Origin of the sequence: Streptomyces sp. NPDC008317 (assembly GCF_042955955.1) — a bacterium.
Lineage (GTDB): Bacteria > Actinomycetota > Actinomycetes > Streptomycetales > Streptomycetaceae > Actinacidiphila.
In genome coordinates, this window is the sequence record NZ_JBIBFQ010000005.1 from 636,180 (window position 1) to 693,850 (window position 57,671).

A 57,671-nucleotide genomic window follows, 5' to 3' on the forward strand; every position below is an offset into this window, starting at 1 on the left:
TCGGGGTGTACCCGGCGACGCCCGGCGCGGACACGCTGGCGATCCACGGCCCGCAGTTCCCGTCCGTGCTGCTCCAGCGGCCCGGCGGCAACATCACCATCAACTCCTCGGGCAGCGGCGGCTATGTGCAGGGCGTCAGCGTCAACGGGACGGCCACCAGCCACAATTACCTGCGCTACCCGGACGTGGCGGGCGGCGGGACGCTGAACTTCACCATGGGCGGTACGCCGAGCGCGAGTTGGGGAACGGGCGCGGGCGACGTCCCGCCGTCCTTCACCGACGGAGCGACCCCGGTACCGGCCGCGCCCGAACTGGGCACGGACCTGGCCAAGGGCAAGCCGGTGACGGCCTCGGCGCCGTGCGCGACCGCGGAATCCGGCGACAAGGCCGTGGACGGCACGCTGAAGGACAACAGCAAGTGGTGCTCCACGGTGGCCAATCCGTCCCTCCAGGTGGACCTCGGCTCGGTGCAGACCGTGTCGTCGTTCGTGCTCAAGCACGCCGGGCTCGGCGGGGAGAACACCGGCTGGAACACGGCCGCGTTCACCATCCAGACCAGTACCGACGGCGCCAACTGGACCACCGCGGCCACCGTCACGGGCTCGCGCTCCAGCCGTACCTACCACCCGGTCTCGGCGCGCCAGGCCCGCTATGTGAAGGTCGCCATCTCCTCGCCGGTCAACGACGCGGCCGGCTCGACCGTGGCCGCCAGGCTCTACGAACTGGAGGTGTACGGCGGCGGCCAGGCCGATCTCGCGCTCGGCCGCACCGCGACCGGCTCCGACGCGTGCGGCACCACCGAGACGCCCGACAAGGCGGTCAACGGCAGTTACACCGGCGGCAACAGCGACAAGTGGTGCTCGAAGGTGTCGGGCACCAAGACCCTCCAGGTCGACCTCGGCGCCTCGCACGCCCTGTCCTCGCTGACCGTCCGGCACGCCGGGGCGGGCGGTGAGGACCCGAGCTGGAACACCAAGGACTTCGACCTCGCCGTCTCCGCCGACGGCAGCACCTGGACCACCGTCGCCCAGGTCCGCGGCAACACCGCTGACTCCACGACCAACGCGGTGAGCGCCACGGCCCGTTATGTACGGCTCAGCGTGATCACGCCGACCCAGAACACCGATCCGGCGGCGCGGATCTACGAGTTGGAGGTGTACGGCAGCTAGGCGGCGCTCCCCCGGCCGCACGGGAACGGCGGCCACCCCTCGGTGCGAGGGGTGGCCGCCGTTCCGCGGACGGGCGGTGCGTGTCAGAGCACCAACTGGGCCTTGCCCAGCGCGATCACCCCCGCCGCGGAGACCGTGTACAGCTCGCGGTCGCGGTCCGGGTTGACGCCGATGGTGGCGCCCGGCGGCACGTCGACGTTCTTGTCGAGCACCGCGCCCCTGACGATGGCGCCGCGCCCGACCCGTACGTTGTCGTGCAGTACCGAGCCCTGGACGACGGCGCCGGTGTCCACGACCACGCCGGGCGACAGCACCGAGCGGGTGACCTGCCCGCGGATCTCACAGCCGGGGCTCACCACCGACTCGCCCACGATGCCGCCCGCGGCGATCTTGGCGGGCGGGAGCTGCCCGGAGTGGGTGTAGATGGGCCAGCGCCGGTTGTGCAGGCTGAAGGCGGGCTGGTCGGAGATCAGGTCCATGTGCGCGTCGTAGTACGCGTCCAGCGTGCCGACATCGCGCCAGTAGCCGTGGTCGCGGGCGGTCTCGCCCGGCACGTGGTTGTTGTCGAAGTCGTAGACCTGGGCGACGCCCTGGTCGGTGAGCCGGGGCAGGATGCTGCCGCCCATGTCGTGGACGGACTGCGGGTCCTCCGCGTCCTCGTGCAGGGCGTCGATCAGGGTCTTCGTACTGAACAGGTAGTTGCCCATCGAGGCGAAGACATGCTGGGGGTCGCCGGGCAGCCCCGGCGGGTCGAGGGGTTTCTCCAGGAAGCGTTCCACTTGTATGCCGTCGGCGGCGGGCGAGATCACGCCGAAGCCCGCCGCGTCGGCTCTGGGCACCTTGATTCCCGCGACAGTGACGCCCGCGCCGTGCTCGATGTGCTGCGCCAGCATCTGCCGGGGGTCCATCCGGTACACATGGTCGGCGCCGAACACCGCGATGTAGTCCGGCTGTTCGTCGTGCACGAGATTGAGGGACTGAAGGATCGCGTCCGCGCTGCCGAGGTACCAGCGCGGGCCGAGCCGCTGCTGTGCCGGTACCGGCGTCACGTAGTTGCCCAGCAGGCTGGACATCCGCCAGGTGGTGGTCACATGGCGGTCGAGCGAGTGGGACTTGTACTGCGTCAGCACGCAGATCCGCAGGATGTCCGCGTTCACCAGGTTCGACAGGACGAAATCGACCAGGCGGTACGTGCCGCCGAAGGTCACCGCTGGTTTGGCCCGGTCGGCGGTCAGCGGCATCAGCCGCTTTCCCGCGCCACCGGCCAGCACTATGCCCAGTACCGAAGGTCCTCCACGCATCGAGACCCCCCCTTGTCGTCTCTGCCGCTCATATCTGCTCCTCGTGCCGTTCTCGTGCCTGATCCCGGTCCCGTGTTCCGGCGTTCACCGGCTCACTCCGCCTACCGGCCCTGCGCCAGCACCGACGCGTACAGCTCCGCCGTACGCCGTGCCACGGTGTCCCAGCCGAATTCGCGTACCGCGCGGTCCCGGCCCGCCGCCCCCATCCGCTCCGCCTCGGCGCGGTCGCCGATCACCCGGTTGAGCGCCCGCGCGAGTCCCGCCTCGAACGCGGCGGGGTCCTCCTCGCGGTAGGGCACGAGCAGCCCGGTGACGCCGTCCTCGACGACCTCGGGGATGCCGCCGACCGCGGAGGCGACCACGGGTGTGCCGCAGCCCATCGCCTCCAGATTCACGATGCCCAGCGGCTCGTACACCGAAGGACACGCGAACACCGCCGCGTGGGTGAGGAGTTGGACCACGGCGGGGCGTGGCAGCATCGCCGGGATCCAGTGCACGCCATCGCGTACCGCGTTCAGCTCGTCGAAGAGCGCGCGGAATTCGCGGTCGAGCGCGGGGGTGTCCGGCGCTCCCGCGCACAGCACGAGCTGCGCGGACGGGTCGAGTTCGCGGGCGGCCCGCAGAAGATGGGGCACGCCCTTCTGCCGGGTGATCCGGCCGACGAAGAGCACGTAGGGGCGCTGCGGATCGATGCCGATCCGGCTGAGCACGTCGGTGCGCGGGTCGGGCCGGTAGGTGGCCGTGTCGATCCCGTTGCGGATGACGTGCACCCGGTCGGGGTCGAGCGCCGGATAGCAGCCCAGGATGTCGCCGCGCATGCCGTCGGAGACCGCGACCACCGCGTCGGCCGACTCCATCGCCGTGCGCTCGGCCCAGCTCGACAGGGCGTAGCCGCCGCCGAGCTGCTCCGCCTTCCAGGGCCGCAGCGGCTCCAGCGAGTGGGCGGTGAGCACGTGCGGTATGCCGTAGAGCAGCTTGCTCAGATGGCCCGCGAGGTTGGCGTACCAGGTGTGCGAGTGGACGAGGTCGCGGCCCTGAAGACCGGCGGCCATGGCCAGGTCGACGGAGAAGGTGCGCAGCGCGTCGTTGGCGCCGTCGAGCGTGGACGGGGCGTGGTGCCGGGTCACCCCGGTGTCGGGGCTGTCCGCCCCGTCGCCCCAGCAGTGCACGGCGACATCCACCAATGAGCGCAGTTCACGGGCCAGGAACTCCACGTGGACCCCGGCTCCGCCGTATACATCCGGCGGATATTCCCGGGTCAACAGACCCACCTTCACCGAGACCTCCTGCCGTCGACAACCGTGTGCCCCTGTTGCCTTCCCCGGTTGGACGCGGCCTACCGCGCGGGAGCCTGACGTAATTCCGCCGCCCGCGCGGTCCGACGGCAGGTCGCACCCGCCGCGCGCGGTCCTAGCGGCGGCTGAGCGCGATCACCGGGATGACCCGGCTGGTCTTCTTCTGGTAGTCGGCGAAGCCGGGGAAGCGGGACGCCTGCTCGGCGTACTTCTCGTCGCGCTCGGCGCCCTTGAGCTCCTCGGCGTGCACGGGGATGGTCTCGTCGCCGATCTCGATGTCGATGTCGGGGTGCGCGAGGAGGTTGAGGTACCAGGCGGGGTGGGTGTCGGCGCCGCCCTTCGAGGCGAACACCAGATAGCGGTCCCCGTCGGCCATGTACATCAGCGGGTTGACGCGCTCGATGCCGGTACGGGCGCCGCGGGTGTGCAGCAGCACCATCGGCGCGCCCTCGAAGGGGCCGCCGACCTTCCCGTGGTTGGCCCGGAACTCGGCCGTGATCCGGGCATTGAAGTCGTCGCCGTCGCTCATTCACCGCTCCTGACAGATGTGGTCAATACGGGTCCCACCGGTCACCTTAGCCAAGCGGCCGGCCCGTTCTCCGTATCCGCGAACGCGAGCCCCTGGCCCGGCATTCCCCCGAACGGGCGTGCGTCGCGCGGGCCTCGGACGGCGGTGCGGCCGTTCTGCGGGAAATCGTCCGGATCGCACTGGACCACGCGTCACACCGGTCACCCGCACCGCGTACGACGCAGGGGCACGCGCAGGCGGGCGTGCGCGGAACAGGTGCATCGTTTTCCCGCCAGATCCGGCGGGCCGCCCGGCCGACGTGCGCCGGGGCCGGCCGGGCCGCCCGCGTGCCGGGGGCGCAAGCACACGGCCCACCGGGCGATGGCCAATACAGCGGATCTGCCCAGGTGACGCGGAAAGTGGAATGACGCTTTACGGACGGCTGTCCGGAGCCGGACAGGGCACACGGAGGAGAGACCGCGCGTGATGACCAACAGCCGCTCCGCCGCACCCGTTCCGCTGCGCAGCGGGGCACGGTTGGCGCTGGCACTGGCGAGGGAAGAGATGATGCAGGACTACCACCGGTGGGAGACCGATCCGGCGACCGTCGTCGGATTCGGGGCCCGCTGGCCGGTGTCCTGGGAAGTCTTCCAGGCTCGTTTCCACAGTGGCCATACCTCCACCCACTACCAACTCTTCGAAGTGATCACCACGGACAGTGGCATTCCGGTCGGGACCACCGCGCTGAGCGTCGACCAGTCGGCCAACAGCGCCGAGTACACCCTTGTCATCGCCCCGGAGCACCGCGGCCTGGGCTACGCCGCCGAGGCCACCGCACTCACCCTCGACTGGGCTTTCACCATCGCGTCGCTGAGCGCGGTGTGGCTGGAGGTACTCGCTCCGCACACCGCCGCGGTGCACGCCTACCTCAAGGCCGGTTTCCGTGACGCCGGGCGGCTGCGCAGCGCCGCGCTGTGGCAGGGCAGGCGCGTCGACAAACTCCTGCTGGACTGCGTCCCCGGCGACCTGCCGGGGACCGAGCCGGACGAGAGGAGGTGATCCACGATGTCATGCTCCGACGTGAACTGCCGTAAAGGCGGGTGCACCACCGACCCCGACCGCACCGGGCGCGAAGGCGGTCAGAAGCGCGGGTGAGCGGCCATCGGCCGGGCGCCGCGGTGCGTGACGTACCGCGGCGCCACCGTATATACGGAAGTCTCCGTGCGTTCCCGGAGACGTCCCCACCGATGCCACCGGAGATGTCCCCGCCGTTGTCCCCGGAGATGTCCCCGCCGCGCTATCCGGCGGCCAGGGTCGCCACGGACACCTCCCACAGCCGCCGCGCCGCCTCCGGGTCGAGGGCATAGGCCGCGACGCCGTCGGGGGCGCCGGGCCGGTTCTCCGCCGCCTCGTCGCAGTCCTCGAAGTACCGGCCGCCGACGCCGTCGAGCAGCGGAGAGGCCGCGACCAGCACCGAGGTCGCCGCGCCCTGCTCCGGGGTCTTCCACCGGGGGAGGTCGGGGCCGCGCTCGGCGCGCAGCCGGTTCAGCTCCTCGTCGGACACGTAGCGCTGGAGCTTGGTCCTGATCCCGCCCGGCATCAGCGCGTTGACGGTGATGCCGTCGCTCGCCCAGCGCTTGGTGGCCTCGACGGCGAACAGCACGTTGGCGGTCTTGGACTGGCCGTACGCGGACCAGGGCTCATACGGCCGCTCGCGGAAGTGGATGTCGTCGAAGACGACGGGCGAGCGCAGATGGGCGCTGGAGCTGACCGCGACCACGCGGGCGCCGCCCGCCGCGGCGAGCGCCGGGCGCAGGCCGGTCGCCAGGGCGAAGTGGCCCAGGTGGTTGGTGGCGAACTGCATCTCCCAGCCCTGCGGGGTGCGCATCTCGGGCGAGGCCATGATTCCGGCGTTGTTGACCAGCATGTGCAGCGGCCCCTGCCAGTCCGCGACGAAGGCGGCGACGGACGCCTGGTCGGCCAGGTCGAGCGGAGCGACCCGCACCTGCTCGTTCCCCGTGGTCCTCGTGATGTCCTCGGCGGTCCGCCGGCCTGCCTCCGCGTCCCGTACGGCCAGCGTCACCTCGGCCCCGGCGGCGGCCAGGGCGCGGGCGGTCTCGACACCGATGCCGGACGCGCCACCGGTCACGACGGCGCGGCGGCCGGTCAGATCGATGCCCGCCAGCACGTCGGCGGCGGTGGACTCGCTGGTGAAGGGGGTGGTGATGAGGGGGTTTGACGTCATGATCCGTGCGTCTCCTCGGTAGCGCGGAGGGCATGGCACTGCCGGTACGATAAAAACCGGAGGAACCTCCGCTCAGATCCACCGCAAGCGGAGGAACCTCCGCTTGCAAATTCGTCGGGCCGCCGTGCCCCGACGATCCGCGTCCCACCGAGGAGAGACACCGTGCCGGGCACCTCACCCCGCCCCCTGCGCGCCGACGCGCAGCGCAATCGCGACCGGCTGCTGGCCGCCGCCGTGCGCGCGTTCGCCCACGACGGGCCCGAGGTGACGCTCGAGGCCATCGCCAAGGACGCGGGGGTCGGCATCGGCACGCTCTACCGGAACTTCCCGACCCGCGAGGCGCTGGTCGAGGCCGCGTACCGCAACGAGCTGACCCGGCTGTGCGACGCCGCGCCCCGGCTGCTCACCGCCGCTCCCCCCGACGTGGCGGCGCGCGCCTGGATGGACCACTTCATCGACTACATGACGACCAAGCGCGGCATGGCCGACGCGCTGCGCGCCGTGATCGCGTCCGGCGGCGACCCCTTCGCGCACAGCCGTGAGGCGCTGCTCGGCGCGGTCGGCACCCTGCTGCGGGCGGGCGCGGAGGCCGGGACGCTGCGGGCGGACGCCGACCCCGAAGACGTGCTCGTCGGGCTCGGCGGGGTGGCGCTGTCGGCGGCCGGTCCGGAGCGCAGGGCGCAGGCGGGACGCCTGCTGGACCTGCTCATGGACGGATTGCGCTACCGTGCGGGGCAGTAGTCGCGGCGCGCAGCCGGAGACGGGACGCGCGACGGGACCCGGCAGAACACGGACGAGGACGCGAAACAGGCCGCCGCTCGGACCCGTTCGGGGCCCGGAAAAATTGCTCGAAAAAAAGTTGGCATAGGACGTTCGACAGCGGGCAAGCGGCTTGTGGACAGTCTTACCGAGGCGAGGCGATGACGTGACCACACAGGTTCAGCAGTCGGACAGCGCGTACGAAACGGCGACGCTTGAGGCATCACCGCGATCCGAGGGCGGCTTGATTGGTGAACTTCCGCGGATCGACGACGCCACGGCGGTGGCCCCCAAGGACGCGCGGGCGCTGTCGAAGCTCTTCTTCGACCGGCTCCAGGCCGTCGAGGAGGGCACCCGTGAATACCAGTACGCCCGCAACACGCTGATCGAGATGAACCTCTCGTTGGTGCACTTCGCCGCCGGGCGCTACCGCAACCGGCCGGCCACCGACATGGAGGAGATCGTCCAGGTCGGCACGATCGGCCTGATCAAGGCCATCGACCGGTTCGACCTGTCGCGGGAGAACGAGTTCACCACCTTCGCCATCCCGTACATCGTCGGCGAGATGAAGCGGTTCTTCCGCGACACCTCCTGGGCCGTGCACGTGCCGCGCCGCCTCCAGGAGCTGCGCGTCGAGCTGAGCAAGGCCAAGGAAGCGCTCGCGCTGGTGCTGGACCGCGACCCGACGGTGGCCGAGCTGGCCGCGCACCTCGACCTGACCGAGGAAGAGGTCATCGAGGGCCTGGTCGCCGCCAACGGCTACACCGCGGGCTCGCTGGACACGCCGTACAACGACGGTGAGAGCGGCGGTGACGGCGAGGGCCGCACGCTGGCCGACACCTTCGGCGAGTGCGACTACGCGATGGACCTCATCGAGAACTTCCAGAGCCTGGCCCCGCTGATCGCCAAGCTCCCCGAGCGCGACCGGCAGATCCTCCAGATGCGCTTCGGCGAGGAGATGACGCAGGCGCAGATCGGCGAGGAGCTGGGCTACTCGCAGATGCACGTGTCGCGGCTGCTGAGCCGCACCATCGCCGGCCTGCGCGCGGGCCTGATGACGCAGAAGTAGGCAGCCGGAAGCAGGCAGCGAGCACGACGAACGGCTGAGGGGCCTCCCGGACCGGGAGGCCCCTCAGCCGTTCACGCCTGCCCGTACCGCTCCCCCGTCGATTGCGCGACACGTGAAGTGTGTGACGGACAGTGAACGGGGAATGCGAGGGGTAGTTGACGATTGCGGGATGAGGGATCCGGATGACGGATGACGAAGGGGTGCGGTCCATGACCATTGCCAGTGACAGCCAGTCCGTGTCGGACGAACTGCGCGACCGGGCGGGCGCGTTCGTGAACAGCCATGTCGACATGTGGGTGACGGTGGAGGACGACGGGGTGCTGATCCTCGCCGGTGGCGACGCCGCGGAGCTCTTCCAGGCCGCCACGGACTGGCTGCGCGAGGGGCCCGCCTATACGGTCGCCTCGGTCGGCTGGGCGCGCCAGGAGACGGAGCCCGCTTACGCGTTGCGACTGGTCCTTCGGCAGCCGGTGGGCGGCGGGGCCGTGTGACCGTACCCGTCCGCGGCCCCGTGGCCGGAAGGCCGGGGGTCGCGGACGGGCCCGTGTGCGTGGCGGAGGCGGTCGGGACTACGAGACGTCCGCGCGGTCGACGGCGATGTTGTTCCCGGTGCTGTGCGCGTTGCGCGCGCCGGTGTTGGTGATGGTCAGGGTGTGGCTGCCGGACGGGAGCGCGGGGCTGGTCCACACGGTGCCCGAGGCGTTGCGGGCGGCCGCGTAGTTGTCGACGGTGACGGGTGAACCGCCGTCGACCGAGAGCGACATGATGCCCTGGTCGGTGTCGCGGACGGCATGCAGGGCGACGGTGCTCCCGTGGAAGTGGAAGGTCGCCGAGGCGCCCGCGGTGAACGTCCAGTTGGCGGTCTGCTGGTACATGTCGGTGATGCCGTTGGCGACGCCCCAGTTGGCGCCGTACTGGAAGTAGTTGGCGTCACCGGAGTTGGTGGCGGTGCCGTCCACGACGGTCGTCACCGGGTCGACGGGTCCGGTGGAGCCGTTGCCCGCGGTCAGGGTGACCGTGTAGGCGTCGGTGCCGCTGGTGAGGGTGACGGGGACGCGCAGGGTGTTGCCGTCGGGGGTGAGGTCGGAGTCCAGGACGGTGGCGGGCGCGCCGAGCGGGGACTGGTCGGGGATGCGCTGGATCTTTGCGTGCACCTTGCCGTTGCCGCCGCGCAGCCAGGAGGCGGCGGACAGATTCTGGAAGGTGACCGTGGTGGTGCCGCCCTGGCCCGAGTTGTTGCCGATCAGCGCGAGGACCTGGTGGGCGGTGGTGTCCGCGCCCGCGGCGACGGCGATACCGCCGCTGCCCGTGGTGCCCAGCAGGTGGCCGCCGATCCGCGCGTATGCCTGGTAGACCCACCACTGGCCGGTCGGCTGGCCGCCGACGAGCAGGGAGTCGAGCGTCCCGGCCCCGCAGCAGTCGGTCCAGATCGCGTGCGCGGCGGACGCGACGCCCGAGGCGGAGAGCCGGTCGAGGAACCAGGCGGTGTAGGCGGCGTTCTGCTGCTGCGAGAACAGGTACTCGTTGATGGTCAGCGGGAGCGGGGCGATGCCGTGCGCGGACAGCAGGGCGCGGGCGTCGGCGGCGTCGGCCGCGGGGTCGTTGCCGAAGTGCCAGTTGACGACGGTCGGCAGGGTGTTGTCGGCCTTGGTACGGCCGAGGAAGTCGTCGAGCCAGCCGTGGTTGTAGCCGCTGTAGGAGGGGCCGACGATCTGCGCGGAGGGCACCAGGCGGCGGATCTCGCGCACCGCCGTGTCCCACATCTGGTAGTACTGCGCGCTGTTGACACCGCGCTGCCAGAAGCCGGTGCCGTCCGGCTCGTTCCAGATGTCGTAGCTGACGGGCACCCCGGACGCCTGGACGTCGGCGACGAGCCGGTCGATGAAGGCCGCCCAGTTGGAGCAGTCGCCGTTGTCGCAGGGGTAGACGGTGTTCGACGGCTGGGTGGTGTCGGCGCCCCAGACGTCGGAGACCAGCAGGTGGTAGGTGGCGCGGTAGGGCGCGGCGGTGACGCGGCGGGCCTGGGACAGCGCGGAGTCGACGCGTATCCGGTAGCCGGAGCCCGCGGTGTAGCCGTCGCCCAGCCAGCCGCCGCCCGCGATCCGGGCGCCGCCGCCGCGGAAGAGGGTGGGCTTGAGGGGTTGGAGCAGGCTGTCGGCGGGCCCCGAGCCGTCCTGGCTGAGGCCGTAGAGGAAGCCGGAGCCGGCCTGGTTGGGCACCGCGCCCTGGTTGCCGAGGTCGACGGAGACGGTGGTGTCGGCCGCGGCGGCCGGGGACGGGCCGAGGGTGGCGCAGGCCAGGACGGCGGCGGCCAGCGCCGCCGCCGCCAGTGCGGTGGCGCGCCACCGGGGTCGTGCCGTGGACGGGTTCATCTGTCCTCCTTGACAGGTGGGGTGGGGGGTACGTCAGCAGGTGGGCCGAGCGGGTCGGCGCGGTCGCGCACGAACAGCGGTACGGCGTCGAGCGGGGCGGGGACGGTGACCCACCGGCCGCCCGCGTACCGCGTCGGTGTCGGCGTTGTGGGGTGGTCCGGGGCCCCGGCGCCCTCGAGGTGCGTCCAGTCGGCGCCCGCGGGGAGGTAGACGCGGCGCTCACGGGCGCCGGGGCGTGTGACCGGGGCCACCAACAGGTCGTGTCCGCACAGGAATTGGTCGTCCACCGACCAGGCGGTGGCGTCGTCGGGGAATTCGAGCAGCAGCGGGCGGAGCAGCGGCAGCCCGTCCTCGCGCCCCGCGTCCAACTGGGCGTGCAGGTAGGGGCGCAGCCGCTCGCGCAGGGCCAGCGCGCCGGTCATCGCGCGCTCGGCGACCGCGCCGTAGGACCAGATCTCGTTGGGCCCGCCGCCGGTGCCGATCGGGCCGTGGAAGACGCGCGGCTCGCGGTGACCGTGCAGCCGCAGCAGCGGGCAGAACACGGCGAATTGGAACCAGCGGACCATCAGCTCGCGGTAGTCCTCGTCGTCCGGGTCGCCGCCGTGGAAGCCGCCGATGTCGGTGGTCCACCACGGGATGCCGCTCATGGCGACGTTGAGCCCGGCCCTGATGGAGTCGGCGAGCGCGTCGAAGGTCGCGGGGATGTCGCCGGACCAGAGCGCGACGCCGTACCGCTGCGAGCCCGCCCACGCGGATCTGACCAGCGACAGGATCTCCGTCTCGCCCTGCTCGGCGAGGTGTTCGTACACACCGCGGGCGTGTTCGCGCGGGTAGAGGTTGGCGACCTCGCTGCCGGGGCCCGCCGCGTAGCTGAGATTGTGCGGGTGTCCGGGGCGCATCTCCGGTTCGCAGGCGTCCAGCCAGAAGGCGCGGACGCCGAGCTTGTAGTAGTGCTCCTGGAGCCGGTCCCACAGGGCGGCGCGGGCGGCGGGGTCGGTGGCGTCGTAGAAGGCGACGCCGATGCCCTCGGCCGCGTCCTCGGTGTCCGGCCAGTCGCCGTGCGAGGTCACGCCGTTGTACGTGGCGACGAGCTGGCCCGCGTCCCGCAGCGCCGCGTAGCCGGTGGACAGCGGGCTGACCGACGGCCAGACGGAGACGGCCAATTCGACGCCGAGCGCGCGCAGTTCCTCGACCATGGCGCGCGGGTCCGGCCAGTCGCGGCGGTCGAAGTCCCAGTCGCCGAGATTGCGCCAGTGCAGGTAGTCGACGACGATCACCGACAGGGGCAGGCCGCGGCGGGCGTATTCGCGGGCGACGGCGAGGAGTTCGTCCTGGTCGCGGTAGCGGAGCTTGCTCTGCCACAGTCCGGAGGCCCAGCGCGGGAAGGCGGGGGCGTGTCCGGTGGCGGCGGCGTAGTGGCCGAGGACGTCGGCGGGGGTGCGGCCCGCGGTGAGCCAGTAGTCGAGCTGCTGGGCGCGGTCGGCGACCCAGCGGGTGCCGTTGGCGGCGAATTCCACCCGGCCGACCGCCGGGCTGTTCCACAGGAAGCCGTAGCCTCGGCTGGACACGGCGAAGGGGACGGTCACCTCGCCGTTGCGCTGCTGGAGTTCGAGGACCGTGCCCTTCTGGTCGAAGCGGCCGTGGCCGTGCTGGCCGAGGCCGTGGATCCGTTCGTCGTCGTACGCGGCGAAGCGCTGCTCGATCCGGTACTTGCCGCCGCCCGCCGACTCGAAGTGCCGTGCTCCCGGCCACCAGAAGTGCGGCGGCTCCTCGCGCAGCAACTCCGCGCCGGTGTCGGCGCGTACGGCCGTGAGCAGTCCGTCGGAGGCGGCGACGGTGATCCGCAGCAGGCCGTTGGTCAAGGTGGCGTGCGTGTCGTGGACGTCGATCTCGCACGCGGAGGGTGCGGGCGCGGTCTCCAGCGCGCCGGGCAGGCCGTCGGTGACGCGGTGGACACCGGCCCGCACGCGGACGCTGTCGGGTCCCCACGGCTGGATCTCCAGCACGTGGTGGCCGTGACGCCACCGCAGGCGGTTCGGGGAGCGGGTGAACGCGGACGGCAAGGTCTCTCCTCGGTGGTCGGGGTCGCGGCCGGCCGGGGTCGCGGCCGGTCGTGGTCGCGGGGCCGGGCGGGGCAGGGCTGTTGGGGGTCAGTCCTTGACGGCGCCGCTGGTCACGCCCGCCGCCACGTAGCGCTGGGCGATGACGAGCAGCACCGCGGCCGGGAGCGAGGCGATGATCCCGGTGGCCATCACGCTGTTCCAGTCGCTGAGATGGGCGCCGATGAAGCGGTAGATGCCGACGGTGACGGGCGCCCGGTCGTCCTGGGTGGTGAGGGTGACGGCGAACAGGAAGTCGGCCCACGCGAAGAGGAAGGAGAACAGGCTCGCGGTGACCACGGCGTTCCTGCTGACCGGCAGGATCACCGACAGCAGGGTGCGCAGCCGTGACGCGCCGTCGAGTTCCGCCGCCTCGCTCAGTTCCGCGGGCACACCGCGCATGGCGGTGCTCAGGATGAGTGCCGCGAAGGGCACGCACAGCGTGGAGTCGGCCAGGATCAGCGCCAGCGGCGAATTCAGCAACTGGAGCTTGTTGGCCATCGTGTAGAGCGAGTTGGCCATCACCACGCCGGGGATCATCTGCGCCACCAGGAAGGCGAAGGTGAGCATCCGGCCGCCGGGCGCCCGCAGTTGGGCCATACCGTACGCGGCGGGCACCGCGATCAGCAGCACCACCAGGACGGTCCCGGCCGACACCCCGAGGCTGACCAGGAGGTGGCCGCCCTGGCTGGACAGCGCCCTGCGGTAGCCCTGGAGCGTGCCGTGCAGCGGGAACCAGGTCGGGGAGCTCTTCACCAGATCGGTCGAGGGCAGCAGCGACGCGTTGAGCATCCAGTACAGCGGGAAGAGCATCACCGCGAGGATCAGCAGCGCGATCACGGTGTTCAGCGGGCGGGTGAACCGGCGCGCGCCGGTGGCGGGGGCGCTCACCGTCCCGCCTGCCGCTGCTCACGGGTGCTGCGCAGATAGACCGCGGCGAAGACCACCGCGACCACGATGAGCAGGTTGCCCACCGCCGCGCCGCGCCCGAACAGCAGTTGCTGGAAGGAGAGGTTGTACGCGTAGGTGGTCAGCGTCTGCGAGGACCCGGCGGGGCCGCCCTGGGTGAGGATCATGATCACGTCGAAGACCTTGATGGTGTAGATCAGTCCCAGCGTCAGCACCACGGCGGTAACCGGCCGCAGCAGCGGGAGCGTGATGTGCCGGAAGCGGCGCCAGGCGTTCGCGCCGTCCAGCGACGCGGCCTCGTACAGCTCCCCCGGAATGCTCTGGAGTCCGCCGTAGAGGATCACCATGTTGAAGGGGATGCCGACCCAGATGTTGACCAGCGTCACGGCGATCAGCGAGTCGTGGGTGCTGGCGAGCCACGGGATCGGATGGCCCGTCAGACCCAGGCTCAGCAGCGCGTGGTTGAGCACGCCCGAGTCGGTGTCGAGGATCCAGCGCCAGGCGGTGCCCGAGACCACCAGCGGGAGCAGCCAGGGGATCAGCAGCAGTGAGCGCAGCGGGCCGCCCAGCGGGAAGGACCGGTTGAAGAAGACCGCGAGGGCCAGGCCGATGGCGAACTGGAAGGCCAGCGAACCGGCCGTGAACAGCACGGTGTTGACGACGGTGCGGGAGAAGTGGCTGTCGTGGAGGACGGCCGTGTAGTTGTCCCAGCCGACGTACGGCGCGACGCCGGTGTAGAAGGAGGAGACGGTGTAGTTCTGGAAGCCCATCCGGACGTTGCCGGCCAGCGGGTACAGATAGAAGCCGAGGACGTAGAGCCAGGCGGGGGCGATGAAGGCGAAGGCCGCCCAGCGGCCGGTGCGGCGCCGGGGGCGGCGGCCGTGGCCGTCCTGCCGGGCGGCGACGGGCTTCGCCCGTGCCACCGGGGCGCTGCGGACAGTGGTGGACATCGGTCGGCCCCGCCTAGTTCCGCGCGGAGCGCTGCGCCTGGGCGAGCGCGGACTGCGGGCTGGTGCCGCCCGCGAGCGCGGCCTGGATCGCGTCGGCGAGCGCCTGGCTGACCTTGGGGTAGTCGGTGCCCAGTTCGGTGGTCCTGGCCCGCGCGGTGCCGACCTCCGCCACGAAGGCCGCCAACTGCGGCTGACTGGTCGCCAGTTGCGCGGCGGCCTGCTGGTTGCTGGGGATGTAGCCCGCGTCCTTGGACCACTTCAGGCTCTCCTCCTGACCGAGCAGGCACTTCACCACGGAGACGGCCTTGGCCTCGCGCGCCGCGTTGCTGTGCCCGACCGTCCAGACCTCGCCGCCCAGCGGCACGACCGGCTTCGCGGAGGGATCGGGCACCGGTATGGGCACCACGCCGAAGTGCAGGTCCTTGGCCGCGTTGAGCGTGGGGAGCTGCCAGGGGCCGTTCACCATCATCGCCGCGTTCCCGGCGAGGAACTGGTCGTTGACGTCCGCCTGTGTCCAGGTGACCACCGATTTGGAGGCCGAGCCCGTACCGACCAGGTCCTTCCACAGCGTGAGCGCCTTGACGGCCTGCGGCGAGTCCAGCGCCTTAAGGCTGGCGCCCGCGGTCCAGAAGAAGGGCTCGAACTGGAAGCTGCCCTCCTCGGTGCCGACCGCGCTGAACGCGACGCCGTAGCGGGAGCCCTTGGTCAACTTCTTCGCCGCGGCGGTCAGTTCGTCCCAGGTCTTCGGCGGCGTGAGCCCCGCCTGGGTGAACAGGTCCTTGTTGTAGTAGAGCGCCAGGCCGTTGACGCCCGGCGCGATCCCGTACGTCTGGCCGTCGTACTGCCCCGCGGCGACGATCGACGGGTACAGGCCCTCGGTGGTCAGTCCGGCCTTCGACAGCGACACCAGGCCCCCGGTGGCGGCCAGTTGCTGGAGGTCGGGGTTGTCGATCAGCGCCAGGTCGGGGAGGGTGCGGGCCGATGCCTGCTGGAGCAGTTTCGGCATGAACTGGGCGCGCGGCACCTGCTGGTGCTTGATGTGCACGCCGGACTTGGCGGCGCACTCGTCGAGTATCCGCGGCAGTTGGGTGTTCTGCGGTGCCGCGTCGTAGTAGTCGATCTCCGTCAGCGTGTCGGAGCCGGAGCCCGAACTGCCGGAGCCGGTGCCGCAGGCGGCCAGCGCGAGCACCCCGGCGGCGGCCAGCGCCGCCAGCGTGCCGGGTCGGGCGGCGGTGCGGGAGAGGCGGGGGAAGGGGAGGGAGCGGCTCATCGACGTGCCTTTCGAATTGATTCGACAGTGGCGCCGCGGGCACGGGACCGCCCACCGGTCCGCGCCGTGCGTGAGGGAGTGTGGGCAAGGAAACGCAGAGGGTGGTGCGGTGTGACACCGGGTCGGTGCGGTGACACCGGGTCAGAGCGGTGACGCCCGGTCAGAGCGGAGGCGGTAAGCGCCGGTGGACGCGCCTCAGCGGGCTGGACCCGTACTGCCGCGCACCTTCAGCGTCGGGGCGAGCAGCGTGCTCGCGGGCAGCTCCTCGCCCTTGATCCGCCGGGCCAGGCTGCGTACGGCCGCCCTGGCCAGTTCCTCGGCGGGCAGCGACACCGAGGTCAGCGGCGGGGTGCACCGCTCGGCCTCGTCGTCGGGACAGATCGCGATGACGGAGATGTCGCGCGGGACCGCGCACCCCATACCGGCGAGCCGGTCCATCACCAGCGGCAGCACGCGCTCGTTGTAGACGATCAGCGCGGTCAGTTCGGGCTCGCGGGTCAGCAGGTCGTCCAGCGCGCGGACCACCCCGCCGGGAGCGGGCTCGCACGCGGCCCAGACCGCGGTCCTGCCCCCGCTCTCCAGCGCGGCCAGCACCGACTCGCGGGCGTGCACCGCGTAGGCCACGTCACGGCCGAACGCCTCGGGCGCCTGCCCGAGGTAGCCGACCCGGGTGTGGCCCGACTCGTGCAGATGCTCCGCGCAGGCCCGCGCGGCCAGCGCGAAGTCGAAGTCGACGCGCGGCAGTCCGTGCGGGTCGTCCGGTGTGCCGACCAGCACCGCGGGGCACTTCAGCTCGGTGAGCAGCGGGATCCTGGGGTCCTGCCGCTGCACCTCCATCAGCATCACGCCGTCGACGAGCGCGCTGGCGACCGCGTCCCTGATGGCCGCCTCACCGTCGTCGTCGGTCAGCATCAGCACCTTGAGCCCGCTGTCCTGGGCCGCGGTGAGGGCGGCCCAGACGTACGGCATCTGCACCTGGTTGTGCGGGCCGTAGACCATCGGCAGGGCCATCGCGATCACACCGGTGCGGCGGGTGCGGATGGACCGCGCCCCGGCGTGCGGCCTGAACCCCAGCGTCTCGATGCTCAGTTCGACGCGCCTGATGGTCTCGGGCGAGATGGTCCGGTTGCCGCTCAGGACGTACGACACCGTGCTGCGCGAAACGCCCGCGTGCCGCGCCACATCCGCGATCGTCACCGTCATGACCGACTCCGAGTCCCTCGACTGTCGAACTGATTCGATTCGTTCGATTGGCGGTGAACGTAGCACCGGCTCCGGGCCCCGGACAAGACAGTGGACGCGACCGGAATCCGGCCGCGTCCACTCGATTCGCCCCGCGGGGCCCGCCGCTAGGCGGAGGCGGACGCCGGTTCGGCGGACGACAGCGGGGTGGCGATGTCCTCGAGCGAGCGGCCCTCGGCCTTGACCGCGAGCACCGCCGCGACCAGGCCCGCCGCGCACATCAGGGACGCGCCGATCACGAAGGCCAGCACGGTGTCGTCCACGACACCGGACTTGGTGAGGTCGGCGAAGACCAGCGGACCGCTGATGCCGCCGGCGGCCGTACCGATCGCGTAGAAGAAGGCGATGGCCATCGCGCGGGTCTCCATCGGGAAGATCTCCGAGACGGTCAGATACGCGCTGCTGGCACCGGCGGAGGCGAAGAACAGCACGACGCACCAGCACGCCGTCATCGTCGTGGCGTCCAGCGAGCCCCGGTGGAAGAGCCACGCCGTGCCGAACAGCAGGATGCCGGAGATCAGATACGTCGAGGAGATCATGATCCGGCGGCCGACGGTGTCGAAGAGCTTGCCGAGCAGCAGCGGGCCGAGGAAGTTGCCCGCCGCGATGACCGCGAAGTAGTAGCCGGTCTTGCCGGTCGAGACGCCGAAGAAGGTGGTGAGGATGGAGCCGAACCCGAAGGTGATGGCGTTGTAGAGGAACGCCTGGCCGATGAAGAGCGACAGGCCGAGCACCGCGCGCTTGGGGTACTTGTGGAAGACGGTCTTGGCGATCAGCCCGAACCCGATGCTCTTGCGCTGGTGGATGGTGATCGAGTTCTTGGCGCGCGGCAGCCGCTCGCCCTTCTCCTCCTCGATCTCCCGCTCGACCGTGCCGACCAGTTGGTCCGCCTCGTCGCCGTAACCGTGGATGAACTGCCAGCGCGGGCTCTCCGGCACGTGCCGCCGTACCACCAGGATCACCAGACCGAGGACGACGCCGAGGGCGAAGGTGAGCCGCCAGCCGACGTCCTTGGGGAAGATGTCGGTGTTCAGCGCGACGATTGACAGCAGCGAGCCGCCGATGGCGCCGAGCCAGTAACTGCCGTTGATGATCAGGTCGACCCGGCCGCGGAATCGGGACGGGATCAGTTCGTCGATGGCCGAGTTGATCGCCGCGTACTCGCCGCCGATGCCGAAGCCGGTCAGGAAGCGGAAGGTGAAGAACCACCAGGGCTGGAAGGACAGCGCGGTCATCGCGGTCGCGGTGAGGTAGACCGCGAGGGTGACCATGAAGAGCTTCTTGCGGCCGAAGCGGTCGGTCAGCCAGCCGAAGAACAGCGCGCCCGCGCAGGAGCCCGCCACGTAGAGCGCGGCGGCGATGCCCGTGATCTGGGCGGATGTGATCGACAGCCCGCTGCCCTGTTCGGAGATCCGCCCGGCGATGTTGCCGACGGTGGTCACCTCGAGGCCGTCGAGGATCCACACGGTGCCCAGGCCGATCACGATCATCCAGTGCCAGCGCGACCACGGCAGCCGGTCGAGGCGTGCGGGGACGTCGGTGGTGATCGTGCCGCCGGACGCGGCTTCCGGCGCTGACGCCATGGGTCCCTCCTTCATGAGCCGTACCGACGGCTCGACGTGAGCCGGTCCGACAGCCCGGTCCGAGCCGGGCCGACGGCCCGACCCTTGCGCGGCTGCCCCCTTGACGTGCCGTCATGCCGCGCCGCTGCTCGCGCGCTCCAGGATCGCCACGTCGCGGGCCAGTCTCACACCGGCGCGGGCCCGTACGGCGCCGACAGCCCGCGCGTCCCCCGTATGCCACGCGCGGCACGGCTGACGTGCCCGTTCGGGCGCGGGAGCGGGCGCCGGCACGGCTGTGGGCGGTCCGCTTGTCGGTATGGGCGCGGACCGATCTTCAGACCGGCGCAGGCCGACTTTCGGACCGGCGCGGCATGGCATTCGTACGGGCGACGGCCCGCTTACGGCGGAAGGTCCCGCGCGGCGGGGGGTCTGACGGGCTGCGGGGCGGGACCATGGGTCGCCCAGGGAACGCATGATCGGAGGACGGCCGCCGTGAACTCCACGCTCCGCGAGGCCCGCGACACGCTCGTACCCGACTTCGGCGGGCGGCACGGGCCGCTGCCGCCGCTACTGCTCGGGCTCACCGTCGTGACCGGGCTGGTCGACGCCTTCAGCTATCTGGCGCTGGGCCGGGTCTTCGTCGCGAACATGACGGGCAACGTCGTCTTCATGGCCTTCTCGCTCGCCGGTTCCAGCGGCTTCTCGCTGACCGCCTCCGTCCTGTCGCTGCTCTCCTTCGCCGTGGGCGCGCTGGCCGCGGGGCGGCTGGCCAACCGTGTCGTGCGGCACCGGGCGCGGCTGCTGCTCGCGGTGACGGCCGGGCAGGCGCTGCTCGTCCTGGTCTGTTACGTGGTCGGCGAACTGGTCGACCTGCCGGCCGCCGGGTGGAGCCGCTGGTGCCTGGTCGTGCTGCTGGGCTTCGCGATGGGCGGGCAGAACGCGGTGGTACGGCGGCTGGCCGTGCCCGACCTGACGACCACGGTGCTGACCCTGACCATCACCGGCGTGGCCTCGGACAGCCGCCTGGCGGGCGGCGAGACGAGCAAGGCGGGGCGCAGGCTGCTCTCGGCGGCGGCGATGTTCCTCGGGGCCCTGGCCGGTGCCGCGCTGATCGGGCACGGGCACCGGGCGCTGCCGCTGCTCATCGCCGGTGCGGCGCTGGTCGCGGTGGCGGTGGCGCTGTTCCCGCACCGGCGCTCGGCGCTCGGCTGGACGGCGGCGGCGTGACGCGGACGCGGCTCGTGCCGAAGTTCTTTCCGCCCGGTGTAGTTTCCGGCGGTTCCCGATCGTCGTAGGGGTGGACGCACGGGAGGAAGAGGCCCGTGGCCGCCGGAGGCATCGCGACCTCCGGAGTGACCGGAGAAGGAGAAGGACCATGAAGTATCTGCTGCTCATCTGCGACGACGGATCGCTGGCCGACGCGCCCGAGGAGGAGTTGGACGCGATGCCGTGGGTCGCCGAGACGACCCGCAACGGCACCCGGCTGCTGGGCAGCCGCATCCGTCCGGCGCAGGACGCGACCACCGTACGGTTCAAGGACGGCGCGCCGCTGATCACGGACGGGCCCTTCGCCGAGACGAAGGAGCAGATCTGCGGCTTCGACATCATCGACTGCGCCGATCTGGACGAGGCGATCGCGATCGCCGCGAAGCATCCGGTGGCGCGGTACGGGATGGTCGAGGTGCGGCCGTTCTGGACGGAGTGACGCGAGCCGCGGGCTGACGAGGTGGCGGGGCGGAGTGAGGCGATGACGGGTCGGGACGCGGAGTCCTGGGCGGTGACCGGGGCGCACGGGGACTCCGGGCGCGGACAGGCGCGTCCCCCGTCGGGGCCGCGCCGCCCCGACCCCGTCAAGGACGCCGTCGCCGCGGCCTGGTCAGAGGAGTGGGGCCGGGTCGTGGCCGCGGTGATCGGCATGACCGGCGACTGGGACCTCGCGGAGGAGTGCGCGCAGGACGCCTTCGCGCGGGCGCTGGAGCGCTGGCCGGTCGACGGCGTGCCGCGCAGGCCCGGTGCCTGGCTGACCACCGCCGCCCGCAACCGCGCCCTGGACCGGCTGCGCAGGGCGGCGAACGAGAAACGCAAGCTGCGGGAGGCGGCCGTGCTGACCCCGGTGGACGACGCCCTCCCGCCGCCCGGGAACGACGACGATCCCGTACCGGACGACCGGCTGCGGCTGATCTTCACCTGCTGCCACCCCGCGCTGCCGCTGCCGTCCCGCGTCGCGCTGACCCTGCGCACCCTGACCGGGCTGAGCACGGCGGAGATCGCGCGGGCCTTCCTGGTGCCCGAGGGCACGATGGGACAGCGGCTCACCCGCGCCAAGAGCAAGATCCAGCACGCGGGCATCCCCTTCCGGGTGCCGCCGCGCGACCTGCTCCCGGAGCGGACCTCCGCCGTACTCGCCGTGCTGTACCTGCTGTTCAACGCCGGTTACGCGCCCGGCGCCGACACGGCGGACAGCGCCGACCAGCGGCGCGTCACGGCCGAGGCGATCCGGCTGGCCCGGCTGCTGGCCGCGCTGCTGCCGTACGAACCGGAGGCGCGCGGCCTGCTCGCGCTGATGCTGCTGCACGACGCGCGCGCCGCCGCCCGTACCGACGCGGCCGGTGACCTGGTGCCGCTCGACGAGCAGGACCGTACGGCCTGGGACCGGGACGAGATCGCCGAGGGGCTCGCCGTCGTGGAGGACGCCCTGCTCGCCCGCCGCCCGGGGCCGTACCAGGTCCAGGCCGCCATCGCCGCCTGTCACGCGAGCGCCGCCGAGGCCGCCGCCACCGACTGGCCGCAGATCGCGCTCCTCTACGGCGAACTGGCGCGCATGACGCCGGGCCCCGTGGTCGAGCTCAACCGCGCGGTCGCCGTCGCCATGGCCCGCGGGCCCGCCGCGGGCCTCGCCCTGGTCGACGCCCTCACCGCGAGCGGCCGACTCGACGGCTACCACCTGCTCCCCGCCACCCGCGCCGACCTGCTGCGCCGTCTCGGCCGCTCCGACGCCGCCGCCGACGCCTACCGCGAGGCCATCGCCCTCTCCCCCACCCCGCCGGAACGCCGTTTCCTCCTCCGCCGCCTGGCCGAGGTCGAATCCGGCACCGGAACGTCCGGCTCGACGCCTCCCACCGCCCCGGACCCGGCCGACGGCTGACGGCCGCTCCGACGCATTCCTCTTGTAAGGGCCTTGCCGGGGCGTGTCACACCCATCGCGGGGGTTTCTCCAGGTCACATGAGACAACTGGTGCCTCAGGGGGAAGGGGATGAGTGCATACGTTCCGTTTCCGTGTGATCGAAAAGGTGTGAGGTCTTCCCGTGCGTCTGCCGACTGCTCCTGGTGCCGCCAGCCGAACGTCCCGCTCGCGACGGCGTGGGGTGGGGCTCGCGGTGGGGCTGATGGTCACTGTCGCGGCCTGTTCCAACGGGGGCGGGAGCGGTGACACGTCGGCCACGTCCGTGGCGCCCGGTACGACGTCGGCGTCGCCCAGCGCGGCGCCGACGACCACGGCCATGTCGGCCCGCCCGTCGGCGTCACCGTCGCCCAGCACGACGCGCGCCACTCCCGTACCGCCGCCCGCGGCGAGCACGACCAAGGCGCAGGCGAGCTGCGTGGACCGGACGGCGGGCGCGATGTCGACCGCCCAGCGCGTCGGGCAGCTCTTCATGTCGGCCGTGACGTCCACCGGGATGACCGGCTCCGAGGCGTCGGCGATCACGCAGGGCAAGGTGGGCGCGGTCATTCTGATGGGCCACACCTCGGCGGGCACGCAGGCGGTCAAGGGGGTCACCGACCGGGTGCGGACGCTCGCCACCTCCGTCAAGGGCTCGAATCTGCGGCTGCTGGTCTCCACCGACCAGGAGGGCGGCGAGGTCCAGGTGCTCAACGGCCCCGGCTTCTCCAGCATGCCGAACGCGGTCACGCAGGGTCAGTGGTCCGCGTCGCGGCTCCGGCAGGAGGCGGCGACGTGGGCGGGCCAGCTCAAGGCGGCCGGGGTGAACATGAACCTGGCCCCGGTCGCGGACACGGTCCCGGCGGATCTGGTGGGCGTCAACGCGCCGATCGGCGAGCTGCACCGGGAGTACGGAAACGATCCCGCGACCGTCGCCACGCACAGCGACGCGTTTCTGCTCGGCATGCGGCAGTCCGGGGTCGTTCCCACGGCCAAGCACTTTCCCGGCCTCGGCCGGGTCCGGGGCAACACCGACCTGACGGCGGGCGTCACGGACACGGTGACCACCCGTAACGACTCCTACCTCCAGCCGTTCCGCAGCGCCATCCAGGCGGGCACGCCGTTCATCATGGTCTCGTCGGCGACCTATACGAAGATCGACCCCAAGAACCAGGCGGTCTTCTCGCGCATCGTCCTGCACGACCTGCTGCGCACCCAGCTCGGCTTCAAGGGCGCGGTCATCTCCGACGACATCGGCGCGGCCGTCGCCGTCAGCGACCGTACCCCCGCGCAGCGCGCGCTGGACTTCTTCGCCGCGGGCGGCAACATGCTGCTGACGGTCCGGCCGAGCGACATCGCCCCGATGACCGCAGCCGTCATCGACCGGCTCCCGAAGGACGCGACGCTGCGCGCCGCGGTCGACGACAGCCTGCACCGCATCCTGACCGCCAAGGTCAACGCGGGCCTGCTGAGCTGCTGAGGCGCTACGCGTGACGGTGCCGCTAAAGCGCTACGGTGCTCCGGGCGCGAACCGGCACTTCACCGGCCGGGACCCGGCCGAAAACCCCGGTAAGGGTGCCCTTATGTGACCCAAGGGTGAACTGCCGGGGAATTGTGGATTCCTGACCTTGGCGCAGGTGGGTGCGCGGTCGTGAGGTGCTTAGCATGAACGGCGCCCCGTTCCACTGCACCGACATCTGGAGGTCCGGTGTGTCCGCCGAACCAGACGGCATAGCTCCGCCGCCACCGAACCGACTCCGCCGCGTGCCGATGTGGCAGGTGGCCGCGGCCGGGCTCGCCGTCGCGGGAGCGGTCACCGCGGCGGTGCTCACCGTCGGCGGCGGTGGCGGTCACACCGACAAGCACGCCGCTCCCGCCACCGCGTCGGACGGTCTGCGGCACACGGCGGTGGACGCGTCCACGGGCGGCTGCGGCCGGGGCTGGATCACGCCGAAGCCGGGCACGCAGGTCTTCGACCTGCGCAACACCGGTGCGAGCGCCACCGAGGTCTATCTGACCGACCCGCGCAGCGGGAAGGTCTACGGCGAGGTGGAGGGCCTGGCGCCGGGCATCACCCGGCCGATGGCGGTGGACCTGGGGAGCGGCTCGTACGCGTTCAAGTGCCTCCAGGAGGACACCGACGCGGTCACCGGGCCGACCGTCGTCGTACCGGGCAAGGCTCCCCGGGGTCCGGCCGCGGTGCCGGTCACCCAGCACGATCTGATCCCGCCGACGCTGGCGTACCAGCGGTGGGTCGGCGCCCGGATCGACGACCTCGCCCGCGGCGTCGGCGCCCTCAGGTCGGACATCGACGGCGGCGATCTGACCGCGGCCCGCCGCGACTGGCTGAGCGCACACCTGGTCTACGAGCGGATGGGCGCCGCGTACGGCACCTTCGGCGACGCGGACGGCGCGATCAACGGCACGGCCTCGCTCACGCCTGGCTCGGTCGCCTCCGCGGACTTCACCGGCTTCCACCGGATCGAGTACGGGCTGTGGCACGGCGCCTCCGCCGACTCGCTGCGCGGCCCGGCCGCCGCGCTGGTCAAGGACGTGGCGACGCTGCGCGACGGCTGGTCGCAGGAGCGGATGGACCCGGCCGACCTGGGACTGCGCGCGCACGAGATCGTGGAGAACGCCGAGCAGTTCGAGCTGACCGGCCGTACGGACTACGGCAGCGGTACGAATCTGGCCACGGCCCGCGCGAATCTCGACGGCACGAAGGAACTGCTCGGCCGGCTGCACGCCCTGCTCGCCCCGCGCGACCCGCGGACCGCCGAGCTCGACGCGTCGCTCAAGCGCGCGGAGCGCGACCTGGACGCCGCGCACCACGGTGGGACGTGGACGCCGCTCGACAAGCTGACACACGATCAGCGCCAGCGGATCAACGCCGACTTCGGCGATCTGCTCGAACAACTCGCCCCGGTGGCGACGATCTTCGATGTACGGAGGACGGCATGACGGACACGCACGGGCCCGTGGCGGGCGCGGGCGACCTGCGGCGGCGCGGCTTCCTGCGCGGCGCGGCGCTCGGTGTGGGCGCCGTCGGCGCGGTGGCCGGTGGCGCCGCCGCGCTGACGGGCGCGACCGCTTCCGCCGCCGGCCCGGCCCCGGCCCCGGCGGCACGCGCGAACGCCGACTTCCACGGCCCGCACCAGGCGGGCGTCACGCGGCCGGTGCAGCAGTCCTCGCTCTTCCTGTCCTTCGACGTCACCGCCGCCGACCGGCGTGAACTGACCGAGCTGCTGCACACCGTCACCGACCGCGCGAGGTTCCTGACCGGCGGCGGCACACCCGCGGCGCTCGGCATCACGGACTCGCCGTCGGACAGCGGCACGCTGGGCCCGAGGGTGCCGGGCGACGGTCTGACCGCCACCGTCGGGGTGGGCGCGTCGCTCTTCGACGAGCGGTTCGGGCTCAAGGACCGCAAGCCGCTGCGGCTGAGCACGATGCCCGCGTTCGAGGACGACGACCTCCAACCCGGCTGGTGCCACGGGGACCTGAGCCTCCAGCTCTCCGCGCCGCACCCGGACACGGCGCTGCACGCGCTGCGCGACATCGCCCGGCACACCCGCGGCGCGATGCAGGTGCGCTGGCGGCTGGACGGTTTCACCAGCCCGCCGCGGCCCAGCGGCACACCGCGCAACCACATGGGTTTCAAGGACGGCACCTCCAATCCGGACATCAGCGATCCGGCCACCGCGAACGAGCTGCTCTGGGTGCGGGGCGCCGGGGGCGAGCCCGCCTGGACGACCGGAGGCACGTACCAGGTGGTGCGGACGATCCGGATGCTGGTGGAGTTCTGGGACCGGGTCTCGATCACCGAACAGGAGCGGATGTTCGGCCGCAGCCGGGACACCGGCGCGCCGCTTGACGGGACCAGGGAATTCGACACACCGCGATTCGCGCAGGATCCGACCGGCGATGTGATCCCGTTGGACAGCCATATCCGGGTCGCCAATCCGCGCACCGCGCGCACCGACAACTCCCTTATTCTGCGCCGTGGTTACAACTACGACCGGGGTATGGACAGCAATGGCAACCTCGACATGGGGCTGATCTTCGTCTGTTATCAGCAGGACATCGAGCGGCAGTTCGCGGCGGTGCAAAAGCGCCTCGCGGGTGAGCCGCTGGTGGACTACATCACCCCGTTCGGCGGCGGCTATTTCTTTGTCCTGCCGGGGGTGCGCGACCGGTCCGACTGGCTCGGCAGCGGGCTGCTCGCCTGAAACCGCAGCTCAGAGTGTAAAAGCGGGGTCAAGGCTTCCTAAGATTTTACTGACCCGCTGTTCACCCGGCCTCCACCGCTGTGCCTTTGTCATGTCGCGGACCGCCATGACGATCGCGTTCGACACCGTGCACGAATGACAGCGGCACGCGCGACGCGGCACTTAGCGGAGGCTGAGAAAGTATGAGCACCACAAGCGGTTCTGGCAGGAGCAGAGGGGCGGGCCCGCGCGTACGGGCCGCCCGGTGGGGGGCGTTCGCCGGAGCTGCGGCGCTCGTGCTGATGGGCGGGACGGCGGCGCCGGCCCTGGCTGACTCCCCGTCGCACAACGGCGGTGGCGGCACCGAGACGCCGATCAAGCACCTGGTGGTGATCTTCCAGGAGAACGTCTCCTTCGACCACTACTTCGGCAGCTACCCTGCCGCGGCGAACACCGACGGCACGAAGTTCACGGCGGCCGGGAACACGCCGAAGAACATCGACACCCTCGCGCACGCCGGTCTGCTCAAGACCAACCCGAACCAGTACGCGCCCAAGCGGCTCTCCCCCGACCAGGCCGTGACCTGCGACCAGAACCACAACTACGGGCCCGAGCAGTACGCGGCCAACGGCGGCAAGGCCGACGCATACGTCCAGAACACCGAGACCAGCAAGTGTTCTGGCGGCCTGTTCGGCGAGCCCGGTCTGGTGATGGACTACTACGACGGCAACACCGTCACGGGCCTGTGGAACTACGCGCAGCACTACTCGCTGGGCGACAACTCGTACAGCTCCACGTACGGTCCGTCCACGCCGGGCGCGCTCAATCTGATCTCCGGTCAGACGCACGGTGTCATCTCGGTCGACCCGGCCTCGGGCACCGAGCACCCGAAGCAGACGGCGAAGCCGGACGCGTACACGGTGGTCTCCCCCGACGCCAAGGGCGTCGGCACGGTCATCAACGACCCCGACCCGGCGTTCGACGACTGCTCGGACAACAGCCACACCGGCACCAACGCGCTGGCGGTCATGCGCGGCAAGAACGTCGGCGACCTGCTGAACTCCAAGAAGGTCACCTGGGGCTGGTTCCAGGGCGGCTTCCGTCCCTCCACCGCGTGGGACGGCAAGAGCGGCGACTACGCGAGCTGCGCCAACTCCACGCACGCCAACATCGCCGGCGCGTCCTCGGTCGACTACAGCCCGCACCACTCGCCGTTCCAGTACTACGCGTCGACGTCGAACCCGCACCACCTCGCGCCGAAGAACACCGCCGAGATCGGGCACAACGGCCAGGCGAACCACAACTACGACCTGACCGACTTCGACTCCGCGCTCAAGGCGGGCAGCCTGCCCGCCGTCAGCTTCCTCAAGGCCGCCGAGTACCAGGACGGCCACGCCGCCTACTCCGACCCGACCGACGAGCAGAACTTCCTCGTCAAGGAGATCAACGCGGTCCAGGCGTCGTCCTCCTGGAAGGACACCGCGGTCGTCGTCGCGTACGACGACTCCGACGGCTGGTACGACCACGCGTACGCCAAGCCGCAGAACGGCTCGAAGGACAGCACGGTCGGCTCCAACGGCAAGGCCGTCGACAGCCCGGCGTGCCAGGCGGGTCCCGCGTCGGCCGGTGGCTACGCGGACCGCTGCGGCCCCGGCACCCGGCAGCCGCTGCTGGTCATCTCCCCGTACAGCAAGGTGAATTCGGTCGACCACACCCGCACCGAGCAGGCGTCGATCACCAGGTTCATCGAGGACAACTGGAAGACCGGCCGGGTCGGTGACGCGTCCTTCGACAGCCGCGCCAACTCGCTGACCGGCGCGTTCGACTTCAAGCACCCGAACAACAAGCAGGTGCTGCTGAACGCCGACGGCTCCGTGAAGTCGGTCAAGGACATCGACACCCACGGCGGGGGCGGCCACGGCACCTCCGGCGGCTCTTCCTCGGGCGGCGCGAACTCGGGCGGCGCGAACTCCGGCGGCGCGAACTCCGGTGGCTCCAACGGCGGTTCGCACTCGGGCGGCTCGTCCGGCGGTCACAACGACGCCTCCACGCAGACCCTCGCGGAGACCGGCGGCACCTCCCCGGTCCTGCCGCTGGGCATCACCGCGGGCGTACTGCTCGTCGGCGGCGGGGCGCTCTACTACGCCCGCCGCGGCCGTCGCCGGTCGACCACCGCGGTCTGATCCGACGCTCTGCCCCAGGGCCGTTCCCGGTGCGCCTCGCGCGCGCCGGGAACGGCCCTTTTCGCCATCCGCCGCACATACCACCGCAGTCCACTGCGGCTTCATGCTCTGAAGGTATACGGAAGCGTTTCCGGGTCGGACCGGGGTGCGGGCGAGGTGCGACGGCGCGTCAAGCGGCCTGCCGCGCGGAGACGTCCTGACATACCCGCTGGTCACCGCAGTGCGTTCAACTTGTGTCATCAGCTACGACGGCTTTGCCCGGATTTCTGGAGCTTCCCCATTCGGGAGGACGCACTCTGTGCACAACTCTTGACATGGATGAAACACAGGGAGAACCATCGCGGTGTGCACCCGGGAGAGCGCTCTCACCTCAACAGGTGGGCGCCCGCCCGGACTTCACCGTTTCAGCAGCATCCTGTCGTCCGGCCACCGCAGTTCGGCCGGACGATCACCGACCCCTGCCCCCCCACGTGTGGAACCAGGAGAGTTGCTCATGCTCGCTCCCCCCTCCGGCTCGACGGCGCTGAGACCATCAGCACCGGCGAATCGGCGTAACACCGCCGCGGCGATCATCACGGCCCTGATCGCCTCGTTGCTCCTCTTCGTACCCTCGCACTCCGCCCGCGCGGCGGACACACTGCTCTCCCAGGGCAAGACCGCGACGGCGTCGTCGACCGAGAACGCGGGCACGCCCGCCTCGGCCGCGGTCGACGGCAACACCGGCACCCGCTGGTCCAGCGCCGCCTCCGACCCGCAGTGGCTCCAGGTCGACCTCGGCGCCACGGCGACCATCAGCTCCGTCACCCTCAACTGGGAGGCGGCGTACGCCAAGGCGTTCAAGATCCAGACCTCGGCCGACGGCACGAACTGGACCGACGCCTACTCCACCACCACCGCGACCGGTGGTGTCCAGACAGTCGCCGTAAACGCTTCCGGGCGTTATGTCCGTATGTACGGTACGGCGCGCGCGACCGGTTACGGTTACTCGCTCTGGGAGTTCCAGGTCTACGGCAGCACGGGCGGCGGGGGCAACCCGCCGGCCACCGGGACACTGCTCTCGCAGGGCAAGACCGCCACCGCGTCCTCGACCGAGAACGCGGGCACGCCCGCCTCGGCCGCGGTCGACGGCAACACCGGCACCCGCTGGTCCAGCGCGGCCAGCGACCCGCAGTGGCTCCAGGTCGACCTGGGCGCGTCCGCGACCATCAGCTCGGTCGCGCTCAACTGGGAGGCGGCGTACGCCAAGTCCTTCAAGATCCAGACCTCGGCCGACGGCACGAACTGGACCGACATCTACTCCACCACCACCGGCACGGGCGGCAACCAGACGCTCACCGTGACCGGCACCGGGCGCTACGTCCGGGTGTACGGCACGGTCCGCGCCACCGGATACGGCTACTCCCTGTGGGAGTTCCAGGTGTTCGGCACCGCGGGCAGCGGCGGTGGCGGCACCGGCCCGATCCAGGGCGGCGGCGACCTCGGCCCCAACGTCAAGGTCTTCGACCCGTCCACGCCCAACCTCCAGGGCCAGCTCGACCAGATCTTCGCCCAGCAGGAGTCCAACCAGTTCGGTGACGCCCGCTACCAGGTCTTCTTCAAGCCGGGTACGTACAACGGCATCAACGACCAGGTCGGCTTCTACACCTCGGTCTCCGGCCTGGGCAAGAACCCGGACGACGTCCAGATCAACGGTGACATCACCGTCGACGCGGGCTGGTTCAACGGCAACGCGACCCAGAACTTCTGGCGCTCGGTGGAGAACCTGGCCATCAAGCCGGTCAGCGGCGACGACCGCTGGGCCGTCGCGCAGGCCGCGCCGTTCCGCCGGATCCACGTCCAGGGCGGTCTGAACCTGGCCCCGGCCGGTTACGGCTGGGCGAGTGGCGGCTACATCGCCGACAGCAAGATCGACGGCACCGTGGGCCCGTACTCGCAGCAGCAGTGGTACACCCGCGACAGCTCCATCGGCGGCTGGACCAACGGCGTGTGGAACATGGTGTTCTCGGGTGTGAAGGGCGCTCCGGCGCAGGGCTTCCCGAACCCGGTCTACACGACGCTGGCCACGACGCCGGAGTCGCGTGAGAAGCCGTACATGTACCTGGACGGCAACAACTACTCGGTGTTCGTGCCGAGCCTGCGGCAGAACGCGAGCGGCACCTCCTGGCCCAACACGCCGGGTACGTCGATCCCGCTGACGCAGTTCTACGTGGCGCACCCCGGCGACTCCGCGGCGACCATCAACGCGGCGCTCGCACAGGGGCTGAACCTGCTGCTCACTCCGGGCATCTACCACGTGGACCAGCCGATCAACGTCACGCGCGCCAACACCGTCGTCCTCGGCCTCGGCTACGCCACGGTCGTCCCGGACAACGGCGTGGACGCGGTGAAGGTCGCCGACGTGGACGGCGTCCGGCTGGCGAGCTTCCTGATCGACGCCGGTGCGGGCAACTCGCCGCAGCTCCTCCAGGTCGGCGCGCCCGGTTCGTCCGCGAACCACTCGGCCAACCCGACCACGGTCCAGGACGTGTTCGCCCGGGTCGGCGGCGCGCGCGCCGCTCAGGCCCAGACCGCGTTCGAGATCAACAGCAATGACGTCATCATCGACCACACCTGGATCTGGCGTGCCGACCACGGCAGCGCGCCGACCGGCTGGAACGTCAACCCGGCCGACATCGGTCTGAAGGTCAACGGCAACAACGTGCTGGCGACCGGCCTGTTCGTGGAGCACTTCAAGAAGTACGACGTGGAGTGGTCCGGTCAGAACGGCAGGACGATCTTCTTCCAGAACGAGAAGGCCTACGACGCCCCGAACCAGGCGGCGGTCCAGAACGGCAGTATCCGCGGGTTCGCGGCCTACAAGGTGGACGACAACGTCACCACCCACGAGGGCTGGGGTCTCGGCAGCTACTGCAACTACACGGCCGATCCGTCGATCATCCAGGACCACGGCTTCGAGGCACCGACCACGGCGGGCGTGAAGTTCCACGACCTGTTGGTCGTCTCGCTCGGCGGCATGGGCCAATACGCCCACGTCATCAACAACACCGGGCCGGGCACGTCGGGCACCTCGACCGTACCGTCCACGGTGACGTCGTACCCGTAACCCCCATGACGAAGGCCGTCATGGCGCCTGAGACCCCGTAGGCGCGTCGCCCCACAGGCGCGCCTACGGGCACCACCGAGTGCGAGGGGCCGCCGCCCTGTTCAGGGCGGCGGCCCTTCCGCATGTCCGGGAGCGGGCCGTACGGGTCCGGGCCGCTCGGCGCGCGCGGGCCCGGGCCGCTCGGCGCGTGCCGTCTCGGGCCGCTCGCGCGCGCCGTCTCGGGCCGCCGCCGGGTGTTCGGGATCGCACCTAATCAGGTCAGTCGCGGACGCAACAGGCGGTCGTAGCGGCCGACTTCACGCAATATGGCGGCGTCGAATCTGCAATAACCCTTGACCTGTGCGCAAGTTGAGCACAATCCTCGGTGAGCACTCTTGGGCTCCATCCCCCCTGGCACGGGCGGCACCCCACACCGCCCGCCGAACCCGAACGGAGTGGCGATGAGACGACGCCCCCTGCTCTCCAGCGTGCTCGCCATCGCGGTCGCCGCGCTGGCCGCGCTGACCGCCGGACCCCTGCCCGCGCAGTCCGCGTCGGCGGTCGACGCCCGGCCGTGGATGAGCGCGGCCGACACCCCCGCGCAGCGCGCCGACGCTCTGCTGGCGCAGATGACCAACGCCGAGAAGATCACGATGATGCACGGCGGCGCGCAGTGCTCATGGGGCGCCTGCGTGGACGCCAACACCCGTCTCGGCATACCCCAGTTACGCCTCCAGGACGGCCCGGCGGGCGTCGCGGACGGCGCGGGCGGTGTCACACAGCTCCCGGCCCCGGTGGCCGCCGCGGCCTCCTGGGACCGCGATCTGGCCAAGAGCTACGGCCAGGTGATCGGCAACGAGGAGTGGGGCAAGGGCGCCAATGTGGTGCTCGGCCCGACGATCAACATCGTGCGCGACCCGCGCTGGGGCCGCGCCTTCGAGTCACTGGGCGAAGACCCGTATCTGACAGGCCAGTTGGGCGCCGCCGACATCCAGGGCATCCAGAGCCAGGGCCCGATGGCCCAGGTCAAGCACTACGCGGACTACAACCAGGAGACCAACCGCAACAACGCCTCGGACAACGTCATCATGTCCGACCGTACCCAGCGGGAGATCTACCTGCCCGCCTTCGAGGCCGCCGTCAAGCAGGGCCAGGCGTACTCGGTGATGTGTTCCTACGCCTCGGTCGCGGGCACCTTCGCCTGCGAGAACGCCCGGTTGATCCAGCAGGTGCTGGAGGGCGACCTCGGCTTCACCGGCTTCGTCACCTCCGACTGGGGCGGCACCCACTCCACGGTCGCCTCGGCCAACAACGGCCTGGACATGGAGATGAACGGCAGCGACTTCTACGGCACGGCGCTCACCAACGCGGTGGCCTCCGGCCAGGTCTCGCAGGCCACGCTCGACGGGCACGTCCGCCGCATCCTCACCGCGATGTTCGCCTCCGGGCTCTTCGACACCACGCAGACCGGCACCATCACCACGCCGGTCAGCACGGACGCGCACCGGACCACGGCCCGGCAGGTCGCCGAGGAGGGCAGCGTCCTGCTGAAGAACGCCTCCGCCGCGCTGCCGCTGGGCTCCGCGAACAAGAAGATCGCCGTGATCGGCGACGACGCGGGTCCCAACGCCATGACGGCGGGCGGCGGCAGCACGCACGTCGGCTCGTCCTCGGTCGTGACCCCGTACTCGGCGCTGGTCACCCGCGCGGGCAGCGGCGCGAGCGTCAACTACGCCCAGGGATACGCCTCCCCGAGCGGCGAGATCGTCGACAGCCCGTATCTGACGCCCTCTTCGGGCAGCGGCCACGGCCTGTACGGGCAGTTCTACAACGGGACGTCGATGGGCGGCACGCCGGTCCTCTCGCGGGTCGACCCGACGCTGAACTTCCTGTGGGGCGGCGCCTCTCCGGCGTCCGGTGTCCCGGCGACCGGCTGGTCGGCGAAGTGGACCGGCACGCTGACCCCGCCGACCACCGGCACGTACACCTTCGCCCTGACCAGTGACGACGGCAGCAGGCTGTTCGTCAACGGCCAGCAGATCATCAACAACTGGGCGAATCAGCCGACCACCACGAAGACGGGCACGGTGACGCTCACCGCGGGCCAGCCGGTCAGCGTCGAGATCGACTACTTCCAGGACGGCGGCGGCAGCGAGCTGGAACTGGGCTGGCAGATCCCCAATCAGGACCTGCACGGCGAGGCCGTCACGGCGGCGCGCAACGCGGACACCGCGATCGTCTTCGTGAACAAGGGCGAGGGCGAAGGCGCCGACATCAACGACATCTCGCTGTCCGGCGACCAGAACCAGCTCGTCACCGATGTCGCGGCGGCCAACCCCAACACCATCGTGGTCGTCAACAGCGGCTCGGCGATCGCCATGCCGTGGGCCAACTCCGTCCGGGGCATCATCGAGAACTGGTATCCGGGCCAGGAGGACGGCAACGCCATCGCCCGGCTCCTCTACGGCGACGTCAACTTCTCCGGCAAGCTGCCGGTGACCTTCCCCGCCTCCCTCGCGGACGTCCCCGCCCACACCCCGGCCCAATGGCCCGGCCAGAACAACACCGTGCAGTACAGCGAGGGCATCAACGTCGGCTACCGCTGGTACGACTCGCAGAACAAGACCCCGGCCTACCCGTTCGGCTTCGGCCTGTCCTACACGACCTTCGGCTACTCGGGCCTGACGGTCGGCGCGCCCGACGCGAACGGCAACGTGGCCGTCGGCTTCGACGTCACCAACACCGGCACACGAGCGGGCGCCGAGGTCGCCCAGGTCTACGTCGGACAGCCCGCCACCACCGGCGAACCGCCCAAGAACCTGCGCGGCTTCCAGCGGGTCAGCCTCAACCCCGGCCAGAGCCAGCACGTCACGGTCACCCTGGACGCCCGCAGCTTCCAGTACTGGACCACCACCTGGACCAACGCGGCCGGCACCAACGCCGTCTACGTCGGCTCCTCCTCCCGCGACATCCGCCTCACCGGCCAGACCACCATCCCGGGCGGCGGGACGGGGAATCCGGGCCAGAGCACCACGATCAGCCTCAAGGCGCACGCCAACAGCCAGTACGTGACGGCGGAAAGCGCGGGCGCGGCGGCGCTCATCGCCAACCGTACGGCGATCGGCCCCTGGGAGACCTTCGACGCGATCGACCTCGGTTCAGGGACGGTCGCGCTGCGGGCGCACGCCAACAACAAGTACGTGACCACCCCCAACTCCGGGGCCGGTGCGCTGATCGCGAGCAGCAGTACCATCGGCGCCGCCGAGACCTTCGACCTGATCCACGACCCGGACGGCGCGGTGACACTGCGCGCCCACTCCAACCATCAGTACGTGACGGCGGAGAACGCGGGCGCCGCCGCCCTGATCGCCAACCGTGCGGCGATCGGCCCCTGGGAGGAGTTCGACCTGGTCAACGACTGACCCCGGCCGCCGGTCTCGGACACACGCGACGGCACCGGCCCCGGTGACCGGTCTCGGTGACCGCTTCGCGTGACCTTCCGGGTGACGGCTCGTCAGGAGCCGTCACCCGGAAGCGCGTACAGGCTCGGGAGGTTCACCACGATCGCCTTCTGGGTGCTGCGGGCGATGACGACCACGGCCTCCTCGGAGTCGTCCGGGTTCTCCTCGCGGTGCGGCACGAAGGGGGGTACGAAGATGTAGTCGCCGGGCGCGGCGCGCAGCCGTACCTCCTCGGGCTCGCCGCCGGAGTCGTCCACGAAGACGAACTCCGGGCGTCCGCTGACGACATAGATCGCGGTCTCCGACTCGCCGTGGTGGTGGTCGGAGGAGGCGGTGGCGGGGGCGACATGGGTCTGGCCCATCCACAGCCGCTCGGACCCGACGGTCCCTCCGCTGATCGCCGCGAACCGCCGCATGCCGCCGGTCTGCGCGGTGTCGCCGTCGAGGCCGTCGGCCTTGATGTGGTGCAGTCGGCTGCGCAGCGAGCCGTGCGAAGGGTCGGAACCGGCCGGGAGATGCGGATGGAATCCCTCACCGGCGATGGTCGGCTGATCGCTCATGGCAGACGACGCTAGAGGGCGTCCGGAAAAGATGTCAAGAGGTGTCCATTACGGCTCACCTGCACAGACGCACCCTTCCGTGGCCGGTGGAGCCGCCCGCGGTGCCGACTTCCGCCGTCCGGCGCGCCATACTGGAGCCATGCATATCTCCGCGAAGGCGGACTACGCCGCGCGGGCCCTCATGGAGCTGGCCTGCGACATCGACCGCCCGCTGACCTGCGAGGCCATCGCCTCCTCGCAGGAGATTCCGTTCCGATTCCTGAAGTCCGTGGTCGGCGAGCTGCGGCGGGCGGGGCTGGTGCGCAGCCAGCGCGGCTGTGAGGGCGGCTACTGGCTGACCAGACCCGCCGCCGAGATCACGCTGCTCGACGTGGTGCGCGCCGTGGACGGCGAGGTGATCACGCTGCGCGGCGAGCCGTTGGCCGAGCTGGCCTATCCGACGCCCGCAACGGGCCTGCCGAGTGTGTGGCGCACGATCGAGGAGGGCGCCGCCGCCGTGCTGGCCGGGGTGACGATCGCCGCGCTGCTGCCGTCCGGGTCGGCCGCGGCCGGTGGCGCACAGGCCGCCGCGCCGGACGCCGCTTCGATCGCCGCTCCGTCCGCCCCTTCGGCGGGCGAGGACCGCCTGGCGGGCGTGGCATGACCGGTCCCCCGCCGCCCGGTGGCACCGACCGCCTCCAGGTCACCGAGTACACCGATCCGCTCTGTCCGTGGGCGTGGGGCTCCGAGCCCGTCTTCCGCGCGCTGCGGGCCGCGCTCGGCGAACAGGCGTCATGGCGGCGGGTGTTCGGCATCCTCTTCGACACCGACGACGACCCGGCGCCCGATCCGGCGGCCGAGACCCGGTGGTACGAGGGCTTCGTCCGGGAGATCAGCGGGCACACCGGGGCTCCGCACGCGGTGCGGCTGAGCCGGGTGGCGGCGACGAGCTGGCCCGCCTCGCTGGTCGCCAAGGCGGCCGAGGCGCAGGGCGGGCAGGTGGCCGACCGGGTGCTGCGGCGGCTGCGCGAGACGATGTTCGTGACCGGCGAGCCCGCCGACACACTGGACCTGGCGCTGGCCGCCGCCGACGGCGTGCCCGGTCTCGACCCCGTACGCCTGGCCGCCGACGCCGCGTCCCCCCGGGTGCTCGCCGCTGTGACGGCCGACCACCGCGAGACGCGCGCCCCGCTGGCCGATGTGCTGACCGTCACAGCGGCGGGGCCGCATCCGGGCACCGCCAAGGAGACCCCGTCGGGAGAGCTGCGGTACGCGCTGCCCACCGTCGTGCTGACCGGGCCGCTCGGGCGTCGCGTGGTGCCCGGCAGGCGCCCGGCGGCGAGCTATCTGGAGGCGGCGCTCGCGGTCGCCCCCGGGGTGTCCGTGTCGGCCGAACAGCCGTCCGCCGAGGCCCTGTTGGCGTACCACCGCAGCCTGACCGGGCCGGAGTGGGAACTGCTGGCGCCGGGGGTCGCGCCGCCCGCGTCGGCCGTCCCGGTGGCCACCGGGAACGGCCCGCTGTGGCTCCACCCGGCCGAGGCCGCGGCATACCCGGCCCCCGTATCCGTACCCCCGCTGCCGCGTTGACCAGCGGGTCTTTCGCACGCGGTCACCGTTCCACCGAATGAGACACCTTTTGGTGTCCATTGACATCGGCTCACCCCGGCAGTCAGGATGGGCACATGCTTACGACGCACCCCGGTGTGGTGTGCCGCTACGTGGACTTCCTGCGTACCAGCAGCGCTCTCTGTCGCTGACCGTACGCCCGTGGCCCTCGCGCGGCGCCTGACCGCCCCGCAGACCCCAGGCCCCAGGCCCCCGATCGGCCGGCCTGTGTCCAGGCCCGTGCGCCCCGCCCACGCGTCCTCCCGCTCGTCTTTCCGTGGCCCCGTCGTCCCGTGACGTCCACGCCATGACCCCCGCCGTAACCGCCTGAGGCACCCGCCCCCGGCGCGGCACTCCCCTGTCACGCCCACCGCACAGTGCCGCCGCCATGGCGCCGCACCGCGATCCGTGCCGCCTCCGTGCTCGGCGCGCCGGTCTCCCGGCCGTCGCCGAGCGGAACGGCACGCTGTACGCCGCCCCCGTCGCGCCGCCCTCACCGTCGAGGGCACCCCCTCGAAACGCACCCTCGAAAGGTGACGCCTCGTCATGAATCGTGCCGCCGTGACCAGTTCTCTTCCCTCCTCCCCGAGCAGACGTTCCTTCCTCGGGCTCGGCCTCGGCGCGGGCGCCGCCCTGGCGCTCGCGGCCTGCGGCAGTGGCAGCGGTACCTCGGGGAGCAGCGCGGGCTCCTCCGTCCTCAAGTGGGGCTGGGCGCTGCCCACTTCGTGGGACCCGGTCTTCTCCTCCGCCGGATGGGACGTGCACTCGCTCTCCCTGGTCTACGCGGGCCTCACGAAGCTCGACCCGCACGGCGCGGCCGTACCGGCGCTCGCCAGCGCGTGGAAGTACAACGCCCTGGGCACGCAGGTGACCTTCACCCTGCGTCCCGGACTGACCTTCTCCGACGGCTCCGCGCTGGACGCCACCGCCGTCAAGAAGAGCCTCGACCGCGGCCGTACCGACCCCAAGTCGCTGGTCGCACCGCAGCTCACCTCGGTCAAGGCGGTGTCCGCGCCGAACGCCACGACCGTCGTGATCGACCTGACGCACGCGGACTACCAGCTCCCCAACCTGCTGGCGGGCAAGACCGGGATGGTCGTCAATCCGGCCGCCTTCACCTCGGACGCCGCGGGCATCGCCTCCAAACCGGCCGGCTCGGGACCCTTCACGCTGACCTCGTACACCCAGAACGCCAAGGCCGTCCTGCGGCGCAACCCCACGTACTGGGACGCGGCCTCGATCAAGCTGAACAACTTCGAGCTGTACCCGCTGCCCGACGCCTCCACGGTCGTCGCGGCGCTCCAGTCGGGGCAGTACAACGTGGCGCAGATCCCGGGCAGCCAGGTCGAGGCGGCCAAGGCGGCCGGGCTCGAAGTGCAGGTCATTCCCTCGATGGTGGTCGCCACCCTGGATGTGAACAGCAGCAAGGCACCGTTCGACGACCCCAAGGTGGTCGAGGCGCTGAAGTACGCGATCGACCGTGAGGCGCTGCTGAAGACCCAGGCGTTCGGCCACGGCGAGGTCAGCTACCAGCCCTTCCCGAAGGGTTACGCGGGGTACGACCCGGCCAGCGCGAATCTCTTCCCGTACGACCCGGAGAAGGCCAAGCGGTTGCTCGCGGAGGCCGGGCACGCGGGCGGCCTGGACCTCACGCTGACCACGGGCGCCGCGCAGGGCGAGCCCGAGCAGATCCAGGCGCAGCTCAAGAAGGTCGGGATCAACGCGAAGATCGAGGTCATCCCCGAGGCGCAGTTCACCCAGATCATCTACATCCAGCACGACCGGCAGTTGGCCGTCGACCAGTTCGCAGGCCGCGACTCCGCCGTGCAGGCGTTCCAAGTGCTCTTCGGTGAGCAGGGGTTGATGAATCCGGGCCGCACCACCCCGCCGGAGCTGGCCGCCGCCATCGACAAGGTGACCCGCACTCCGCTCGACTCCCCCGACTACCCGAAGGTCCTCCAGGCCGCGAGCGCCACCGCGGTGCGCACCACGCCCAACGTCTTCCTGTTCACGGTGCCGCGCATCCTCGCCAGGGCCCGCGGGGTGTCGGCGCTGCCCGAGACCACGGTGGTGCAGCGCTTCGAAGGGGTGACCGTCGGATGACGGCGCTCGCCGCCGCGCTGCCCCGGCGGCGGTCGGCACGGGCCCGCCGGGCGCTGATCGCGCCGCGGCCGATCGGTTCCGCGGTGCTCACCACCGCCACCGTGTTCCTGCTGTCGTCGCTGCTGACCTTCGGGCTCGGCGCGCTGTCGAACGCCAACCCCGGCGCGGCGGTGCTCGGCGAGACCGCCACGCCCGCCGACATCGACCGGATGAACCACGCCTTCGGCCTGGACCGGCCGCTGCCGGTGCAGTACGTGAGCTGGCTCGGCCACGCCCTGACCGGCGATCTCGGGCGCTCCTGGTTCACCACGCTCCCGGTCTCCGACAGCGTCTTCCGGGCGCTGCCGGTGGACCTGTCGATCGCCGGTCTCGCCCTGGTGATCGCCGTGCTGCTCGGCGCGGCGGGCGGGATCGCCGCCGCGTACAGCAACGGCGGGCGGCTGGACCGCGCGATCACGGCGGCCTGCTCGGTGCTCGGTACGCTGCCGGCCTTCGTCGTCGCGATCGGTCTGATCGCGGTGGTGTCGGTGAAGCTCGGGTGGCTGCCGTCCGGCGGCTACACCGCCTTCGGCGACGATCCGGCGCAGTGGCTGCGCTTCGCGGCGCTGCCCGCCTTCGCGCTCAGCCTGGACGCCGCCGCGAACGTGGCCCGGCAGCTACGGGCCTCGCTGGTCGGGGAGTTGCGGGCGAATTACGTGACGGGCGCGATGATGCGCGGTCTGTCGGCCCGGCGGGTGCTCTTCGGGCACGTGCTGCGCAACGCGGCGGGACCCGCGCTCACCGTCCTCGGCATGAGCGTGCCGATGCTGATCGGCGGCGCGGTCGTCACCGAGCGGATCTTCAACCTGCCCGGTATCGCGCAGCTCTCCCTCCAGGCCGCACAGCAGCACGATGTGCCGGTCATCCAGGGCACGCTGCTGGTCACGGTGGCGGTGGTCCTGCTCGCCAACATCGCGATCAACGCCGGTCTGCTGGCGCTCAACCCGGCCGCCCGCAGGGGCCGTTCCAAGGCGAACGCGGCATCGGGAGACGCCGCGCTCGCTGACGGCGCGTCACGTGGCGGTGCCTCATGAGGACGCTGCGCCGCACCGGACGGGTGCCCGCCGCCCGTTTCGCACTGGCCGTACTCGCCGTCGTCGCCCTGCTCGCGGTGCTCGGCGGGGTGATCGCTCCGCAGGACCCGCTCGCGCAGGACACCGCGCGGGTGCTCCAAGGTCCCAGCGGATCGCACCTGTTGGGGACGGACTACCTCGGCAGGGACGTCCTGAGCAGGCTGCTGGCGGGCACCGGCCGCTCCGTGCTCGGCGCGGTCGAGTCGGTCGGCGCGGCGATGGTCCTCGGCGTCGTGCCGGGCCTCGCGTCGCTGTGGCTCGGCCGCGGCTTCGAGTGGGCCGCGCTGCGCGCGGTGGACGCGCTGATGACGCTGCCGTTCACGCTCTTCGCCATCGCCGCGATCGGCGTCTTCGGCAACGGCCTCAACCAGGCGATGCTCGCGCTCGGCGTGCTGCTGGCCCCGCTGTTCTTCCGGGTGTCCCGCGCCGCCGCGCTGGGCCTGAAGCAGGCCCAGTACGTGGAGGCCGCGGAGCTGATGGGCGCCTCGCGCGGCCGGATCCTGCGGACCCACATCGCCGCGAAGGTGCTGCCGACGATCGCCGTGACCACGGCCCACGCGCTGGCGACGGCCCTGCTGACCGTCGCCTCGCTGACCTTCCTCGGCGTCGGTGTCCAGCCGCCCGCCCCGACCTGGGGCGGCATGCTCGCCAGCGACCTGGGCTATCTCGCCCAGCAGCCGTGGGCGCCCGCCCTGCCCGGCGTCCTGATCATGATCACCGTCGGCGCGCTCAATCTGCTCGCGGACGCCGTACGGGACAGCGGCGCCGATGTCGGGGCCGAGCCGCGAGCCGCCCGCGAACCCCAGGGGAGGAAGGCCGATGACCGTGTCGTCGCTGTCTGAGCCGGGCCGCGCCCGCACCGTCGGTGCGACCGGACCCGTACTCACCGTGGACGGGCTGCACATCACCGTCTCCGGCGGTCGCGCCGAGGCCGTCCGCGACGTGTCCTTCACCGTCCACGCGGGCGAGGCCGTCGGCGTCGTCGGCGAGTCGGGCAGCGGCAAGACGCTGACCTGCCGCTCGCTGCTCGGCGTGCTGCCGCCCGGCTGCGAGGTGTCGGCGGGCAGCGCGGTGCTGGCCGGTGCGGATCCCGACGGTACGGAAGCGGTCGGTACGGCGACGGCCGGTGCCTCGGCCGCGGGTGCCTCGGCCGCGGGTGGGTCGGCGGCCGGTGGGTCGGCGGCCGGAAAGGCGTCGCTCGCAAGCCCGTCCCCCGCAAGCCGGTCGTTCGGCAAGGCGTCCGCCGCGAAGTCCTCGGCCAGGAAGTCGTCGGGCGCCGCCTCGTCGGCCGGTACCGATCTGACCGCGCTCGACAAGCGGCAGTGGGAGCGGCTGCGCGGGGTGGAGCTGGGCGCGGTCTTCCAGGACCCGGCCTCGTATCTCAACCCGGCGCTGACCGTGGGCCGCCAGCTCGCGGAGCCGCTGCGCGTACGCCTCGGTCTGAAGCGGGCGCGGGCGCACGAGCGGGCCGTGGAACTCTTCGCCTCGGTCGGCCTGCGCGATCCCGCCGACGTCTACCACCGGTACCCGCACGAGCTGTCGGGCGGCATGCTGCAACGCGTCCTGATCGCCATCGCGGTCGCCTGCGATCCGCGGCTGCTCGTCGCGGACGAGGCGACGACGGCGCTCGACACCGTCGTGCAGGCCGAAGTCCTCGATCTGCTGGCCCAGTTGCGCGACGAGCGCGGTCTCGCCCTGCTGCTGGTCACCCACGACCTGGCCGTCGTCGCCGAGGTCACCGACCGGGTGCTGGTCTTCTACGCGGGCGAGATCGTCGAGGACGGCCCCACCCAGGACGTCGTCCACCGCCCCGCGCACCCCTACACCGCCGCGCTGCTGCGCGTCGCCTCCCTCGGCGACTGGAACCGCCGCGAGCTGGCCGTCATCCCCGGCCGTCCGCCCGAGGCGGGCGAGGCCCCGGTCGGCTGCCGGTTCGCCGACCGCTGCGCCTTCGCCGAGGACCGCTGCCGTACGCGGCCGGTGCCGCTCACCGCGACCGCCGACGGCCGCCGTGTCCGCTGCGTGCGCGCCGCGGAACTCGCCCTGTCCCCGCCGCCCCTCCAGGAGGTGCCCGCATGACCACCACCCCCGCGGCCCGCACGGCGCCGGTCTCCGACGTCTCCCCGCCCACGGCGGACATCGAGCGGCCGGTCGCGCCGTCCGCGGTGCCCGCCGCCGAACGCGAGACGCGGGCGTCCGCGCCCGCGCTCCAGGTCGAAGGGCTCGGTGTCACCTACCAGCGGCGCCCCGGCCACAGCCACAGCGCCCCCGTGCTGAGCGGTGTGGACCTGGAGGTGACGGCCGGTCAGATCCTCGGGGTGATCGGCGAGACCGGGTCGGGTAAGACGACGCTGGCGCGGGCCGTGGTCGGGCTGGCGCCGGTGGTGGCCGGGCGGATCGGCGTGGCGGGCGTCGAGGTCGGCGCGCTGCGCGGACGGGAGTTGCGCGACCACCGGCGGTCCGGGCTGGTGCAGTACATGTTCCAGGACCCGCTGCGGTCGCTGGACCCGGATCTGACGGTGAACGACCTGGTGGGCGAGCCGTTGGCGGTCGCCGGGGTGGAGCGCGCCGAGCGGCGCGGCCGGGTGGCGGAGGCGCTGCACCGGGTGGGGCTCGACGCGGGCACCCTGGGCGGCCGGATTCCGGCCCAGCTCTCCGGCGGCCAGCGTCAGCGCGTGTCCTTGGCGCGGGCGATCGTCACGCGGCCCGCGTTGCTGCTGGCGGACGAGCCGGTCAGCGCGCTGGACGCCTCGAACCGCAACCATGTGCTGCGGCTGCTGGACGAGTTGCGCCGCGACCTGGGCGTGGCCGTCGTCGTCATCTCGCACGACCTCAGCTCGCTGGCCGGGATCGCCGACCGGATCGCGGTGCTGTACCGGGGGCGACTGGTCGAACAGGGCCCGACCGCCGATGTGCTGGCCCGCCCGCTGCACCCGTACACCGCGCTGCTCACCGCGTCCGCGCCCCGCGTGGACCGCGATCCGTCGAAGCGGCGCGAGCGGCCGGGGCCGCCCGGTGAGGTGCCGGTCTGGGCGGCCGACCCCGGCGCCTGCGTCTTCGCCCACCGCTGCCCGCTGGCGGACGCCGACTGCCGTGCACAACCGGGCAGTTCGCCGCACTCGGGCGAGCGAGCCGCCGCCTGTCACCACCCGGTCGCCGCCGCCCGCTGACCCGCGCACACCACCAGCAACCCCACGATCATCGGGAGAGACCCCGTGCCCATCGAATTCATCGGCATCGCCAGCACCCAGCGGTTCAGTGAGACCGGCGCCGCGTCCGGGCCTGTCGTCGACCCCGGCTACCTGACCGAACTGGCCCTGGCGCACGAGGAGTCCGGCTTCGACCGTGTGCTGGTCGCGCACTCCTCCGCGAGCCCCGACGGCTTCACCGTCGCCGACCAGATCCTGAACCGTACGACCCGGCTCGGTGTGCTGCTCGCCCACCGTCCCGGTTTCGTCGCCCCGACGCTCACGGCCCGCAAGTACGCCACGCTCGACGCCTTCCACCCTGGCCGGGTCGCGCTGCACGTCATCACCGGAGGCGACGACGCCGACCAGGCGCGGGACGGCGACCTCAGCGACAAGCCGACCCGCTACCGGCGCACCGACGAGTTCCTCGACGTGGTGCGCAAGGAGTGGGAGTCGGCCGAACCCTTCGACTACGAGGGCGAGTTCTACACCGTGCGCGGCGGCTACTCGTCGGTCCGCCCGGCCGATCCGATCCCGGTGTACTTCGGCGGCGCGTCCGGTGACGCGGTGCGGGTCGGCGGCAAGCACGCGGATGTGTACGCCTTCTGGGGCGAGCCGCTCGCGGGGATCGCCGAGCGCATCCGGCAGGTCCGCGCGGCGGCGTCGCCGTACGGCCGCGACCCGCGGTTCAGCGTCAGCCTGCGCCCGATACCGGCCGCCACGGAGGCCGAGGCGTGGCGCCGCGCCGAGGACGTCCTGCGGCTGACGAAGGAGAAGGCGGGCGAGGTGCGCAAGGCGTTCAACCTCGACCACACCGCGCAGGAGGGCTCGCGCAGGCTGCTCGAATACGCCGCCAAGGGCGACGTGCACGACAAGCGGCTGTGGACGGCGGTCGCCAAGGTCACCGGGGCCGCGGGCAACTCCACCGCGCTGGTGGGCAGTTACGAGCAGGTCGCCGAGTCGCTGCTGGACTACGTGGGCCTGGGCGTGTCCACCCTCCTGATCCGCGGCTTCAGCCCGCTGGAGGACGCCCGCGACTACGGTTCCCTGGTGCGGCTGGTCCGCGAGCAGACCGACGGCGCCGCGCTGACCGGAGCGGCTGCCGTATGACCGCCGGGACCGGGAGCGCGCCCTCGGTGGGGAGGATGGCCGGGGCGGTCACCCCGACGACCTCCCACTGGGGGGCGTTCGGGGTACGGCGGAACGCGGACGGCACGGTCACCGCCGTCCCGCACCCCGCCGACCCCTCGCCGTCACCGCTGCTGCGCGGTGTGCCGGGCTCGCTCCGGCACGCCACCCGGATCCGGCGGCCCGCCGCCCGGCGCGGCTGGCTGGAGCACGGCCCCGGTCCCACCTCCGGGCGCGGCGACGAGCCCTTCGTGGAACTCGGCTGGGACGAGGCGCTTGACCTGGCCGCCGCAGAACTGGCTCGGGTCCGCGACGAGTTCGGCAACACGGCGGTGTTCGGCGGCTCGTACGGCTGGGCGAGCGCGGGGCGCTTCCACCACGCGCAGAGCCAACTCCACCGGTTCCTGGCGCAGTTCGGCGGCTACACGGGCTCGCGCAACTCGTACAGCCTGGGCACCTCGCTGGTGCTGCTGCCGTATCTGGTCGGCGACGCGGAGTCGGTGCTGCGGTCCTCGTCCACCTGGCCGACGATCACCGGGCACACCGAACTGATCATCGCCTTCGGCGGAATCCCCGCGAAGAACGTGCATGTCACCCCCGGCGGGGTGACCCGGCACGGCACGCCCGGCCATCTGTCGGCGCTGGCCGCGGCCGGTGCCCGGGTCGCGCTGGTCAGCCCGCTGCGCGACGACCTGCCGGACGGCCTGGACGCCGACTGGTACCCGATCCGCCCGGCGACCGACACCGCGCTGATGCTGGCGCTCGCCCACACCCTGGTCGACGAGGGGCTGTACGACCGGGAGTTCGTCGACCGGTACTGCGCCGGGGCCGACACCTTCCTGCGCTATCTGCGCGGCGCCGACGACGGCACGGTGAAGGACGCGCGGTGGGCCGCGGCGCTCACCGGCATCCCGGCCGACCGAATCCGCGACCTGGCCCGCAGCGCCGCGCGGCAGCGCACCCTGGTCACCGTCACCTGGTCGTTGCAGCGCATCCAGCACGGCGAGCAGCCGGTGTGGGCGGCGCTCGCGCTGGCCGCGCTGCTCGGCCAGATCGGACTGCCGGGCGGCGGATTCGGCCACGGCTACGGCTCGATGGGCGACGTGGGCGACACCGGTCCGCAGGTCCGGCTGCCGTATCTGCCCCAAGGGCCCAATCCCGTCGCGGAGTTCATCCCCTGCGCCCGGATCGCGGACCTGCTGCTGCGTCCCGGCGAGGAGTACGACTACGACGGCACGCGCCGCCGCTACCCGGACATCAGGCTGGTGCACTGGGCCGGCGGCAACCCCTTCCACCACCATCAGGACCTGGGCAGGCTGCGGCGCGCCTTCGGGCGGCCGGACACCGTGCTGGTGCACGAGACGCACTGGACGGCGACCGCCCGCCACGCCGACCTGGTGTTCCCCGCCACCACGTCCCTGGAGCGCGAGGACATCGGCGGCGGGCGGCGCGACACGCATCTGATCGCCATGCACCGCGCGGTCGAGCCGGTCGGCGAGGCCCGCGACGACCACGCGATCCTGGCCGGTCTGGCCGAACGCCTCGGATTCGGCGAGCGGTTCACCGAGGGACGGGACCCGGCGGGATGGCTGGAGCACCTGTACACCCGGTGGGCCGAGGAGTTGGCGGCGACCGGGGGCGGCGAGCCGCCCGCCTTCGCGGACTTCTGGTCGGCGGGCGAGTGGGAACTGCCGCCGCAGCCCGCCGAGCGCACGCTCTTCGCCGACTTCAGGGCCGACCCGCTGGGCGCGCCCCTGGCCACCCCCAGCGGCCGGATCGAGCTGACCAGCGCGACGGTGGCCGCCCTCGGGCTGCCCGACTGCCCCGGCCACCCGGCCTGGCTCGAACCCGACGAGTGGCCGGGCGCCCCGGCCGCGGACCGGCTGCCGCTGCTGCTGATCGCGAACCAGCCCGCCAACCGGCTGCACAGTCAGCTCGACACCGGGGCCGCGAGCCTGGACGCCAAGGTCGCCGGGCGCGAGGCGCTGCGGATCCATCCGGCGGACGCGGCGGCCCGTTCGGTCCGCGACGGCGATCTGGTGCGGATCTTCAACGACCGGGGCGCCTGCCTGGCGGGCGCGGTGCTCACCGACCGGGTACGGCCCGGTGTCGTACGGCTGCCGACCGGCGCGTGGTTCGACCCGGTGCCCGGTCACGAGCCGCCGCTGTGCGCGCACGGCAATCCGAACGTGCTGACCGCCGACATCCCCAGCTCCCGGCTCTCCCAGGGCTGCACCGGCCAACACGCGCTGGTCGAGGTCGAGTTGTGGGCCGGAGGGCCGCCGCCCGAGGTGACCGTCCGCCGGCCGCCCGCCTTCGCCGACGATCCGCGCGCGGGCCGTACGACGCACGCGACACCCTCGACGGCCGCCGCGGGACCGGCCACCGCTGACACGTACGCGCCCGGCCCGTACGGCCGCCTCGGACCACCCGAGCCCGGCGATCCCCACTTCGAACGGCCCCACCACAGGAAGGCCACACCGTGACCACCGACCTCGCGTCCTCGTCCGGCACCGGCTCCGCCGCGCCCGCGGACGCCGCCGCCACCGGCCTGCCCGCACCCGACTACGACCGGCTGCCCGAGGTCGCGGCGGCGCTGGCCGCGCGGGCCGGTGAGCACGACCGGGACGCGAGCTTCCCGCACGAGGGCGTGGCCGCCGTGCACGCCGCCGGACTGCTCACCGCGACCGTCGACCGCGGCCACGGCGGCGCGGGGGCCGGTCTCGCCGACACCGTACGCATCCTGCGGGCGCTCGGCGGCGGCGATCCGGCGGTCGCCCTGGTCACGTCGATGACGCTGTTCGCGCACGCGGCGCAGGCCCGCGCCCCGCACTGGCCGCAGGACACCTACGGCGAGCTGCTGGCCGAGTCCGCGCGACGCCCGGCGCTGGTGAACGCCCTGCGGGTGGAGCCCGATCTGGGCAGTCCGGTACGCGGCGGGCTTCCGGCGGCCACCGCGCGGCGGCGCGAGGACCACTGGGAGCTGACCGGGCACAAGATCTTCTCGACCGGCGCGGTGGCGCTGCGCTGGATGATGGTGTGGGCGCGCACCGACGAGGAGCCGGTGCGGACCGGTTCGTTCCTGGTGCGCACCGACTCGCCGGGCATCGAAGTGCGGCCCACCTGGAACCACTTGGGGCTGCGCGCCAGCCGCAGCGACGACGTGCTGTTCGACTCGGTCCGTGTGCCGCTCGGCCGCACCGCCGGGCTCGCGGAGCCCGGCCAGGACGGCGGCCGGGACGTCGTCGGCGGTGCCTGGAACTCGCTGGGCCTGACCGCGCTCTACCTCGGCGTGGCGCGCGCCGCCCAGCGGTGGCTGACCGGTTTCCTGCACGAGCGCGTGCCCAGCGCGCTCGGCGCTCCGCTGGCCACGCTGCCGCGCTTCCAGAGCGCGGTCGGCGAGATCGAGGTCCAACTGGCCGGTGCGGAAAGGCTGGTGGCGGCGCTGGCCGAGGCCGTCGACAGCGGTGATCCGCTCGCCGCCGCGGAGGCGGGCGGCGCGAAGGTGCTCGGCACCCGGGCCGCGATCGGTTCGGTCGAGCAGGCCGTCGCGCTGATCGGCAACAACGGCCTGACCAACGACAACCCGCTGCAACGCCATCTGCGGGACGTGCTGTGCTCCCGCGTCCACACCCCGCAGGACGACTCGGTGCTGCTCGGCACCGGGCGCGCCGCCCTCGACCTCGGCGGGTCCGCCCGCTGACCCCCTTTTCGCTCTCTCTTCCGCTCCCTCTCACGAAAGGCCCCAGCAGCCATGCCTGTTGAGTTCATCGGCATGATCGGCACCCGCGACGTCTCCGAGGTCCGTCCTCCGTCCGGGCCGGTCGTCGACCCCGACTACACGCGGCGGTTCGCCCTCGCCCACGAGGAGGCGGGCTTCGACCGCGTCCTGATCGGCTACGGCTCCGGCAGCCCCGACGGTACGCAGGTCGCCGCCCATGTCGCCGCGCACACCGAGCGGTTGGGCCTGCTGGTGGCGCACCGCCCCGGCTTCGTCGCCCCGACCCTTGCGGCCAGGACCTTCGCCACCCTCGACCAGTTCTCCGGCGGGCGCACCGCGGTGCACATCATCACCGGCGGGCACGACGCCGAGCAGCGCAGGGACGGCGACCACCTCGGCAAGGACGACCGCTACGCGCGGACCGACGAGTACCTCGACATCCTCAAGTCCGCCTGGACCAGCACGGAACCGGTCAGCCACGAGGGCCGCTTCTACCACTACGAGGACTACCTCTCCGAGGTGCGCCCGGTCACCGAGCCCCGCATCCCGCTGTACTTCGGCGGCTCGTCCGAGGCGGCCTACCGGGTCGGCGGCAAGCACGCCGACGTCTTCGCGCTGTGGGGCGAACCGCTGGCGGAGACGGCGGAGCAGATCGCGTCCGTGCGGGCCGCGGCCGAGGCGGCGGGCCGCACCGAGCCGCCGCGGATCAGCGTCTCCTTCCGGCCGATCCTCGGCCGTACCGAGGAGGAGGCGTGGGACCGCGCGCACCGCATCCTGGACACCATCAACTCCCGCGGCGCGGCAGGGTCGTTCGTCGGCAGCCGCCGCACGACCCTGCCGGTCGGCCCGGACGCCCAGCCGCAGAACACCGGCTCGCAGCGGCTGCTCGCCGCCGCGGCCAAGGGGGAGCTGCACGACCGCGCGCTGTGGACCCCCACCGCCAAGGCGACCGGGGCGGCGGGCAATTCGACCGCCCTGGTCGGCACGCCGGAGACCGTCGCCCAGGCGCTGCTGGACTACGTGGACATCGGCGTCACCACGCTGCTGATCCGCGGCTACGACCCGCTGGACGACGTGATCGACTACGGCCGTGACCTGCTGCCGCTGGTCCGGGCCGAGGTGGCCCGGCGCGACGCGGACGCGACGGGCGTGTCCGGCTCCGCTCCCGCGGTCGCCGCCGTGAGCGGTGCCCGATGAGCGCCCCGGTCGGCCTCGCCGAGGCCACCGGCGACCCGGTGCACCCGCGAGTCCCGAGCCCGGCGGAGGAGGCCGCGCCGGTCGCGGACTGGTACCCGGCCGCGGGCCTGGCCCACCGCGGCACCGTCGTCCTGCTCCCCGGGCGCGGTGAACACCCGGGCGTGTACGAGCGGTTCGGCCGACGGCTGGCGGCCGACGCGTATGTCGTCCACGTCCTCGACGTGCCCGAGGACGGCGATCCCGAGCCGGTCGCGGGCGCCGTCGAAGCGATCGCGGCGGGCGCGGCCAGGCCGCTGGTGCTGGCCGGTTCCGACAGCGGGGCCCTGCACGCGCTGGCAGCCGCGGGGCGTACGGGCGTCGCACCGGACGCGCTGCTGCTCGCCGGGGCGCCGGAACCGGGCGCGGCGGCCGGGTGGGACGACGAGCTGGCCGTACGCACGGCGTGCCCGACGCACCGGGGGCGGCTGGACGCCGATCCGCTGTTCGTCGCCGGCGCCCTCGCCGCCCCCGTCCCCGGCGCGCTGGCCGAGGCCGCCGACGCGGCGCTGACAGCCGGGCTCCCGTTCCCGGCCCTCGTGCTGCACGGCGCGGCCGATCCGGTCTCCGCGCCGTCCGTCGCCCACGCCCTGGCCGCGCGGCTGCCCGCGGCGACCCTGGCCACGGTGACGGACGGCAGGCACGACGTGCTCAACGACATCCAGCACCGCAGTGTCGCCGCCCTCGTCGTCCAGTGGCTGGAGCGGCTGCGTATCGCTCCCTCGCTCCCGCCGATCCTCACGGTGACCCCGGTCGCCGCGCCCTGACGCCCCGCCATGTGCCGGGCCCCGTAAGGGGTCCGGCCACTCCCCTGGCATCCGACCCGGAAGGACCGCCCGTCATGACCGCGACCCCGTCGCTCGCCGCTGCCACCAACTCACCCGTGGATCACACCCGTTCCGCCGCCGGAGCGGTACGTCCGGCCGATCTGCTGCGGCGTACGCTGCGGCGGCAGGCGACGGCGGTGACCGTCGTGACCGTGCCGGGTCCCGCGGGATTCACCGCGACGTCCTTCACCTCGGCGTCCCTCGAACCGGCCCTGGTGTCCTTCTACTTGTCCACCACGGCGTCCACGGCGGGCGCCGTCAGGTCGGCCGACCGTTTCGCCGTGCATCTGCTCGGGTCCGACCAGGAGGACCTGGCGCGGGGCTTCGCGCGCAGTGGAGTGGACCGGTTCGCCGGGGTGGACTGGACACCGGACACGGGCGGGCTGCCGCTGCTGTCCGGGGTGCCGGCCTGGCTGACCGCCCGTACCGTGCACGTCCACGACGTCGGCGACCACTTCCTCGTGGTCGGCCATGTGGAGGACGCGGGCGGTCCCGGCGCGGACTCGCCGCTGGTCCACCACGACGGGGCGTTCGGCACCTTCCACACCGACCGGCCCCGCGCGTAACCGCGGCGGGCGTCGCGGGGGACGGTCCCGGCGTCAGGCCGCCTTCCGCGCCTCGATGAGGAAGCGGGTCACCGTGGCCGTGAACGACCCCTCGGACGTGATGTGTTCGTGCAGGGCGCGCAGGGTGTCGCGGTGCTCGGCGACCGTGAAGCCGGGGACCATCCAGATGACCTTGCGCAGGTAGTAGACGACCGCGCCGATGTCGTGGAATTCCATCCGCAGCGACTCGGCGCGCAGGTCGACCACCTCGAGTCCGGCCGCGGCGGCGCCCGCGCGCGCCAGGTCGGGGTGGCGCGCGCCGCGCACCGCGTCGGGCTGCTCTCCGAGGAAGAACTCCACGAGCTCGAACGCGCTGGCCGGGCCGACCTGCTGGGAGAAGTACGTGCCGCCGGGGCGCAGGACGCGCGCGATCTCGTCCCACCACACCGTCACGGGGTGGCGGCTGGTCACCAGGTCGAACGCCTCGTCGGCGAAGGGCAGCGGGGGCTCGTCCGTGTCCGCGACGACGACCGCGCCGCGCGGGTGCAGCAGCGCGGTCGCCTTGGCCACATTCGGCGGCCACGACTCGGTCGCGGCCATCAGCGGCGGCAGCGCGGGCACCCGGGCGAGCACTTCGCCGCCGCCGGTCTGGATGTCGAGCGCGGCCGACGCCCGGCCGAGACGCTCGCCCATCCGCCGCTGATACCCCCACGACGGCCGCTGCTCAGTGGCCCGCCCGTCCAGCCAGGAGAAGTCCCACCCGTCGACCGACACCGAGTCGGCCTCCGCCACCAGCGCGTCGAAGTCACGTTCCATCCCGGCATCATCGCCGCAGGCCGTCTGCCGGACCACTCGATTAACCCGTGCCTCGATCGCCTCGAACCTCGACCAGCCAGGGCTCGGGCCTCGACCACACCCGGGCCGCGACCACCTCAGGCTTCGACCACCTCGGACCTCCATCAGCCCCGACCTCGACCACCTCGGACCTCGATCACACCCGGACCTCGACCACACCCGGACCTCGATCAACCGGCGCCTGGGCCACGGGCCGTACCTGAGGAGCCGGCCAGCAAGGGGGGCCGTCCCGCGCCGGAGGCGGCCCCTGCCGCTCAGCGCACCGGCACCCCGCCGTAGCCCTGGACGATCGGCCGCCAGGTCGGCTGGAACTGGGGAAGGGTCGAGCCGACCGCCCACGCGGTGGGTGTGCCCGGCAGCGGGTGCGGCACGGCAGCCACGCCGAAGAGCGAGGCACCCTGGCCCGCCGCGTCGGTCGCCGCGGGCTCGGCGTGCCAGGCCGCGCCGTCCCAGCGCATGGTGAACGCCGGTGTGGCCACGCCCTGTTGCTCGCCGACGGCGATCAGGCCGTGCTCGCCGTACGCGGTGACGCCGTGCAGGTCCGCGTGGACGGCGGGCGCCGCGACCTCCGTCCACGTACGCCCGTCCCAGTGCAGGGTCAGCGGGGAGTTCGTGCCGTCCGGCGTGCTGCTCCCGCCGACCGCCCACACGTCGTCGGGGCCGAGCACGGCGACGCTCTCCAGCGACTCGCCGCGGCCGGCGGTGTGCGGCGTCGGCACGATCCGCCAGGCCGCGCCGTCCCAGCGCTCGACGAGCGGGCGGCCCTCACCCCGCGCGTCGTAGACGACACCGACGGCCCAGACACGACCGTCGCCGTCGGCCGCCGCACCCGACAGCAGCGCGTCGCCGCCCGGCTCCGGGGTGGCGACCGACGACCAGGCGCGCCCGTTCCAGTGGTACGCCAGCGGGCGCGGCGCGCCGATCCGGTCCTGCGCGGTGACGCCGACCGTCCAGAGGTCGTCCGGGCCGGTGCCCGCGAGCGCCGACGGGTACGCCGACCGGTCGGCGGCCTCCGCGGGCAGCGGGACGTCCTGCCAGCGGCGGCCGTCGAAGTGCTCGGCCAGCGAGCGGTCCTGGAACGCCGCGGCGTCGTTCCAGGAGCCGACGGCCCAGACGTCACGGGCGGACAGCGGCAGTACGGCGTCGAGCTTGCCGTTCGCCGCCGCGCCGCCGGACGGCCGGTGGGCGAGCGGGCCGGTGGCGTTCCACCGAGCGCCGTCGAACCGCTCGGCGACGGGGACGTTCACGCCCGACGGCTCCTCGCGGTAGCCGACCGACCACGCGTCGAGCGAGTCGCGGGCCGCCACGGCGCGCAGTTCCTCGTCCCGCTCGGGCCCGGCCGCGCGGCGGCTGCGCCACCCCGGCAGGTCGGGGCCGCCGGGCGCGGGCGCGGCAGCGGAAGCGTCCGGCACCGGGGCGGAGGCCGAATCCCGTACCCCGTCGCCGGGCGCCGCCGTCGCCGCGCCCGCTCCCGTTCCGGCGAGCGCCGCCGCAGCCGTGAGGGCCGCCGCGGCGAGCACTCCGCCGCGCGCCCGCCTCGGGCCGAGGCCCCGCGTCAGTCGCCGTCCCCGTCGTGTCCGCATCCCGCTGCCGCCTCCGTCGTCGTGTCGCGCGCCGTCCGGGCGTCCGAACGGCCCGGTACCGGCTTCGACACTGCCCTACGCGGCGGCGCGGGTGCGGCTGCCCACGCCGGGCGTTACGGTGACGCACCGTCAGCGGAGCAGGACGGCGGCGGCCCAGGACGGTGCGTCAGAACTGCACGTCGGCGCAGGAGTAGAAGGCGTTCGCGGTGTCCGCGATGGTCCAGACGCCGACGATGAGCTGCTTGCCGCTCAGCCCGCTGGGGATCGTGCCCTGGTGGACGACGGTGGCGGGCGGCTGGGAGCCGTTGTAGGGGATCTTCAGGAAGGGCGTGGTGTTGAGCATCGCCCGGGTGAGCGGCTTCTTCGGGTCGTACCCGGCCTTGGTCAGGTAGTACGAGAAGTCGGTCGTCGAGTGCCGGGCGGTCAACTTCCAGGTGAAGGTGTAGCTCTGACCGCCCGTCACGTGGGTGGCGGGCCAGCCGCCGTTGCGCGGGTCGTCGAGCTGGGCGAAGCGGCTGTTGGCGCCGCTGCAGATCTTGCCGTCGGCGGGACCGCCGGCCGGGAAGCCCTTGGGGCCCTCGACGCTCTGCGGCTCGTACTGGATGTCGCCGCAGTTCGTGACGGTCCCGGCGGCGCACAGCGCCTGGCGGCTGGGCGGGGTGCTGATGTAGCCGTGACTGCTGGCGCTTCCGGTGGCGAGCACGAACGAACCGGCGACGCCGAGCCCGATCACGGCCGCACTGATCTTCTTGCGCATGGCGTACTCCTTGAGAACGTGGGGGAGTTCCGCGGATGTCTACGGTCGTACGCGGCCCGGACCTGCCCGTGCGGCACAAGACCACACCGATCCAGGTCTAGACCAAGTCGCACCCTAGTCCCAGGATTTAGTCATGTCCACACCAAGATTCAGCCGTGCGGCGGCGCAATGTGTCCGCTACGCACGGCGGCCCGGCGAGCGGGTCTCCCCGCTCGCCGGGCCGCCGCGAGGCGCGACCGGACGGTGCGTCAGGTCGCCGTGCAGGTCAGCACGGGAACGGCGTTCCCGCCGCTGTACGTGCCCTGGAATCCGAAGTGGGTATCGGCGGACGGCGCGAGGGCGCCGTTGTAGGCGAGACTCGCCGCGGTCACCGCCGCGCCCGACTGGGCGACGGTGGCGTTCCAGGAGTTGGTGACGCGCTGGCTGCCGGGGTAGGTCCACGACACCGTCCACGAACGCGTCGCCGACGTACCGCTGTTGGCCACCGTCACATCGGCGGTGAAGCCGCTCCCCCAGTCGTTGCTCACCGTGTAGCTGGCGGAACAGCCGCTGCCGCCACCGCCGTTGGACCCGCCGGAGGTGGTCGCGGTGACCGGCGCCGAGGCGGCAGAGGTGTTGCCCGCCGCGTCGCGGGCCTTGACGGTGTACGTGTACGCCGTCGCGGCGGTCAGCCCCGAGTCGGTGTACGACCGGCCGGCGGTCGTCCCCACCAACGCGCCGCCGCGGTAGACGTCGTACGCTGTCACCCCGACGTTGTCGGTCGCCGCCGACCAGCCCAGGGAGACCGAGGTCGCCGTGGTCCCGGTGACGTTGAGGCCGCCGGGCGCGGTCGGCGCCTGGGTGTCGGAGCCGGTGCCGCCGGAGCCCGCCGCGCTCGCGCTGAAGGAGAAGCCGGTGGTGGCCAGACCCTGGCCACCCTGCCAGACCTCGAAACCGGCCTCTGCGTCGATGAGGTAGTGCGCCGGGTCGACCGAACCGCGGCCGACCGCGTCGTCGATCAGCGCCTTGACGTCGAGGTTCGAGACCGAGGTCCCGCCGCCCTGCAACACGTAGGAGATGATCTTCCACGAGGTCTGACGGCCGGTCCACACGTCCCAGTTGTGCCCCGCGGCGGCCGACGTGCCGCTCTTCCCGCCGAACGGCTGCACCCCGCCGCGGCTGTTGAGCCAGATCATGATCTCGGTGCCGTCCGGCTGACCGGCCGTGGTCGGCGTCGAGTTGATCCACAGGTCGTACGCGACGTCGTAGGCGCCGGACGCCGGTTGCACCGTGCTCCACGAGGAGACCGCGCTGCCCAGCTTGCTGATCTGGATCGGCATACCGCTGTTCGGCGTGCAGTCGCCCCAGTGGCAGCCCTTGAAGAGCGAGGGATACGTGGCGGGCGCGCCGTTCGTCGGCAGGTTGAAGTCGGCCGTCGCCAGCGACCACGCGGTGCCGCTGGAGTACGTGACGCACTGCTGCGCGGTGGAGTTCCACTCGTTGGCCTGGAGCGTGTACTCGCCGCCGGCCACCGGGAGGGTGCCCTGCGGCGCGCAGGTCGAGACGGGGTCGGCGTGCGCGGTCGTCGCGGTGGTCAGCGGCAGCAGCAGCGCCGCGACGGCGGCGAGCACCGCGACCGCCGGGCGCAGCCGCCGGAGCGGATGGTGCCGGTTCCGACGGAGCGGACGGGGCGGACGGGGCAGCCGGGGCCGTGCGAGCGGCCCGGAGCGAGGACGGGCGGGATGACGTGTCACTGGTAAGTCCCTTCACCAGTTCGTGGGGGGATGGGTGACGGTTCGGCAGCGCAGAGCACAGCACAATGGGAGCGCTCCCATATCACCGCGTTCATGTAGCCAGGCCCCTCCCCCGGCGTCAAGGGGTCCGCATGGCGGAGGGTCCCCGCCGTCCGCGTACCGCGAGACCACACCGTGCGCGCACAGCGAAAGGCCCCGCTCACGCGACGTCGGCGTGGCGGGGCGGTTCGGGGTCGGTCAGTCCGCGGCTCCGGCCGGGACGGGAGCGCCGCCGAGGTAGCAGCGGATCGCCGTGCCGTCGGGGGCGGCGTGGACGCGGACGAGGTCCGCGATGTGATTGACCATCAGCAGACCGCGACCGCCCGGACGGCCGTTCGGAGGCAGGCGGCGGCCCGCCATCGGGTCGCTGAGCCTGCCGCCGTCGCGGACCTCGCAGACCACCTGGTCGTTCTCGGTCCACAGCCGGATCGTGCCGGAACCGCCGCCGTGCAGAACGCTGTTGGTGATGAGTTCGGAGACCGCGAGGGCCAGGTCGTCCAGCCGGGCGCCGGTCAGGCCGAAGCCGCCCGCCAGCCGGACGGCGAAGCGCCGCGCGTCGCGCAGGCGTTGGTCGTCGAAGGCGAAGGACGCGGCGTCCCGCGGCTCGGGCAGCGGGGTGTTGCCGGAGGCGACGGCGTGGTCCGGCGCGTAGCGGTCGCTGGGCCGCTCACGGCCCGCCTCGATCACCACCGGATGGGTGGCGTGCGCGTCGTCCAGGACGTCGGGGGCGAGCCCGGCCGCGTCGTACGGACACAGGATCGTCACCTGCCGTCCGGCGAAGGCGGTGTTGATCAGCGCCTCGTGCTGGACGCAGGCCGGGTACTCCAGCGCGGTGCGCCCCGGCCAGATCGGCTCGCCGATGATCCGGACCGGACCCGGCGGCTGCGCGTCGCAGAAGGCGCGGAGCACGGCCGGAATGATGCGCCCGGGGTTGCGCCCGGCCGTGGTCATGTCGATGAAGCGCACGGCGCCCGCGTCGGACCCGAGGGCGGTACGCAGCAGGCCGAGTCCGACGGGCGGGGCCGCGACGGCGACCGGTTCGCCCGCGGCGAGGCCGTCCCGTACGAAGGGGACGGTGCCGTCCAGATACTCGCGCGCGCCGCGGTAGAACAGAGCGGGATGGGAGAAGTTCCGGGCAGGACTGATCACGGCGCCACCGTTCGCGACATCGCACGGCAGCGTCCCGGTGGCGTTTCCCACGCCTCTCGCGTCGGCCTCGACGCCCCCTGACGCCGGCCGACCGCGATGTCCACCCTGAAGGCCCCCTTCGGACACCTGCGGTTTTTTCGGACACCCCTTGACAGCGGTTTCGGACAACAGTGCTGTCACCGCCAGTATGCTCCTCGCCCGACGATCATCAACCCCGGGAGCCGCCTGGCCGCCGTCCGCGCCCGCAGCGCGGGCCGCTACCCCGGAGAACCGACCGGTCCCGCGCCGCTCCGCGCCGGTCCCGCACCAACTCCGCACCGGTCCTACGCCACTCCGCGTGGCCGGAACTGGACGCTGATCCGCCCGCCCACCGCTCCCCGCGTCTTCGGCACCGCGTGATCCCAGGTCCGCTGACAGGAGCCGCCCATCACGATCAGGTCGCCGTGGCCCAGCGGCTGCCGGACGGTGCTCCCGGCGCCCCCGCCGCCGCGCGGCCTGAGCAGCAGCGGGCGCGGCTCCCCCAGGGACACGATGGCGACCATCGTGTCGTGGGTGCCGCCGCGCCCGGAGCGGTCGCCGTGCCAGGCCACGCTGTCCCGGCCGTCGCGGTAGAAGCACAGTCCGGCGCTGACGAAGGGCTCGCCCAGCTCGGCCGCGTAGTGCGCGCTGAGCCGCGCGCGGGCGTCGGTGAGCACGTCGGCGGGCAGCG

At 72.4% G+C, this 57,671-nt stretch carries 45 protein-coding genes (2 of these 45 cut by a window edge); 27 read left to right on the top strand and 18 right to left on the bottom strand.

Annotated features, from left to right (window positions below):
* Positions 1-1,169, top strand: partial view of a GH92 family glycosyl hydrolase gene (locus tag ACFY9V_RS19975; RefSeq protein WP_391162166.1) — the 3' portion only. Its footprint begins 1,978 nt before the window's first position; 1,169 of the gene's 3,147 nt are visible here — the last part of the coding sequence; its start codon lies beyond the left edge, outside the window; its stop codon occupies positions 1,167-1,169.
* A gap of 83 nt (positions 1,170-1,252) precedes the next feature.
* Here the strand turns inward: ACFY9V_RS19975 and glgC are convergent, their stop codons facing one another.
* The 3 genes from glgC to ACFY9V_RS19990 form a co-directional block, all read right to left on the bottom strand.
* Entirely contained in the window at positions 1,253-2,470 is a 1,218-nt protein-coding gene (gene glgC, locus ACFY9V_RS19980; protein WP_355345901.1) for a glucose-1-phosphate adenylyltransferase, read from the bottom strand.
* A gap of 101 nt (positions 2,471-2,571) precedes the next feature.
* Positions 2,572-3,747, bottom strand: a complete 1,176-nt coding sequence (glgA, locus tag ACFY9V_RS19985) for a glycogen synthase (RefSeq protein WP_391045618.1) — start codon at positions 3,745-3,747, stop codon at positions 2,572-2,574.
* Between the two features lie 133 nt (positions 3,748-3,880).
* Complete coding sequence (locus ACFY9V_RS19990) at positions 3,881-4,294, bottom strand: nitroreductase family deazaflavin-dependent oxidoreductase (protein WP_355345895.1); 414 nt, start codon at positions 4,292-4,294, stop codon at positions 3,881-3,883.
* Positions 4,295-4,759: 465 nt separating this feature from the next.
* Here ACFY9V_RS19990 and ACFY9V_RS19995 point away from each other — a divergent pair, with 465 nt between their 5' ends.
* Positions 4,760-5,332, top strand: a complete 573-nt coding sequence (locus ACFY9V_RS19995; protein ID WP_391052393.1) for a GNAT family N-acetyltransferase — start codon at positions 4,760-4,762, stop codon at positions 5,330-5,332.
* A 238-nt stretch (positions 5,333-5,570) separates the two neighbouring features.
* Here the strand turns inward: ACFY9V_RS19995 and ACFY9V_RS20000 are convergent, their stop codons facing one another.
* Entirely contained in the window at positions 5,571-6,518 is a 948-nt protein-coding gene (locus tag ACFY9V_RS20000) for an SDR family NAD(P)-dependent oxidoreductase (protein ID WP_391162167.1), read from the bottom strand.
* Positions 6,519-6,680: 162 nt separating this feature from the next.
* Between ACFY9V_RS20000 and ACFY9V_RS20005 the strand changes: the two genes are divergently transcribed.
* From ACFY9V_RS20005 to ACFY9V_RS20015, 3 genes are all read left to right on the top strand, one after another.
* On the top strand, positions 6,681-7,259 hold the full coding sequence (locus ACFY9V_RS20005; protein ID WP_355345886.1) for a helix-turn-helix domain-containing protein: 579 nt from the start codon (positions 6,681-6,683) through the stop codon (positions 7,257-7,259).
* 184 nt (positions 7,260-7,443) lie between these two features.
* Positions 7,444-8,346, top strand: a complete 903-nt coding sequence (locus ACFY9V_RS20010; RefSeq protein ID WP_391052386.1) for a SigB/SigF/SigG family RNA polymerase sigma factor — start codon at positions 7,444-7,446, stop codon at positions 8,344-8,346.
* Positions 8,347-8,555: 209 nt separating this feature from the next.
* Positions 8,556-8,837: a hypothetical protein gene (locus ACFY9V_RS20015; RefSeq protein WP_391162168.1), complete on the top strand. Its 282-nt coding sequence runs from the start codon at positions 8,556-8,558 to the stop codon at positions 8,835-8,837.
* Between the two features lie 78 nt (positions 8,838-8,915).
* On the opposite strand, the gene ACFY9V_RS20020 is transcribed toward ACFY9V_RS20015, so the two are convergent.
* The 7 genes from ACFY9V_RS20020 to ACFY9V_RS20050 all read right to left on the bottom strand — a co-directional run bounded on the left by ACFY9V_RS20020 (position 8,916) and on the right by ACFY9V_RS20050 (position 18,771).
* Positions 8,916-10,718, bottom strand: coding sequence for a beta-xylosidase (locus ACFY9V_RS20020; RefSeq protein ID WP_391162169.1), 1,803 nt, complete (start codon positions 10,716-10,718; stop codon positions 8,916-8,918).
* Positions 10,715-12,781 (bottom strand): TIM-barrel domain-containing protein, encoded by a 2,067-nt coding sequence (locus ACFY9V_RS20025; RefSeq protein ID WP_391162170.1) that lies wholly within the window; start codon positions 12,779-12,781, stop codon positions 10,715-10,717. The genes ACFY9V_RS20020 and ACFY9V_RS20025 overlap by 4 nt, the downstream gene beginning before the upstream one ends.
* 87 nt (positions 12,782-12,868) lie before the next feature.
* The gene (locus ACFY9V_RS20030; protein WP_391162233.1) at positions 12,869-13,630 is read right to left on the bottom strand and encodes an ABC transporter permease subunit; all 762 of its coding nucleotides are present in this window, start codon (positions 13,628-13,630) and stop codon (positions 12,869-12,871) included.
* 74 nt (positions 13,631-13,704) lie between these two features.
* Positions 13,705-14,676, bottom strand: a complete 972-nt coding sequence (locus tag ACFY9V_RS20035) for an ABC transporter permease subunit (protein ID WP_391162172.1) — start codon at positions 14,674-14,676, stop codon at positions 13,705-13,707.
* A gap of 13 nt (positions 14,677-14,689) precedes the next feature.
* Positions 14,690-15,946, bottom strand: coding sequence for an extracellular solute-binding protein (locus tag ACFY9V_RS20040; protein ID WP_391162174.1), 1,257 nt, complete (start codon positions 15,944-15,946; stop codon positions 14,690-14,692).
* A 195-nt stretch (positions 15,947-16,141) separates the two neighbouring features.
* Positions 16,142-17,149 (bottom strand): substrate-binding domain-containing protein, encoded by a 1,008-nt coding sequence (locus ACFY9V_RS20045; RefSeq protein WP_391052369.1) that lies wholly within the window; start codon positions 17,147-17,149, stop codon positions 16,142-16,144.
* A 146-nt stretch (positions 17,150-17,295) separates the two neighbouring features.
* Positions 17,296-18,771 carry an MFS transporter gene (locus ACFY9V_RS20050; RefSeq protein ID WP_355345865.1) on the bottom strand — a complete coding sequence of 492 codons (1,476 nt, stop codon included), beginning with the start codon at positions 18,769-18,771 and terminating at the stop codon, positions 17,296-17,298.
* A gap of 471 nt (positions 18,772-19,242) precedes the next feature.
* Here ACFY9V_RS20050 and ACFY9V_RS20055 point away from each other — a divergent pair, with 471 nt between their 5' ends.
* The 9 genes from ACFY9V_RS20055 (at position 19,243) to ACFY9V_RS20095 (ending at position 34,806) form a co-directional block, all read left to right on the top strand.
* Complete coding sequence (locus ACFY9V_RS20055; protein ID WP_355345862.1) at positions 19,243-19,977, top strand: YoaK family protein; 735 nt, start codon at positions 19,243-19,245, stop codon at positions 19,975-19,977.
* 148 nt (positions 19,978-20,125) lie between these two features.
* On the top strand, positions 20,126-20,455 hold the full coding sequence (locus ACFY9V_RS20060) for a YciI family protein (protein ID WP_391162175.1): 330 nt from the start codon (positions 20,126-20,128) through the stop codon (positions 20,453-20,455).
* A gap of 42 nt (positions 20,456-20,497) precedes the next feature.
* Positions 20,498-21,895, top strand: a complete 1,398-nt coding sequence (locus tag ACFY9V_RS20065) for a sigma-70 family RNA polymerase sigma factor (RefSeq protein ID WP_391162176.1) — start codon at positions 20,498-20,500, stop codon at positions 21,893-21,895.
* A 242-nt stretch (positions 21,896-22,137) separates the two neighbouring features.
* The gene (locus ACFY9V_RS20070) at positions 22,138-23,391 is read left to right on the top strand and encodes a glycoside hydrolase family 3 N-terminal domain-containing protein (RefSeq protein ID WP_391162177.1); all 1,254 of its coding nucleotides are present in this window, start codon (positions 22,138-22,140) and stop codon (positions 23,389-23,391) included.
* Positions 23,392-23,681: 290 nt separating this feature from the next.
* A complete protein-coding gene (locus tag ACFY9V_RS20075) occupies positions 23,682-24,872 on the top strand; it encodes an imelysin family protein (RefSeq protein ID WP_391162234.1) in 1,191 nt (396 codons plus the stop codon).
* Positions 24,869-26,140 carry an iron uptake transporter deferrochelatase/peroxidase subunit gene (efeB, locus tag ACFY9V_RS20080; RefSeq protein WP_391162178.1) on the top strand — a complete coding sequence of 424 codons (1,272 nt, stop codon included), beginning with the start codon at positions 24,869-24,871 and terminating at the stop codon, positions 26,138-26,140. The genes ACFY9V_RS20075 and efeB overlap by 4 nt, the downstream gene beginning before the upstream one ends.
* Positions 26,141-26,322: 182 nt before the next feature.
* A complete protein-coding gene (locus ACFY9V_RS20085; RefSeq protein WP_391162179.1) occupies positions 26,323-28,302 on the top strand; it encodes an alkaline phosphatase family protein in 1,980 nt (659 codons plus the stop codon).
* A 493-nt stretch (positions 28,303-28,795) separates the two neighbouring features.
* Positions 28,796-31,405: a discoidin domain-containing protein gene (locus ACFY9V_RS20090; RefSeq protein WP_391162181.1), complete on the top strand. Its 2,610-nt coding sequence runs from the start codon at positions 28,796-28,798 to the stop codon at positions 31,403-31,405.
* 440 nt (positions 31,406-31,845) lie between these two features.
* Positions 31,846-34,806, top strand: a complete 2,961-nt coding sequence (locus ACFY9V_RS20095) for a glycoside hydrolase family 3 C-terminal domain-containing protein (RefSeq protein WP_391162183.1) — start codon at positions 31,846-31,848, stop codon at positions 34,804-34,806.
* A gap of 92 nt (positions 34,807-34,898) precedes the next feature.
* On the opposite strand, the gene ACFY9V_RS20100 is transcribed toward ACFY9V_RS20095, so the two are convergent.
* Positions 34,899-35,405 carry a cupin domain-containing protein gene (locus ACFY9V_RS20100; RefSeq protein ID WP_391162185.1) on the bottom strand — a complete coding sequence of 169 codons (507 nt, stop codon included), beginning with the start codon at positions 35,403-35,405 and terminating at the stop codon, positions 34,899-34,901.
* Positions 35,406-35,544: 139 nt separating this feature from the next.
* Here ACFY9V_RS20100 and ACFY9V_RS20105 point away from each other — a divergent pair, with 139 nt between their 5' ends.
* The 13 genes from ACFY9V_RS20105 (at position 35,545) to ACFY9V_RS20165 (ending at position 50,867) form a co-directional block, all read left to right on the top strand.
* Positions 35,545-36,048, top strand: coding sequence for an Rrf2 family transcriptional regulator (locus ACFY9V_RS20105; protein WP_391162187.1), 504 nt, complete (start codon positions 35,545-35,547; stop codon positions 36,046-36,048).
* Positions 36,045-36,971 carry a DsbA family protein gene (locus tag ACFY9V_RS20110; protein WP_355345830.1) on the top strand — a complete coding sequence of 309 codons (927 nt, stop codon included), beginning with the start codon at positions 36,045-36,047 and terminating at the stop codon, positions 36,969-36,971. The genes ACFY9V_RS20105 and ACFY9V_RS20110 overlap by 4 nt, the downstream gene beginning before the upstream one ends.
* Before the next feature lie 564 nt (positions 36,972-37,535).
* Positions 37,536-39,092, top strand: a complete 1,557-nt coding sequence (locus ACFY9V_RS20115; RefSeq protein ID WP_391162189.1) for an ABC transporter substrate-binding protein — start codon at positions 37,536-37,538, stop codon at positions 39,090-39,092.
* Positions 39,089-40,165, top strand: a complete 1,077-nt coding sequence (locus ACFY9V_RS20120; protein ID WP_355345824.1) for an ABC transporter permease — start codon at positions 39,089-39,091, stop codon at positions 40,163-40,165. Before ACFY9V_RS20115 ends, ACFY9V_RS20120 begins: the two co-directional genes overlap by 4 nt.
* The gene (locus tag ACFY9V_RS20125; protein ID WP_391052338.1) at positions 40,162-41,046 is read left to right on the top strand and encodes an ABC transporter permease subunit; all 885 of its coding nucleotides are present in this window, start codon (positions 40,162-40,164) and stop codon (positions 41,044-41,046) included. The genes ACFY9V_RS20120 and ACFY9V_RS20125 overlap by 4 nt, the downstream gene beginning before the upstream one ends.
* Entirely contained in the window at positions 41,030-42,283 is a 1,254-nt protein-coding gene (locus ACFY9V_RS20130; RefSeq protein WP_391162190.1) for an oligopeptide/dipeptide ABC transporter ATP-binding protein, read from the top strand. The genes ACFY9V_RS20125 and ACFY9V_RS20130 overlap by 17 nt, the downstream gene beginning before the upstream one ends.
* Positions 42,280-43,374, top strand: a complete 1,095-nt coding sequence (locus ACFY9V_RS20135; RefSeq protein WP_355345815.1) for an ABC transporter ATP-binding protein — start codon at positions 42,280-42,282, stop codon at positions 43,372-43,374. The genes ACFY9V_RS20130 and ACFY9V_RS20135 overlap by 4 nt, the downstream gene beginning before the upstream one ends.
* 45 nt (positions 43,375-43,419) lie before the next feature.
* Positions 43,420-44,502: an LLM class flavin-dependent oxidoreductase gene (locus ACFY9V_RS20140; RefSeq protein ID WP_391162191.1), complete on the top strand. Its 1,083-nt coding sequence runs from the start codon at positions 43,420-43,422 to the stop codon at positions 44,500-44,502.
* On the top strand, positions 44,499-47,006 hold the full coding sequence (locus tag ACFY9V_RS20145; RefSeq protein ID WP_391162193.1) for a molybdopterin-dependent oxidoreductase: 2,508 nt from the start codon (positions 44,499-44,501) through the stop codon (positions 47,004-47,006). Before ACFY9V_RS20140 ends, ACFY9V_RS20145 begins: the two co-directional genes overlap by 4 nt.
* Complete coding sequence (locus ACFY9V_RS20150; RefSeq protein WP_391052327.1) at positions 47,003-48,223, top strand: acyl-CoA dehydrogenase family protein; 1,221 nt, start codon at positions 47,003-47,005, stop codon at positions 48,221-48,223. Before ACFY9V_RS20145 ends, ACFY9V_RS20150 begins: the two co-directional genes overlap by 4 nt.
* Before the next feature lie 51 nt (positions 48,224-48,274).
* Positions 48,275-49,438 (top strand): LLM class flavin-dependent oxidoreductase, encoded by a 1,164-nt coding sequence (locus ACFY9V_RS20155; protein ID WP_355345803.1) that lies wholly within the window; start codon positions 48,275-48,277, stop codon positions 49,436-49,438.
* Positions 49,435-50,241, top strand: a complete 807-nt coding sequence (locus ACFY9V_RS20160) for a serine aminopeptidase domain-containing protein (protein WP_391162195.1) — start codon at positions 49,435-49,437, stop codon at positions 50,239-50,241. Before ACFY9V_RS20155 ends, ACFY9V_RS20160 begins: the two co-directional genes overlap by 4 nt.
* Positions 50,242-50,315: 74 nt before the next feature.
* The gene (locus ACFY9V_RS20165; protein ID WP_355345797.1) at positions 50,316-50,867 is read left to right on the top strand and encodes a flavin reductase family protein; all 552 of its coding nucleotides are present in this window, start codon (positions 50,316-50,318) and stop codon (positions 50,865-50,867) included.
* Between the two features lie 33 nt (positions 50,868-50,900).
* Here the strand turns inward: ACFY9V_RS20165 and ACFY9V_RS20170 are convergent, their stop codons facing one another.
* The 6 genes from ACFY9V_RS20170 to ACFY9V_RS20195 all read right to left on the bottom strand — a co-directional run.
* Positions 50,901-51,662, bottom strand: a complete 762-nt coding sequence (locus tag ACFY9V_RS20170) for a methyltransferase domain-containing protein (RefSeq protein WP_391162196.1) — start codon at positions 51,660-51,662, stop codon at positions 50,901-50,903.
* Between the two features lie 293 nt (positions 51,663-51,955).
* Entirely contained in the window at positions 51,956-53,284 is a 1,329-nt protein-coding gene (locus ACFY9V_RS20175; RefSeq protein WP_391162197.1) for a hypothetical protein, read from the bottom strand.
* A 166-nt stretch (positions 53,285-53,450) separates the two neighbouring features.
* Positions 53,451-54,041 (bottom strand): lytic polysaccharide monooxygenase, encoded by a 591-nt coding sequence (locus tag ACFY9V_RS20180; RefSeq protein ID WP_355350307.1) that lies wholly within the window; start codon positions 54,039-54,041, stop codon positions 53,451-53,453.
* Between the two features lie 248 nt (positions 54,042-54,289).
* Complete coding sequence (locus tag ACFY9V_RS20185) at positions 54,290-55,651, bottom strand: cellulose binding domain-containing protein (protein WP_391162199.1); 1,362 nt, start codon at positions 55,649-55,651, stop codon at positions 54,290-54,292.
* Between the two features lie 360 nt (positions 55,652-56,011).
* Positions 56,012-56,962, bottom strand: a complete 951-nt coding sequence (locus ACFY9V_RS20190) for an anti-sigma factor RsbA family regulatory protein (protein WP_391162200.1) — start codon at positions 56,960-56,962, stop codon at positions 56,012-56,014.
* A gap of 323 nt (positions 56,963-57,285) precedes the next feature.
* Positions 57,286-57,671 carry the 3' portion of an alpha-ketoglutarate-dependent dioxygenase AlkB gene (locus ACFY9V_RS20195; protein WP_391162201.1) on the bottom strand. The gene runs 253 nt beyond the window's last position, so only the last 386 of its 639 coding nucleotides appear in the window; the start codon falls outside the window, past its right edge; the stop codon is at positions 57,286-57,288.

What these genes read in the sequence shown, in the direction of transcription:
- glgC (WP_355345901.1), bottom strand. Translation starts at nt 2,470, where the DNA reads ATGCGTGGAGGACCTTCGGTACTGGGCATAGTGCTGGCCGGTGGCGCG.
- ACFY9V_RS19990 (WP_355345895.1), bottom strand. Translation starts at nt 4,294, where the DNA reads ATGAGCGACGGCGACGACTTCAATGCCCGGATCACGGCCGAGTTCCGG.
- ACFY9V_RS19995 (WP_391052393.1), top strand. Translation starts at nt 4,760, where the DNA reads ATGACCAACAGCCGCTCCGCCGCACCCGTTCCGCTGCGCAGCGGGGCA.
- ACFY9V_RS20000 (WP_391162167.1), bottom strand. Translation starts at nt 6,518, where the DNA reads ATGACGTCAAACCCCCTCATCACCACCCCCTTCACCAGCGAGTCCACC.
- ACFY9V_RS20015 (WP_391162168.1), top strand. Translation starts at nt 8,556, where the DNA reads ATGACCATTGCCAGTGACAGCCAGTCCGTGTCGGACGAACTGCGCGAC.
- ACFY9V_RS20020 (WP_391162169.1), bottom strand. Translation starts at nt 10,718, where the DNA reads ATGAACCCGTCCACGGCACGACCCCGGTGGCGCGCCACCGCACTGGCG.
- ACFY9V_RS20030 (WP_391162233.1), bottom strand. Translation starts at nt 13,630, where the DNA reads ATGCTCTTCCCGCTGTACTGGATGCTCAACGCGTCGCTGCTGCCCTCG.
- ACFY9V_RS20035 (WP_391162172.1), bottom strand. Translation starts at nt 14,676, where the DNA reads ATGTCCACCACTGTCCGCAGCGCCCCGGTGGCACGGGCGAAGCCCGTC.
- ACFY9V_RS20040 (WP_391162174.1), bottom strand. Translation starts at nt 15,946, where the DNA reads ATGAGCCGCTCCCTCCCCTTCCCCCGCCTCTCCCGCACCGCCGCCCGA.
- ACFY9V_RS20045 (WP_391052369.1), bottom strand. Translation starts at nt 17,149, where the DNA reads ATGACGGTGACGATCGCGGATGTGGCGCGGCACGCGGGCGTTTCGCGC.
- ACFY9V_RS20050 (WP_355345865.1), bottom strand. Translation starts at nt 18,771, where the DNA reads ATGGCGTCAGCGCCGGAAGCCGCGTCCGGCGGCACGATCACCACCGAC.
- ACFY9V_RS20060 (WP_391162175.1), top strand. Translation starts at nt 20,126, where the DNA reads ATGAAGTATCTGCTGCTCATCTGCGACGACGGATCGCTGGCCGACGCG.
- ACFY9V_RS20065 (WP_391162176.1), top strand. Translation starts at nt 20,498, where the DNA reads ATGACGGGTCGGGACGCGGAGTCCTGGGCGGTGACCGGGGCGCACGGG.
- ACFY9V_RS20070 (WP_391162177.1), top strand. Translation starts at nt 22,138, where the DNA reads ATGGTCACTGTCGCGGCCTGTTCCAACGGGGGCGGGAGCGGTGACACG.
- ACFY9V_RS20075 (WP_391162234.1), top strand. Translation starts at nt 23,682, where the DNA reads ATGTGGCAGGTGGCCGCGGCCGGGCTCGCCGTCGCGGGAGCGGTCACC.
- efeB (WP_391162178.1), top strand. Translation starts at nt 24,869, where the DNA reads ATGACGGACACGCACGGGCCCGTGGCGGGCGCGGGCGACCTGCGGCGG.
- ACFY9V_RS20085 (WP_391162179.1), top strand. Translation starts at nt 26,323, where the DNA reads ATGAGCACCACAAGCGGTTCTGGCAGGAGCAGAGGGGCGGGCCCGCGC.
- ACFY9V_RS20090 (WP_391162181.1), top strand. Translation starts at nt 28,796, where the DNA reads ATGCTCGCTCCCCCCTCCGGCTCGACGGCGCTGAGACCATCAGCACCG.
- ACFY9V_RS20095 (WP_391162183.1), top strand. Translation starts at nt 31,846, where the DNA reads ATGAGACGACGCCCCCTGCTCTCCAGCGTGCTCGCCATCGCGGTCGCC.
- ACFY9V_RS20100 (WP_391162185.1), bottom strand. Translation starts at nt 35,405, where the DNA reads ATGAGCGATCAGCCGACCATCGCCGGTGAGGGATTCCATCCGCATCTC.
- ACFY9V_RS20105 (WP_391162187.1), top strand. Translation starts at nt 35,545, where the DNA reads ATGCATATCTCCGCGAAGGCGGACTACGCCGCGCGGGCCCTCATGGAG.
- ACFY9V_RS20110 (WP_355345830.1), top strand. Translation starts at nt 36,045, where the DNA reads ATGACCGGTCCCCCGCCGCCCGGTGGCACCGACCGCCTCCAGGTCACC.
- ACFY9V_RS20115 (WP_391162189.1), top strand. Translation starts at nt 37,536, where the DNA reads ATGAATCGTGCCGCCGTGACCAGTTCTCTTCCCTCCTCCCCGAGCAGA.
- ACFY9V_RS20120 (WP_355345824.1), top strand. Translation starts at nt 39,089, where the DNA reads ATGACGGCGCTCGCCGCCGCGCTGCCCCGGCGGCGGTCGGCACGGGCC.
- ACFY9V_RS20125 (WP_391052338.1), top strand. Translation starts at nt 40,162, where the DNA reads ATGAGGACGCTGCGCCGCACCGGACGGGTGCCCGCCGCCCGTTTCGCA.
- ACFY9V_RS20135 (WP_355345815.1), top strand. Translation starts at nt 42,280, where the DNA reads ATGACCACCACCCCCGCGGCCCGCACGGCGCCGGTCTCCGACGTCTCC.
- ACFY9V_RS20145 (WP_391162193.1), top strand. Translation starts at nt 44,499, where the DNA reads ATGACCGCCGGGACCGGGAGCGCGCCCTCGGTGGGGAGGATGGCCGGG.
- ACFY9V_RS20155 (WP_355345803.1), top strand. Translation starts at nt 48,275, where the DNA reads ATGCCTGTTGAGTTCATCGGCATGATCGGCACCCGCGACGTCTCCGAG.
- ACFY9V_RS20160 (WP_391162195.1), top strand. Translation starts at nt 49,435, where the DNA reads ATGAGCGCCCCGGTCGGCCTCGCCGAGGCCACCGGCGACCCGGTGCAC.
- ACFY9V_RS20165 (WP_355345797.1), top strand. Translation starts at nt 50,316, where the DNA reads ATGACCGCGACCCCGTCGCTCGCCGCTGCCACCAACTCACCCGTGGAT.
- ACFY9V_RS20170 (WP_391162196.1), bottom strand. Translation starts at nt 51,662, where the DNA reads ATGGAACGTGACTTCGACGCGCTGGTGGCGGAGGCCGACTCGGTGTCG.
- ACFY9V_RS20175 (WP_391162197.1), bottom strand. Translation starts at nt 53,284, where the DNA reads ATGCGGACACGACGGGGACGGCGACTGACGCGGGGCCTCGGCCCGAGG.
- ACFY9V_RS20180 (WP_355350307.1), bottom strand. Translation starts at nt 54,041, where the DNA reads ATGCGCAAGAAGATCAGTGCGGCCGTGATCGGGCTCGGCGTCGCCGGT.